This window comes from Streptomyces sp. NPDC006261 (assembly GCF_040613515.1).
In the GTDB taxonomy this organism is placed as follows: Bacteria; Actinomycetota; Actinomycetes; order Streptomycetales; family Streptomycetaceae; genus Streptomyces.
In genome coordinates this window covers 1-46,364 of record NZ_JBEXSI010000053.1, presented here as the reverse complement: position 1 = coordinate 46,364, position 46,364 = coordinate 1, and the positions used below count along the sequence as shown (strand labels likewise).

General features: G+C 71.5%; 40 protein-coding genes and 1 pseudogene. 22 read left to right on the top strand and 19 right to left on the bottom strand.

Features of this window, described 5'->3' with window-relative positions; all coding sequences use genetic code 11:
- The first annotated feature begins 106 nt into the window (after positions 1-106).
- Together ABZ154_RS27940 and ABZ154_RS27935 are read left to right on the top strand one after the other, a co-directional pair.
- Positions 107-1,312 (top strand): cupin domain-containing protein, encoded by a 1,206-nt coding sequence (locus ABZ154_RS27940; protein ID WP_356837074.1) that lies wholly within the window; start codon positions 107-109, stop codon positions 1,310-1,312.
- A gap of 10 nt (positions 1,313-1,322) precedes the next feature.
- Positions 1,323-2,219, top strand: a complete 897-nt coding sequence (locus tag ABZ154_RS27935; protein WP_356837073.1) for a sucrase ferredoxin — start codon at positions 1,323-1,325, stop codon at positions 2,217-2,219.
- 98 nt (positions 2,220-2,317) lie between these two features.
- On the opposite strand, the gene ABZ154_RS27930 is transcribed toward ABZ154_RS27935, so the two are convergent.
- Positions 2,318-3,451, bottom strand: a complete 1,134-nt coding sequence (locus ABZ154_RS27930) for a ferritin-like domain-containing protein (protein WP_356837071.1) — start codon at positions 3,449-3,451, stop codon at positions 2,318-2,320.
- Between the two features lie 243 nt (positions 3,452-3,694).
- Between ABZ154_RS27930 and ABZ154_RS27925 the strand changes: the two genes are divergently transcribed.
- From ABZ154_RS27925 to ABZ154_RS27905, 5 genes are all read left to right on the top strand, one after another.
- Positions 3,695-4,651 carry a diiron oxygenase gene (locus ABZ154_RS27925; protein WP_356837069.1) on the top strand — a complete coding sequence of 319 codons (957 nt, stop codon included), beginning with the start codon at positions 3,695-3,697 and terminating at the stop codon, positions 4,649-4,651.
- Positions 4,652-4,685: 34 nt separating this feature from the next.
- On the top strand, positions 4,686-5,462 hold the full coding sequence (locus ABZ154_RS27920) for a TetR/AcrR family transcriptional regulator (RefSeq protein WP_356837067.1): 777 nt from the start codon (positions 4,686-4,688) through the stop codon (positions 5,460-5,462).
- A 4-nt stretch (positions 5,463-5,466) separates the two neighbouring features.
- A complete protein-coding gene (locus tag ABZ154_RS27915) occupies positions 5,467-5,742 on the top strand; it encodes a hypothetical protein (protein WP_356837065.1) in 276 nt (91 codons plus the stop codon).
- A gap of 94 nt (positions 5,743-5,836) precedes the next feature.
- Positions 5,837-8,632, top strand: a complete 2,796-nt coding sequence (locus ABZ154_RS27910) for a PQQ-binding-like beta-propeller repeat protein (RefSeq protein WP_356837063.1) — start codon at positions 5,837-5,839, stop codon at positions 8,630-8,632.
- Positions 8,633-8,801: 169 nt separating this feature from the next.
- Entirely contained in the window at positions 8,802-10,028 is a 1,227-nt protein-coding gene (locus ABZ154_RS27905) for a C40 family peptidase (RefSeq protein WP_356837061.1), read from the top strand.
- A gap of 662 nt (positions 10,029-10,690) precedes the next feature.
- Here the strand turns inward: ABZ154_RS27905 and ABZ154_RS27900 are convergent.
- The 6 genes from ABZ154_RS27900 to ABZ154_RS27875 all read right to left on the bottom strand — a co-directional run bounded on the left by ABZ154_RS27900 (position 10,691) and on the right by ABZ154_RS27875 (position 17,578).
- Positions 10,691-11,371 (bottom strand): hypothetical protein, encoded by a 681-nt coding sequence (locus tag ABZ154_RS27900; RefSeq protein WP_356837059.1) that lies wholly within the window; start codon positions 11,369-11,371, stop codon positions 10,691-10,693.
- A 189-nt stretch (positions 11,372-11,560) separates the two neighbouring features.
- Positions 11,561-12,808 carry a styrene monooxygenase/indole monooxygenase family protein gene (locus tag ABZ154_RS27895; protein WP_356837057.1) on the bottom strand — a complete coding sequence of 416 codons (1,248 nt, stop codon included), beginning with the start codon at positions 12,806-12,808 and terminating at the stop codon, positions 11,561-11,563.
- Positions 12,809-12,842: 34 nt separating this feature from the next.
- Positions 12,843-13,493 (bottom strand): ATP/GTP-binding protein, encoded by a 651-nt coding sequence (locus tag ABZ154_RS27890; protein ID WP_356837055.1) that lies wholly within the window; start codon positions 13,491-13,493, stop codon positions 12,843-12,845.
- Positions 13,474-13,890, bottom strand: coding sequence for a DUF742 domain-containing protein (locus tag ABZ154_RS27885; RefSeq protein ID WP_356837053.1), 417 nt, complete (start codon positions 13,888-13,890; stop codon positions 13,474-13,476). Before ABZ154_RS27885 ends, ABZ154_RS27890 begins: the two co-directional genes overlap by 20 nt.
- Positions 13,887-14,366, bottom strand: a complete 480-nt coding sequence (locus ABZ154_RS27880; protein WP_356837051.1) for a roadblock/LC7 domain-containing protein — start codon at positions 14,364-14,366, stop codon at positions 13,887-13,889. The genes ABZ154_RS27885 and ABZ154_RS27880 overlap by 4 nt, the downstream gene beginning before the upstream one ends.
- Complete coding sequence (locus ABZ154_RS27875) at positions 14,363-17,578, bottom strand: nitrate- and nitrite sensing domain-containing protein (RefSeq protein ID WP_356837076.1); 3,216 nt, start codon at positions 17,576-17,578, stop codon at positions 14,363-14,365. The genes ABZ154_RS27880 and ABZ154_RS27875 overlap by 4 nt, the downstream gene beginning before the upstream one ends.
- Positions 17,579-17,941: 363 nt before the next feature.
- Here ABZ154_RS27875 and ABZ154_RS27870 point away from each other — a divergent pair, with 363 nt between their 5' ends.
- Complete coding sequence (locus ABZ154_RS27870) at positions 17,942-18,733, top strand: hypothetical protein (RefSeq protein ID WP_356837049.1); 792 nt, start codon at positions 17,942-17,944, stop codon at positions 18,731-18,733.
- Between the two features lie 22 nt (positions 18,734-18,755).
- Here the strand turns inward: ABZ154_RS27870 and ABZ154_RS27865 are convergent, their stop codons facing one another.
- Entirely contained in the window at positions 18,756-19,238 is a 483-nt protein-coding gene (locus ABZ154_RS27865; protein ID WP_356837047.1) for a MarR family transcriptional regulator, read from the bottom strand.
- 204 nt (positions 19,239-19,442) lie between these two features.
- Between ABZ154_RS27865 and ABZ154_RS27860 the strand changes: the two genes are divergently transcribed.
- Positions 19,443-20,306: a lysozyme gene (locus tag ABZ154_RS27860; RefSeq protein ID WP_356837045.1), complete on the top strand. Its 864-nt coding sequence runs from the start codon at positions 19,443-19,445 to the stop codon at positions 20,304-20,306.
- A 157-nt stretch (positions 20,307-20,463) separates the two neighbouring features.
- Complete coding sequence (locus ABZ154_RS27855) at positions 20,464-21,228, top strand: polysaccharide deacetylase family protein (protein WP_356837043.1); 765 nt, start codon at positions 20,464-20,466, stop codon at positions 21,226-21,228.
- A gap of 105 nt (positions 21,229-21,333) precedes the next feature.
- On the opposite strand, the gene lon is transcribed toward ABZ154_RS27855, so the two are convergent.
- Positions 21,334-23,754 (bottom strand): endopeptidase La, encoded by a 2,421-nt coding sequence (gene lon, locus ABZ154_RS27850; protein ID WP_356837041.1) that lies wholly within the window; start codon positions 23,752-23,754, stop codon positions 21,334-21,336.
- Between the two features lie 361 nt (positions 23,755-24,115).
- On the opposite strand from lon, the gene ABZ154_RS27845 reads away from it, so the two are divergent.
- The 5 genes from ABZ154_RS27845 (at position 24,116) to ABZ154_RS27825 (ending at position 31,313) form a co-directional block, all read left to right on the top strand.
- Positions 24,116-24,823, top strand: coding sequence for a spermidine synthase (locus tag ABZ154_RS27845; RefSeq protein WP_356837039.1), 708 nt, complete (start codon positions 24,116-24,118; stop codon positions 24,821-24,823).
- Positions 24,824-25,082: 259 nt separating this feature from the next.
- Positions 25,083-25,820 carry a response regulator transcription factor gene (locus tag ABZ154_RS27840; RefSeq protein ID WP_356837037.1) on the top strand — a complete coding sequence of 246 codons (738 nt, stop codon included), beginning with the start codon at positions 25,083-25,085 and terminating at the stop codon, positions 25,818-25,820.
- Positions 25,817-26,893 (top strand): HAMP domain-containing sensor histidine kinase, encoded by a 1,077-nt coding sequence (locus ABZ154_RS27835; RefSeq protein ID WP_356837035.1) that lies wholly within the window; start codon positions 25,817-25,819, stop codon positions 26,891-26,893. Before ABZ154_RS27840 ends, ABZ154_RS27835 begins: the two co-directional genes overlap by 4 nt.
- A 291-nt stretch (positions 26,894-27,184) precedes the next feature.
- Complete coding sequence (locus tag ABZ154_RS27830) at positions 27,185-31,018, top strand: multifunctional oxoglutarate decarboxylase/oxoglutarate dehydrogenase thiamine pyrophosphate-binding subunit/dihydrolipoyllysine-residue succinyltransferase subunit (protein ID WP_356837033.1); 3,834 nt, start codon at positions 27,185-27,187, stop codon at positions 31,016-31,018.
- 100 nt (positions 31,019-31,118) lie between these two features.
- Complete coding sequence (locus tag ABZ154_RS27825; RefSeq protein ID WP_175515220.1) at positions 31,119-31,313, top strand: DUF6104 family protein; 195 nt, start codon at positions 31,119-31,121, stop codon at positions 31,311-31,313.
- 12 nt (positions 31,314-31,325) lie between these two features.
- Here ABZ154_RS27825 and ABZ154_RS27820 read toward each other — a convergent pair whose 3' ends face one another.
- Positions 31,326-32,162 carry a hypothetical protein gene (locus ABZ154_RS27820; protein WP_356837031.1) on the bottom strand — a complete coding sequence of 279 codons (837 nt, stop codon included), beginning with the start codon at positions 32,160-32,162 and terminating at the stop codon, positions 31,326-31,328.
- Between the two features lie 153 nt (positions 32,163-32,315).
- Between ABZ154_RS27820 and ABZ154_RS27815 the strand changes: the two genes are divergently transcribed.
- Both ABZ154_RS27815 and ABZ154_RS27810 read left to right on the top strand, forming a co-directional pair.
- Complete coding sequence (locus tag ABZ154_RS27815; RefSeq protein ID WP_356837029.1) at positions 32,316-33,173, top strand: DUF4097 family beta strand repeat-containing protein; 858 nt, start codon at positions 32,316-32,318, stop codon at positions 33,171-33,173.
- 1 nt (position 33,174) lies between these two features.
- Complete coding sequence (locus ABZ154_RS27810) at positions 33,175-34,260, top strand: helix-turn-helix transcriptional regulator (protein ID WP_356837027.1); 1,086 nt, start codon at positions 33,175-33,177, stop codon at positions 34,258-34,260.
- Between the two features lie 78 nt (positions 34,261-34,338).
- Here ABZ154_RS27810 and ABZ154_RS27805 read toward each other — a convergent pair whose 3' ends face one another.
- The 6 genes from ABZ154_RS27805 to ABZ154_RS27780 form a co-directional block, all read right to left on the bottom strand.
- Positions 34,339-34,917: a Clp protease N-terminal domain-containing protein gene (locus tag ABZ154_RS27805; RefSeq protein WP_356837025.1), complete on the bottom strand. Its 579-nt coding sequence runs from the start codon at positions 34,915-34,917 to the stop codon at positions 34,339-34,341.
- Positions 34,917-35,126: a sigma factor-like helix-turn-helix DNA-binding protein gene (locus tag ABZ154_RS27800; protein ID WP_006127526.1), complete on the bottom strand. Its 210-nt coding sequence runs from the start codon at positions 35,124-35,126 to the stop codon at positions 34,917-34,919. Before ABZ154_RS27800 ends, ABZ154_RS27805 begins: the two co-directional genes overlap by 1 nt.
- 31 nt (positions 35,127-35,157) lie before the next feature.
- Entirely contained in the window at positions 35,158-35,697 is a 540-nt protein-coding gene (locus ABZ154_RS27795) for a GNAT family N-acetyltransferase (protein WP_356837023.1), read from the bottom strand.
- Positions 35,675-37,126, bottom strand: coding sequence for a cellulase family glycosylhydrolase (locus ABZ154_RS27790; RefSeq protein ID WP_356837021.1), 1,452 nt, complete (start codon positions 37,124-37,126; stop codon positions 35,675-35,677). The genes ABZ154_RS27795 and ABZ154_RS27790 overlap by 23 nt, the downstream gene beginning before the upstream one ends.
- A gap of 64 nt (positions 37,127-37,190) precedes the next feature.
- Complete coding sequence (locus ABZ154_RS27785; protein ID WP_356837019.1) at positions 37,191-38,159, bottom strand: zinc-binding dehydrogenase; 969 nt, start codon at positions 38,157-38,159, stop codon at positions 37,191-37,193.
- 206 nt (positions 38,160-38,365) lie between these two features.
- Complete coding sequence (locus ABZ154_RS27780) at positions 38,366-39,607, bottom strand: NADP-dependent malic enzyme (protein WP_356837017.1); 1,242 nt, start codon at positions 39,605-39,607, stop codon at positions 38,366-38,368.
- Positions 39,608-40,133: 526 nt separating this feature from the next.
- Here ABZ154_RS27780 and ABZ154_RS27775 point away from each other — a divergent pair.
- The 3 genes from ABZ154_RS27775 to ABZ154_RS27765 are packed head-to-tail and all read left to right on the top strand — an operon-like array spanning position 40,134 to position 42,854.
- Entirely contained in the window at positions 40,134-41,096 is a 963-nt protein-coding gene (locus ABZ154_RS27775) for an ABC transporter substrate-binding protein (RefSeq protein WP_356837015.1), read from the top strand.
- Positions 41,097-41,124: 28 nt separating this feature from the next.
- Positions 41,125-42,093, top strand: coding sequence for an amino acid ABC transporter permease (locus ABZ154_RS27770; protein WP_356837013.1), 969 nt, complete (start codon positions 41,125-41,127; stop codon positions 42,091-42,093).
- Complete coding sequence (locus ABZ154_RS27765) at positions 42,090-42,854, top strand: amino acid ABC transporter ATP-binding protein (RefSeq protein ID WP_356837011.1); 765 nt, start codon at positions 42,090-42,092, stop codon at positions 42,852-42,854. Before ABZ154_RS27770 ends, ABZ154_RS27765 begins: the two co-directional genes overlap by 4 nt.
- A 482-nt stretch (positions 42,855-43,336) precedes the next feature.
- Here ABZ154_RS27765 and ABZ154_RS27760 read toward each other — a convergent pair.
- Positions 43,337-43,713 (bottom strand): annotated as a pseudogene (locus tag ABZ154_RS27760) (sigma factor-like helix-turn-helix DNA-binding protein); the annotation flags it as partial.
- Between the two features lie 124 nt (positions 43,714-43,837).
- Complete coding sequence (locus ABZ154_RS27755; RefSeq protein WP_356837009.1) at positions 43,838-44,599, bottom strand: class I SAM-dependent methyltransferase; 762 nt, start codon at positions 44,597-44,599, stop codon at positions 43,838-43,840.
- Positions 44,600-44,687: 88 nt separating this feature from the next.
- On the opposite strand from ABZ154_RS27755, the gene ABZ154_RS27750 reads away from it, so the two are divergent.
- The gene (locus tag ABZ154_RS27750; protein WP_356837007.1) at positions 44,688-45,308 is read left to right on the top strand and encodes a CGNR zinc finger domain-containing protein; all 621 of its coding nucleotides are present in this window, start codon (positions 44,688-44,690) and stop codon (positions 45,306-45,308) included.
- Here the strand turns inward: ABZ154_RS27750 and sodX are convergent.
- Positions 45,221-45,724, bottom strand: coding sequence for a nickel-type superoxide dismutase maturation protease (gene sodX / locus ABZ154_RS27745; RefSeq protein WP_356837005.1), 504 nt, complete (start codon positions 45,722-45,724; stop codon positions 45,221-45,223). The two genes, ABZ154_RS27750 and sodX, sit on opposite strands and share 88 nt — an antisense overlap.
- A gap of 121 nt (positions 45,725-45,845) precedes the next feature.
- On the opposite strand from sodX, the gene sodN reads away from it, so the two are divergent.
- On the top strand, positions 45,846-46,241 hold the full coding sequence (sodN, locus tag ABZ154_RS27740; protein ID WP_003966342.1) for a superoxide dismutase, Ni: 396 nt from the start codon (positions 45,846-45,848) through the stop codon (positions 46,239-46,241).
- The last annotated feature ends 123 nt before the right edge of the window (positions 46,242-46,364 follow it).

The following is a 46,364-nucleotide window of genomic DNA, read 5'->3' as shown; positions in this document are numbered from 1 at the left end:
GCGCGGACGGCGGAGCCGAAGGACCCGCGGACAGCGGAGCGGCCGGCACCCCCGGCGTCCACGACGGCGGAGCCGACGGCGGAGCGGACCAGTCCGGCAGCCGCTCTTGACTACGTCCCGAACCGGCCTCCAGGACGTCGGCGCCGCACCGGGCGCCGGGGTCCTGGAGACACGTCTGACCGGGCTGAGCACGGAGGAATTCGCCCGGGACGTCTGGGCTCGGAAGCCGTTGCTCACCCGTCGCGCGAGCGATTTCTCCGACCTGTTCTCCGCAGACGCCGTGGATGAGTTGATCTCGTGCCGTGGCCTGCGTACGCCCTTCCTCCGCGTCGCCAAGGACGGTTCCACCCTCCCCGAGTCGGGGTTCACCTCGTCGGCCGGTGTCGGTGCCACCATCGCCGACCAGCTCGACGACACGGCGCTGTGGCGGGCGTTCGCCGACGGCGCCACGCTCGTGCTCCAGGCGCTCCACCGCACCTGGGGGCCGGTGGGCGCGTTCGGTGCCCGGCTTAGCGCGCAGCTGGGGCATCCGGTGCAGGCGAACGCCTATGTCACCCCGCCGCAGAGCCGAGGGTTCGACGCCCACTACGACGTGCACGACGTTTTCGTCCTCCAGATCGAGGGAACGAAGCGCTGGCTCGTCCACGACCCCGTACACCGCGATCCGCTGCGCGACCAGCCCTGGACGGACCACCGGTCCGCCGTCGCCGAGGCCGCGCGGGGCGAGGCCCACCTCGATACCGTGCTGGAGCCCGGCGACGTCCTCTACCTGCCTCGGGGCTGGCTGCACGCCGCCGAGGCACAGGGCGGGGTCTCCGTCCATCTGACGCTGGGCATCCACGCCTGGACGCGGTACGCGCTGGCCGAACAGCTCGCGCAGGCGGCCCTCACCGCGCTGCGCGACGACCCCTGGATGCGGAGCACCCTGCCCCTGGGCGTGGACGGACCGGACGACGAGATCGACATGATCCGCGAGCACCTCGTCGCCGCCGTCACGAAGGCCGACTCCGCCCCGCTCTTCCACCGGGCCCGGCGAGGACAGGGACGCCCCGCACCACTGGGACCGCTGGCCCAGCTCACCGCCGTCGACGGCCTCGGTCCGGACACGCCCGTACGGCTCCGTACGGCGCTGGAGGCGCGCCTGAATGGCTCGCGCCTGACCACCCGCGTCGGCTGGCTCGACTTCTCCGAGGCCGACCTGCCGTCCGTGTCCCGCCTGCTGGACGGTGAGGTCCGTGCCGCCGGTGAGCTCGGCGTCGCGCTCGTCGGCAGACTGCTGCGCGCGGGTGTGCTCGTGCCCGCCGGAGAGTGACCACGCCGCGGTGACTCCGACAGGACGGTTCTTCTGCGCGGACGCCGCCCGGACGCGCGGCGACTCGATCGTGGGCACGGCACCGCACGGCTCCGCCTGGGTCCTCATCGAGTACCGGGGCGGCTGGCCGGCCGACGGCTTCGACGGCCTCGACCTGGAGCCCGGGACCAAGGCGCTCGTGTTCGCCGCCGCCCGAGCGGCGCGGGCCCGTGTACTCCTGGTGCGGCGCCACGGCCGCCGAGGGCCCCAGGGCCCGCCGCGCTGGGCCGTACTGCGCTACGACGGCACCGGCGCCCACCGCCAGCGCTGGGGCACCTGGAGCCGCGACGAGGACCTGGCGCAGGTCGTCCAGGCCCTGGCCACCCCCGGAGAGCCCGGCGGCCGGCCCGTCGTCCTCGTCTGCGCCCACGGTCTCCACGACGCCTGCTGTGCCGTGCGCGGGCGGCCGGTGGCCCGCGCCCTGAGCGAGCACCGGCCGGACCTGGTGTGGGAGTGCACGCATGTGGGCGGTGACCGGTTCGCCGCCAACGTCGTCGTCGTGCCCGACGGCGTCTACTACGGGAATCTCGATGCCGGGTCGTCCGTCGCGGTGGTCGAGGAGCACCTGGCCGGCCGTGTCCACGCCGAGCATCTACGGGGGTACACCGACCTGTTCCCGCCGCAGCAGGCTGCCGTCGCCGCCGTACTCGACCGCTTCGGCCCGGCAGGCCGGCACGACTACGCGGTGGCCCGGACGTTCCGTGACGGCGACGGCTGGCAGATCCGGGTCACCGGCGGCCCGCCCGGTCCGGCCGCTGTCGACGTCGAGGTGCGGGCGCGGCGCACACCGCGGAACCGGCTGACCTGCCGGGGCCCGGCGACGAGTTCGGCTGTGGTCTACGACGCCGTTTCGGTCCGGCCGGGCTGAGAACGGGACGGGCAGGCTGAAGGAGCGGCGAGTGGACGAAGCAGCTGGTGGACCAAGCAGCTTGTGGACAAGGGGACAAGGCCCTCGCCCCCACCGCCTCAGGCCGCCTCCCTCCCCGCTCCGATCCCGTCGCCGATCCCCTCCCCGATCGCCTCCGCGACCTCCGCCACCCGGGCCTCCTCCTCGGCGGCGAAGCGTTCGCGGTCCAGCTCCTCGGCTATCTCCTCGTCCTGGGACATCAGCAGGTCCAGGTTGGAGTCGCCGAGTTCGAGGACGCCCATGTCGACGTACGCCCTCTGGAGCCGGGGGCCCCACAGGCCTATGTCCTTGACGCACGGCACGATCCGGCTGAACAGCAGCTTGCGGAAGAGCTGGAGGAACTCGGAGTGCTCCGAGAGGTCCTTCGCCTCCTGCTTGCCGATGCCGAAGTTCTCCAGGACCTCGACCCCGCTGAGCCGGTCGCGCATCAAATAGCAGCCCTCGATGACGAACTCCTCGCGTTCGCGCAGTTCGGCGTCGCTCAGCTGCTTGTAGTAGTCGCGCAGAGCCATCCGCCCGAAGGCGACGTGCCGGGCCTCGTCCTGCATCACGTACGCGAGGATCTGCTTGGGCAGCGGCTTGGTGGTGGTGTCGCGGATCATCCCGAAGGCGGCGAGCGCCAGGCCCTCGATGAGGACCTGCATCCCGAGGTACGGCATGTCCCAGCGGGAGTCGCGCAGGGTGTCGCCGAGCAGCCCCTGGAGGTTGTCGTTGACCGGGTAGAGCATGCCGATCTTCTCGTGGAGGAAACGGCCGTATATCTCGGCGTGCCGGGCCTCGTCCATGGTCTGGGTGGCGGAGTAGAACTTGGCGTCCAGGTCGGGGACGGACTCCACGATCCTGGCCGCGCAGACCATCGCGCCCTGCTCGCCGTGGAGGAACTGGCTGAACTGCCAGGAGGTGTAGTGCTTGCGCAGCTCCCCCCGGTCCTTCTCCGTCATCTTCGCCCAGTGCGGGGTGCCGTACAGCGTCAGCGCCTCGTCGGGGGTACCGAGCGGGTCGGTGGGGTCGACCTCCAGCGACCAGTCGATGCGCTTGTTGCCGTCCCACTGCTTGTCCTTGCCCTTCTGGTAGAGGGCGAGGAGGCGTTCGCGGCCGTCGTCGTAGTCCCAGCTGAACCGTGCCGCTCCGGTGGCGGGGACCTGCCAGAGCGGTTCGGACGGCACAGTGGTGTAGAGGTCATGAGTGGACACGGACGGCTCCTTCGCCTCGACTGACTCGTACGGCCTGACAAGTTCCGTGACACCGGCAGCAGTTGGGCCCGAGAGCCTGCCGCCTCCCCTCGCAGGTTCACACGTTGGTAGACGGCGGGTCAACAAGTCGCACGAAGTCGCGCACAAGGGATTGACGGCCTTGCTGACGAGCAGTCTCATAAGGGGTGACCGCCGGTAACTCCTGTGCCCGGCAACCCCCTGTGCCTGTGAGGTGCTCCCGTCATGACGACCGTGCCGATCGCCGACCGCGACGCGACCGCTCGCGATGTGACCGTGCTCCGGGACGCCCTCGGGCCGCTCCGCGACCGTGAGCAGATCGCCGCCCGCCTGCTCGAGTCCTCGGCCAAGCACTCCTTCGACCCGGACACCGAACTCGACTGGGACGCGGCGGTCGAGGAGGGCAAGTGGTTCTGGCCGCCGGAGCTGGTCTCGCTCTACGACACCCCGATGTGGCACCGCATGTCGCAGGAGCAGCGCCTGGACCTCTCCCGGCACGAGGGAGCGGCCCTCGCCTCGCTCGGCATCTGGTTCGAGATCATCCTGATGCAGCTGCTGGTGCGGCACGTCTACGACAAGCCCGTCACCAGCAACCACGTCCGCTACGCCCTCACGGAGATAGCCGACGAGTGCCGCCACTCGATGATGTTCGGCCGCATGATCGACTGGGGCGGCGCCCCGACGTACGAGGTGCCGCGCGTCTACCACAACCTCGCCCGGGTCCTGAAGACCGTCTCCACCACGCCCGGTTCGTTCGCCGCGACCCTGCTCGGCGAGGAGGTCCTCGACTGGATGCAGCGGCTGACCTTCCCGGACGACCGGGTGCAGACCCTGGTGCGCGGCGTGACCCGGATCCATGTGATCGAGGAGGCGCGGCACGTCCGGTACGCCCGGGAGGAGCTGCGCCGCCAGATGGTGACCGCCCCGCGCTGGGAGCGCGAACTCACCAAGGTCAGCTGCGGCGAGGCGGCCCGCGTCTTCTCCGTCTGCTTCGTCAACCCGCAGGTGTACGAGAACGTCGGCCTGGACCGCCGCGAGGCCGTCGCCCAGGTGAAGGCGAGCGGCCACCGCGCGGAGGTGATGCAGACGGGTTCCCGGCGGCTCACGGACTTCTTCGACGACATCGGGCTGCTGAACGGCGTCGGCCGCAGGCTGTGGCGCAGCTCAGGGCTGCTGGCCTGAGGCCGTGCGAACCGGAGGCTTTAGGCTCGGGGGCATGACCTCCACCGCCGCAGCCCCGCCGCCGCCCCGCGCGTACCGCAGGCTCAGTGTCGAGGAGCGCCGTGCCCAGCTCCTGGTCGCGGCGCTCGGCCTCTTCGCCCACCGGGCCCCCGACGAGGTCTCGCTGGACGAGGTGGCGGTGGCGGCCGGGGTCTCCCGGCCGCTGGTCTACCGCTACTTCCCGGGCGGCCGGCAGCAGTTGTACGAGGCCGCGCTCGGCTCGGCCGCCGACGAGCTGAAGCTCTGCTTCACCGAACCGCCGGTGGGCCCGCCCACCGAGCGGGTCGCCCGCGTCCTGGACCGCTACCTCCGCTTCGTCGACGAGCACGACACCGGCTTCAGCGCCCTGCTGCGCGGCGGCAGCGTCGTGGAGACGTCCCGTACGACGACCATCGTGGACGGCGTCCGGCGGGCGGCGGCCGAGGAGATCCTCAGCCACCTCGGCCGGATCGGCGGCAGCGGCCCGCAGAGCGCCCGGCCGAGGCTGCGGATGATGGTGCGCAGCTGGATCGCGGCCGTCGAGGCGGCGTCGCTGATCTGGCTGGACGAGGGCAAGCAGCCCTCGGCGGCCGAGCTGCGCGGCTGGCTGGTCGACCACCTCATCGCCCTCCTCGCCGCGACCGCCGCCACCGACGAGGAGACCGCCTCGGTGGTACGTGACCTGCTCGCCCTGGAGACCTCGGACGGCCCGGCCGGGCGGCTGGCGGAGCTGGTGATCCCGGTCGTCGCCGAGGCGGCGCACCTGCTGCCGCACGCCACTGCGGCAGACTGACCAGGTGAAGAGCGAGAACACCCCCTTCAAGGGCGGCCCCCTGGACGGCCGGGTACTGCCGGTCCTGGTCGGCCCGACCGGCCACCCGCCCAAGTGGTACGAGGTCCCCGTGCCCTCCGCCGACGGCTCCCCGCCCACCGTGTACGCGTACGAGCGCGTCCCGGCCGGCTACACCAAGCGGCTCGGCCTGCAGCGCGGCTGGGTGTACGAGTACGCCCCCGGCGGCCGCAAGCGCCCCACCCTCAAGTGGCCCTGGTCCAGGCCCGCGGGCGGTGCCTGAGACCCGTGCGCGGGCGCAGGCCCTAAGATCGACGGTCAGGTGCCGAGGGACGGGTCACTCGGGTGCCGATGGACGGTCACAAGGGGGGTGCGCCATGGAGGCGCTGCGTAGGGAAGATCCACGCCGTTTCGGCCGCTTCACCGTGCTGGCCCGCTTCCAGGAAGCCGCGAGCGCCGTGCAGTACGTGGCGCGGGACACCGGCGCCGACGAGCTCGCCGTGATCACCGCCGCCCGCCCCGCGCTCGCCGCCGTACCGGCGTTCCGGCGCCGCTTCCAGGCCGAGGCCCGCACCGCCGGACGCCTCGCGGGCGGCTGGGTGACGCCGCCCCTGGAGACCGGTGAGGGTGCACTTCTCCATACCGCGGCGGAGTACGTCCCCGCCCTCCCGCTGGCCGAGGCGATCGGCATCGCCGGTCCACTGCCGGAGCGCGCCCTGCGGATACTGGGCGCGGGCATCGCCGAGATCCTCTCCCGGGTCCACGCGGGCGGCTCGGTGCTCCAGGGCCTCGCCCCGGGCACGGTGCTGCTGGCCGCGGACGGGCCACGGCTCACCGCGTTCGGCCCGCTCGGCGCGGCAGCGGCGGCGGAGGCGAAGCCGGGCGGGCAGCTCTCGGTCCGGCTGGGCTACCTGACGCCGGAGCAGGTGGAGGGCGAGGAGGTCGGCGCTCCGTCCGACCTGTTCGTGCTGGGGCTGCTGCTGGCGTACGCGGCCACGGGGGCGACCCCGTTCACGGAGGGCGCGCCCGAGGAGGCCGCCCGCCGCATCGCCGAGGCCGACCCCGAACTGGACGCCGTACCGCTGGAGTTGCGCGGCCTGATCGCCGGCTGCCTGGCGAAGGACCCGGCCGAGCGGCCCACCGCCGGTACGGTCGCCGCCGAACTGGCCCTGGAGGGCGCGGCGGGCCTCGCCCGGGGCGGCTGGCTCCCCGAGCGGCTCGGGGCGGCGGTCGCGGACCAGGAGGCCCGGGTGCGGGCGCTGGAGGTGCCGGAGGAGGCCGAGGCCGCTCATCCCGTTGCGGAGGACGCACGGCCCGCCGGAGAGCCCGAGGACGCACGGCCCGCGGACACGGTGCCCACGGACTCGGTGCCCGGCGCGGCGGCCGCAGTACCGGCGGACGCACCGGCCGAGGCACCCGCCACCCACCCCCCCACCGACCCGAGGGTCACCGCGGCCACCACCGACGCGGCCGCGGTGACGAGCAACGACACCGGCAGCGGCAGCGGCAGCGGCACCGGAGACATCGGCGAGGACCGGGGCACCACCCGCTTTCTCAGCACCGGCCCCCAGCCGCCCCGGACCGATCGCGCGACCACCCACCTCGCCCTCCCCCACGAGCTGCCCCCTGGCCTGCCCCAGGCCCCGGCCCTGCCGACGGGCGACGCCCCCGCCGCAGCGCCGTTCCCCGCCTCTCCCGAACGCCCGGCACCGGCCCACCACCACACCCACGGCAGCCCGGCCCCCTACCCGGCAGCGGCGCTCCCGGGCTCCGCGGGCCAGGGCAACGGCGGGGGCCAGGGCGGCGGGCCCATGGTGGCGCTGCCCCTCCCGCCCGCTCCCGCCCCGCCGGAGGGATCCGCCACCAGCCGCCGGACCCTCATCGCCATCGCGGCCGCTGCGGTCGGCGGGCTCGTCGTGGGCGGCGGCTCGGTCGCCGCGATCGGTGGCGGGGAGAGCGTGGCCGCCACCGACGACAAGCCCGTGCCGAAGCCGCGCCGCACGCTCCCGGGCCAGCACCCCGAGCCGCGCTGGACCTACTCCCACCCGGCCTCCGAGTCCTCCCCTCTGACCACCGCGCTCTGGCGGGACCGGCTGCTGGTGGTGACCAGCCAGAGCCAGGCGAGCGCCGTCGACGTCAGGACCGGCAAGCGGGTCTGGCAGCGCGCGGACGCCGCCAAGGGCCAGCCGGCGGTGGTGGCCGGTGACCTGTGCTTCGTGGCGAGCCCGACGGAGTTCCTCTGGCTCGCGCCGAAGGACGGCACGGTCGTGCACCGCGTGCGGTACGCGGACGGCTTCACCGACCTGCCGGACCTTCAGGTGGGACGGCTCGCGGGCCACTCCGGGCCGGTCATCTGGTTCACGGGCTCGCACACGGTCACCGTGAAGGCCCCCAAACCGAAGAAGGGCAAGAAGAAGGCGGCGGACAAGCGGGTCGTCCAGGCGTACTTCTTCGCGTACGACATCGTCCGGCGTACCGAGGTCTGGCGTACGCCGGTACCGGCGGGCCGCGCCCCCGGCACGCCCCTCTACCGGGTGGTCGCGGAACGCTCGGCCGATCTCCTCGTACGGCAGGAAGCGGTCACCCTGACGGCGGCCGAGGTCAAGGCGGCCAAGGGGAAGGGCTCCATCCGCTCCTTCGACCAGCAGACCGGCAAGCTGCAGTGGACCAAGCAGTACGGCACGGTCGGCCCCGATGCGGCCGTCACGGGGGACGAGGACGGGATCCTGTACGCGGCGGCCGGCGCCGGTCTCCAGTCGTTCGAGGCGGACACCACCAAGCCGCTGTGGCGGGTCGAGGGCACGGCGGGCTCGGCCTTCGGCACCCCGCTCGTGGCCGGTCGCGTCCTCCACACCACCGAGCGCAGCCGGCAGGTCGGCGCGGTGGAACGGGAGAGCGGGCGCCTGGTCTGGCGGCGCTCGACGGAGGTGCCGGGCACCGGAAGCGCGCCCGCCCTCACCCTGAGCAGCGGCGGAAAGACCCTGCTCGCCTGCGACGCCACCCAGGTCACCGCGTTCTCCGCGGCCGACGGGGAGCGACTGTGGAAGTTCCAGGACATCGGGGCGGCCGCCCCGAAGGGGGCCACGGTGAGTGCCCCGTACCGGGCCCTCGCCGTCGGCGCACACATCATCGTCCAGCGGGACAGGGCCTTCTACGCCTTCCCGGTGGCCTGAGCCGGGCCCTCCTCCTCATCGGTACCGCCGTCCGGGGCATCCCCCGGACGGCACGCCGTGCGGTGCTTGCATCAGCTGACACCGGGTGACCGGATTAATCGGATTAGCTCGCTCACTTGTGGACGAGCCCGAATCTTCCGGGCCCCGTCTCCGTCACGGAGGTGTTGTCGTGTCAGGCAGGCTCCTGCGCGCGGTCTGCGCGACCGCGCTCGCCACGGCCCTCGCACTCTCCCCCGCCACCGCCGCGCCGGCCGAGGAGCCCGTACCGTCCGAGGAGCCCGTAGGCCCCGACGCGGACGAGGCACCGAAGGACGCGGCAGAGGTCGACGCGGAGACCGCCCTCGCCGCGCCCGAGACCGGGGCCCCCAAGAGCGTCGCGACACTCCTACGCGAGCTGCAGACGCGCTACCAGGCGGCGGAGGAAGCAAGCGAGACCTACAACGCCACCGCCGAGAAGCTGAAGCAGCGGACCGCGCAGGCGAAGAAGGTGACCGCCGAGCTGGCGAAGGCCCGGGCCGCCTTGGAGCTCAGCCGGGGAGACGCCGGGCGGCTGGCCCGGGAGCAGTACCAGGGGCGCACGGCGTTCTCCGCCTACCTCCAGCTGCTGCTGGCCCGGGACCCCCTGCGCGCCCTGGACCAGAGCCACGTCGTCGAGCGGGTGGCGGCGGGCCGCGCGGCGACGGTGGCACGGCTGACCGCCGACGCCCGCCGCGCCGACGCCCTGGCGGCGGCCTCCCGCAAAGCGGTCGACCAGCAGAAGAAGCTGGCCGCGCGGCAGAAGAAGCAGCGCGACACCGTGCGCGTCAAGCTGAAGGAGGTGGAGACGCTGCTGGCCACGCTCTCCGCCGAGCAGCTGGCCCAGCTGGCCGGCCTCGAACAGCAGGGCGTGGAGGCGGCCCAGCGCGAACTGGTCGCCTCCGGAGCCCTCAGCACGGCCCGCCCGCCGACCCGGCAGGGCGGTGACGCCATCACGTACGCGGTCCGGCAGATCGGCAAACCGTACGTATGGGGCGCCGAGGGCCCCGACTCCTTCGACTGCTCAGGGCTGACCTCACAGGCCTGGGCTGCGGCGGGCCGGCCGATTCCCCGCACCTCTCAGGAGCAGTGGAGGCAGCTCCCGAAGGTGCCCGTCTCCTCGCTGCGCCCCGGTGACCTGGTGATCTACTTCCCGAAGGCGACGCACGTGGCGCTGTACATCGGCGACGGCCTGGTGGTGCAGGCGCCCCGCCCAGGGACGAAGGTGAAGGTCTCCCCGGTGGCGTCCAACCCGCTGCTGGGCGCCGTCCGCCCCGACCCCGCAGGCACACCCCTGTCCACGTACACCCGCCCGAACCTCCCGGAGGGCGCCCGCGACGGCTCGGATACCGGATACAGCGCGGAGGCTGCACCCGAATAGGCCCGGGGGCCGGACCGGCGGTGCGGGTCCGGCCCCCGGATCGGTGGGGTGCTCAGGCTCCGGAAACCGAAGCCAGGTACGCGTTCGTCTTCTCCGGCTCGAAGAAGAAGTTCGTCGAACCGGACACCGGCAAGCTGTCTTCGGTATTACGGGACAGCTTTAGTCGGCGACTTCATCGATTCGCCATCCCGCCATGCCAGAAGAACCGGGAAGGCCTTCGACATCCACCTCAAGGGGGCTCGGGGGGGCTTGAATCCGGCTCCGAACAGGAACGCCATCGCAATCTGCGGTCCGATTCAGCGGCTGCATAAGGGCCACTTTGATGCGAACCTTCCCCGATCCCGAGCAAGCGACACTCAGCGTGTATGACTTACTGCTCGAGAGTGCGGGGTAGATGTGGATTCCGTCACCGACGCGTTCCAGCCCTGCCTCGACGAAGAGATCGTCGGATTCAGTGCCCTCACCCGTCCTGAGCGCCTGTTCCACCCTCTCCCCATTGGCCTTGCCCTCGTTCTGGGGCTCAGGAGATGGAGAGGAAGGCTTCGGTGTCTGCGACGGGGAACCGCCGGGCCCCGGCCCCTTGGTGCATCCGACGGCGAGAGCAGCCGTCAGCAGCCAGACCGCGGTAAGCGCACAGCGGCGCTTACCGCGCGGGCCCTGGATCATGTCTGGGTCTTCCACCAGCGCCACCCGGTTTCCTTTGTGGGAAGTTTCGCGGTGCCGGACTTGAGCTTCCGTTTGCCGCATCGGTCCGGGGTCGTCTCGTACTTGACCCAGTGGACCTGGTGGCCCCATGAGCCGTACTGCAGATGCCCGTAATAGCCGTTGGGGATCGAATGCTCGTACTTGTGGCCCGTGCTGACGGACACTTCAGCGACCACCTTGACACCGAAGGTGGCCTTGGCCTTGGCGAGGATGGCGCCAGCCTCGGCCTCCGCACCCGCAGCCACCTCGACGCCGATTTTGCCCGACTTGAGGACCTCCACCGTCATCTTCCCACCCGGACCGTCCTTGAACGAGGTGCCGTTCCACCGAGACGGAACGTGGTAGTCGGTCTTCCTCGAGACAGAGATCCACTTCTGGTAAGGATTGTCACACCTCTGTGCGCCGATACCGCCACCGAGGGGTTCCGGCAGGGCGTCGAGCGCCCTCTCTGCGGCGATCTGCTGAGAGGACAGCGAAGTACCTACGGTCGCACCGTAGCCCGTCTCCCTGGTGGCGACCGCATCAAATGCGAGAGCTTCGGGCGCAGTACCCGGCGACTCCTCCTCAATCGCGTGAGCCGTCCCGCCCAGAGATGCACTGAGGGCCAGAACAGTGGCCGGTATGAGCAAGCGTCGCATTGGTGCTCTATGCATGTAGATTCCCCCCATTCCCGCCCAACTTGGGTGGGTGACGAAAATCTAGCAACCTTTTCCGGAACGCCTCCCAAAAGATCAATTCCTTGAGGAAAATCTGAGGCTGGCGATGACGCCGACGGCCGGCATGCCTCGGTTTCGCGAACCCGGAGCTGGACTTGAACCGAGGGCGGTTCATGAGCCCTCAGCGCCTCCGGAGACCGAAGCCAGGTACGCGTTCGTCTTCTCCGGCTCGAAGAAGAAGTTGTCGAAGTCCGCCGGGTTGTTGAACCCGTTGGCGAACCGGTCCGCGACGGGCTGGAGCTGGCCGGCGGCACCGATCAGGTTCAGTACGTGCTCCGGCGGGACGCCGAGCATCGCGTTCGTCCACTTCACGACGTGCTGGGCGGTGTCCCAGTAGCGGTCGAAGGTGGACTGCATCCACGCCGCGTCGAACTCCTTGTCACCGTGCTCCAGAATCGAGTCCAGGTAGGCGTCGGCGCACTTGGACGCCGAGTTGGAGCCCTGGCCGGTGATCGGGTCGTTGGCCACGACGACGTCCGCGACGCCGAGGACCAGACCGCCGCCGGGGAGCCGGCCGATCGGCTTGCGGACCGTGGGGGCGTACCGGCCGGCGAGGGTGCCGTTGGCGTCGGTCAGCTCGACCTTGGTGGCGCGGGCGTACTCCCACGGCGTGAACCTCTCCATGAGCTCCAGCGTCTTCGCCAGGTGCTCGGAGGGGTCCTTGATGCCCTGGAAGGCGTCGAGCGGGCCGCCCGGGACGCCCTCCCAGAAGAGGATGTCGGCGCGGCCGGAGGTGGTCAGGGTCGGCATCACGAACAGCTCGCCGACGCCCGGCACCAGGTTGCAGCGGACCGCGTCGAACTCCGGGTGCTCGGGGCGCGGGCCCATGCCGTGGACGTAGGCGACGGCCAGGGCGCGCTGCGGGGCGTCGAACGGCGAGCGGGCCGCGTCCCGGGCGAACATGGAGACCAGCTCGCCCTTGCCGGCCGAGACCATCACCAGGTCGTAGGTGCGGGAGAAGTAGTCCAGATCGGAGACGGCCGCCCCGTGGATGACGAGCTGTCCGCCGCGCTGGGCGAAGGTCTCCATCCAGCCGGCCATCTTCACCCGCTGGTCGACGGACTGGGCGTACCCGTCCAGCTTGCCGACCCAGTCGATGGCGCGGGAGGAGTCGGGGGCGGCGACGGAGACGCCGAGGCCCTCGATCTTCGGGGCCTGGGACTCCCAGAAGTTCAGCTGGTAGTCCCGCTCGTGCTGGAGCGCGGTGTGGAACATGCACTGCGTCGACATGACCCGGCCGGTGCGGATCTCGTCGGCGGTGCGGTTGGACATCAGGGTGACTTCGTAGCCTCGGGACTGCAGCCCCAGGGCCAGCTGGAGCCCGGACTGGCCGGCTCCGACTATCAGTATCTTCCGCATCGCGGCTCTCCGTTTGTCTCTGATTCGGGGAGGTCTAGGCAGGCGTCACGTCGAGAGCATGGCCCACCAGGGCCAGCAGCGACTCGACGACCGTGATCCTGTTACGCGCGTCCATGATCACCACAGGGACGTGCGGCGGTACGGTCAGGGCCTCCCTGACGTCCTCCGCCTCGTAACCGGGCGTCCCCTCGAAGTGGTTGACCGCAACGATGTACGGCAGCCCGCAGCTCTCGAAGTAGTCGAGCGCCGCGAAGCAGTCCTTCAGCCGCCGCGTGTCGGCGAGGACGACGGCGCCGATCGCCCCGCGCACCAGGTCGTCCCACATGAACCAGAAACGCTGCTGGCCGGGCGTGCCGAAGACGTACAGGACGAGGTCGTCGTCGAGGGTGAGCCGGCCGAAGTCCATGGCCACCGTCGTGGTGGTCTTCTCGGGCGTCGCGGAGAGGTCGTCGGTCTCCTCGCTGGCCTGGGTCATCAGCGCTTCGGTCTGCAGCGGCGTGATCTCGGAGACCGAGCCGACGAACGTCGTCTTGCCCACGCCGAATCCGCCCGCCACCACGATCTTGGTCGCGGTGGGAGCGCGGGTGTGGTCGAGCTGCCAGGCCTGGAGGGATTCCTCCGGCTGCGCGCGGGACCCCGGCCGGTGCGGGGCGAAGAGCGGCGCCTCAGAGACGGCGGAGTCCATTGAGCACCCTTTCGAGCAGTGCGCGGTCGGGCTGGCCGGTGCCGTGACCGGTTCCGTACACGCGGATCTTTCCCTGGTCGGCCAAGTCGCTGAGCAGCACCCGGACGACTCCGAGCGGCATCTTCAACAGGGCCGAGATCTCCGCGACCGTACGCATCCGGCGGCAGATTTCGACGATGGCCTGGAGCTCCGGCACGACGCGCGAGGCGAGGTTGCCGTTGGTGAGCTCGCGGCGTTCCTCGGGTGCTTCGAGGGCGGCGACGAACGTCTCGACGAGCAGGACGTGCCCGAACCGGGTGCGGCCTCCGGTGAGGGAGTACGGGCGGACCCGGGCGGGGCGCTTGTCGGCCCCGCGGACGGGGAGGCGGGGGGAGGGCTCGGCTGCGGCGGTCGTCACTGGGCGCTCTCCATCGATGTGCGCAGCTCGCTGCGGAGTTCGGGGGTGAGGACGTGTCCGGCCCGGCCGACGAAGAGGGCCATGTGGTACGCGACGACGCTCATGTCGCAGTCAGGCGTGGCGTGGACGCCGAGGAGGGAGCCGTCGCTGATCGACATGACGAAGACGCTGCCCTCGTCCATCGCGACCATCGTCTGTTTGACGCCGCCGCCGTCCATCAGCTTCGCGGCTCCGACGGTCAGTGAGCCGATGCCGGAGACGATGGTGGCCAGGTCGGCGCTGGAGCCCTTGGGACCGTCCGACGGTCCTGCCTCCTTCGCCCGGTGACGGCCGGGGTCGGAGGAGAGCAGCATCAGCCCGTCGGACGAGACGACGGTGACCGAGTGGACCCCTGGCACCTCCTCCACGAGATTGCTCAGCAACCAGTGAAGGTTCCGGGCTTCGGTACTCAGCCCGAACGTGCTGGGCGCAGTCAACTGCGTGCCTCCTCGACTGTGTCCCCCGTCTCTCCGTTCCGGCGGTCCGAGCGGCCGCCGGTCTGCTCGGTCGTCCCTGTGTCGTGTGCGGTGCGCGCGTCCTGTGCGGTGCGCGTCGCGGGCGCGGTGGTGGTCTCGTGCCCCGTACGGCCGGTGGCTACGCCCTCGTGGTCGGCGAGGGCGACGGAGCCGGTGGACTCGGCGATCTCGGCCTCGACATCGCGCCGGCCCTCCTTCGCCGCCTGGTGGAAACTGCCCAGCCTGCGGCGCAGGTCGTCCTTGTCGAGGCTGCCGGTGCGCCCGGTGGTGGGGGCGCCCTCGGGCCGGACCACCTTGGGGGTGCGCTTGGGCAGCCCCTTGTCGGTGACCCGCTCGGCCTGCGGCCGCCTGGGGCCGGGCACGGTGTCGGTGGCCGCCTCGGCCCGGGGGGCGGGGCGGAACTCGGGCCCGTCCGGGTTCTGGTCGCCCGGAGCGCTCTCGGCCGGACGCTCGTGACGGTCGGGGCCGATGGCGTACGGGTCGGAGGGCTGCGGGGTCGCGGGGGCGGCCGGGGATGCCGGGGGCACCGGCAGCCGGACCTGCATCGTGACCTCGGAGTCCGACTCGGCGGGCGCCGTCTGCTGCTCGGCCTCTGCCTGGGGCTCCGCGTCCGTGTCCGCCTCTGCGGCCGTGTCCGCGTCCCCGGCGGCCACCGGCTCCTGGACGCCGGCGTCACGGATCGCCCGCTCGGCGGCGGCGATCATCGGGTCGCCGGCCGGCTCGGCGGCGGGTTCAGCGATGCGCTCGGCGGCGGACGCGGGCTCGGGCCGGGCCTCCGGCGTCGGCTCGGCGGCCTGGCCGGGCGCCTGCTCCGGCTCCGTACCGGGCTCGGGGGCCGCACCGGGCTCGGGCGCCGCACCGGGCTCGGGCGCCGCACCGGACGCCGGCTCGGAAGCCCCATCGGCCGGCGCCCCGGGCGCGGGCGCGGTGGGCGCGGGCGTCGGCGTCGGCAGGAGCGGCGTACGGCTCGGCAGGGCGTTGGAGTTGGCCTCGGCCACCGAGCCCGGCAGGTTGAGCGTCGGCGCCTCGCCCGGCAGCTGTACGGCGGGCGGCGAGGAGGCGGGCAGGGAGTTGGGCAGCAGGGTCTGCGGCAGGACGACGACGGCCGTCACTCCACTCCCCTTCTGCTCGCGCAACTGGACCCGGACGCCGTGCCGGGCGGCCAGCAACGAGGTGACCTGGAGGCCGAGTCCGGCCCCGGCTCCATCGACGGCCCGCCCCCCCGAATCGAACGTCGCCGGGTCGGCCAGCCTCGCATTGAGCTCGACCATCCGGACGCTCGACATGCCGATGCCCTCGTCCTGCACGGAGAGCATCACCTCGCCGGTCTCCAGCAGCCAGCCGGAGAGCTCCACGTGGGAGTCCGGCGGGGAGAAGGAGGTGGCGTTCTCCAGCAGTTCGGCGAGGAGGTGGCTGAGGTCGTCGGCGGCGAAACCGGCGATCTGGGCGTGCGGCGGCAGGGACTGGATGGTGACCCGCTCATACCGCTCGATCTCGCTGACGGCCGCGCGGGCCACGTCGACCAGCGGGATCGGCCCCGCGTGGCCGTGGCCGTGCTCGGTGCCCGCGAGGACCAGCATGTTCTCGCTGTGCCGGCGCATGACCGTGGCCATGTGGTCCAGCTTGAACAGGGTGGCGAGGCGCTCCGGGTCCTGCTCGCGCTCCTCCAGGCTCTCGATGACGCCGAGCTGCCGCTCGACGAGGCCGAGGTTGCGCAGCGAGAGGTTGACGAAGGTGTGGTGGACGGTGTTCTTCAGCCGCTCCAGCTGGGCGGCGAGCTCGGCGGCCTGGGCCTGGAGTTCGGTGCGCTCGAGGGCGAGGGCCTCACGGCCCGCGATCAGTTCGGCGCGCTCGTGGCCGAGGCTCTCGACACGTCCGGTGGACTCCTGCTGCAGGCCCGTCAGCCTGGCGTGCAGGGTGTTCATCGACCGGACGACCTGGGCGAACTCGTCGTTGCGGCCGGTGTAGCGGACCGGTTCGGTGGTCTCCGGCTCGTCCGCGAGGCGGGCGGCGCCGATGCGCAGGACGGCGAGCGGCTGGGTGAGGGTGCGGGCGACGGCGGTGGAGACGCCGACAGCGAGCAGGAAGCACCCACCGAGCAGGGCGATGCTCAGTTCGAGGGCGGTGACGTCGTCGTCGCGGAATCCTTCCAGGCGCTGGACCTGGGTGGTGCCGAGGGCGGACTCGACGCCGCGCATCCGGTCGACCCGGGCGGAGAGCGCGGACTCAAGCTTCTTGGCGCTGGTCTTGCGCTCGCTCTCGGAGAGCTCCGGTCGGTCGGTGAGCCGGGCGAGGTACTTCTCCGCGCTGTTGACCTCGGGGCCCGTGACGGTGGCGGAGAGCTTGTCGCGGGCGACGGGGTTCGCCGCTTGGTCGAACTCGGCGAGCGAGGCCAGCTCGCGGACCCGGGCCTGCTGGGCGGCGGCGCTCAGCTCGTCCCGGTCGCGCTCGGCCCGTTTGCTCTCGTCGTCCTGGCCCTCGACCGGCAGCCCGGTGAAGGGGTCGATCTGCGGGGCCGCGGGCTCGGGGCTCGGTACGGCGAGGGCCGCGAGGAGGAGCCCGCGGGTGGCGGAGGCCTGCTCGACGGCTCCGCCGAGGGCGAGCGGGGCGCGGGTGGCGTCGGCGGCGCGCGGCGGGGTCTTCTCGGCCAGCTCGGCGGAGATGCCGTGCAGCTTGGCGATGACCTCGGAGTACGCCTGGTGGGCCTCCAGCGCGGAGCCCTTGCCGGTGAGGGCGTCCCGGCGCAGGGAGGGCACGGTGGACAGGTCGCGCCTCAGGGCGGCGGGGGCCGGGCCGTGGATCTCGTCGATCTGCTGGTCCACGCGGGTGGTGCGGGTGAGGCGGCTGTCGGCGCCGGCCTGGCCGTCATCGGCGCGCCCGCCCGCGATGTACGCGGTGACGGCGTCGCGCTCGTCCGCGAGGGAGTGGGCCAGGGTCACGGCCTGCTGGTTCAGCTGGGAGAGGGTCACCAGCCGCTGGGACTCGGCCAGATCGGAGGAGGCGCTCAGCGCCGCGGGAGCGCCCGCCGCGAGGACGATGACCCCGACGACGGCGACACCGGCGACCAGCCGGCTCCGCACCCGTACGGTCCGCTTGGTGGCGACCGGAGCCGGAGGCGTCGCCCCGGAACCGTCGCGCGTGCTGCCCTGGCTCCGCGGCCGCTTCTTCTGCACCGGTGCTCGCAATCTTGACTCGTCCACCCTTGAAGCAGAGGTGACGCTCGGTCACGTAGAAGGACTCCCCGCTCCTGGTACGGCTTCTGACCATTCCAGCGCTTTTGAGAGGGGGGCGCGCATCAACCGCTCCGCCACTCGAACGAGTGAACATCACTCTTGAGTTGGCGAACAAGTCTCCCCAGAGGCGCCCCTGACCATGCATAGGGCGCGGGGTGGAACTTCGGCGCCGCCTTTGGCAGGATGCCCGCCCGCACTCCCCCGGAGCCCTGCCCTCCGCGTACGGGGCCCGCCTTGACCTGCTGGTACGGCCGGAAACCGCTCCCGTGCGGGCTCCGTGAAGACCTCGTGCAGACTGGCACCATGCGCCTCGAACTCGTCACCGCCCCCGGCGATCCCGAACGCCCCAACGAGGACTGGGCATCCGCCGTCCTCCCGGCGTCCGGCCAGGGGGGAACGCTGGTGGTGCTCGACGGTGTCACCCCACCGGCGGGGGACGACGGTTGTGTGCACTCCGTCCCCTGGTTCACCGCCCGGCTGGGCGGCGCACTGGTGGAACTGTCGGGTTCACGGCGAGATATGGACCTGGCCGAGATCCTGTCGGAGTCCATCCGGCGCACCGCCGACGCCCACCGGTCGACCTGTGACCTTTCTCACGTGCGTACGCCTCAGGCGACCGTGGCCCTGGCGCGTTGGGGCGAACACGCGATCGAGTACCTGGTGCTCTCCGACGCGGTGCTCCTGCTGGAGGAGGCGGACGGCGGGGTCCGGGCGGTCCTCGACGACCGGCTCGACCGGTTGCCGCCGGGCTCGCTGGCCTCGGCGGCGACCGTCGACGGCCTGCTGCGGAACAAGGAGGGCGGCTTCTTCACCGCAGCCGCCGACCCCGCGGTGGCCGCACGCGCGGTGACCGGCACCGTCCCGGCCGACGGGGTCCGGTCGATGGCCGCGCTGACGGACGGGGCGAGCCGGTGGGCGGAGGTGTTCCGCGAGGGCGACTGGGCGGCCCTGCTGGAGCTGGTACGCAAGGCGGGTCCCCAAGGTCTGATCAACCGCGTACGGGAGCTGGAGGAGGCCGACGCGGCCGCCGGGCGCGTACGGCTGCGGCGGAGCAAGACGCACGACGACGCGACGGCGGTCCTGGTGGAGCCGTAGAGCCCGGGGCCTGCGCGGGCGGTCAGTCCTCCGCGCGGGTGTTCAGCTGGTGCAGCAGCCGGGCCAGCTCCGCCACCTCGGCCCGGTCCCAGTCCGCCAGCTTGCGGACGTACCGCCCGCGCCGGGCGTCGCGGACGCTGCGGAAGCGGGCGAGGCCCTCGTCGGTCAGCCGGACGAGCCAGGCGCGGCCGTCCGCCGGGTCGGGTTCGCGGGCGACCAGCCCGAGCTCCTCCAGGGCCCGTAGCTGACGGCTCATGGTGGCCTTGCCGACGCCGAAGTAGGCGGCCAGCTCGGTGGCCCGCTGCCGGCCGGCCGACTCCAGGCGGACGAGCAAGCCGTAGGCGGCGGGCTCCAGTTCGGGGTGGACCTCACGGGCCATCTCGCCGGAACTGGCCCGGGCGCGGCGCAGGAAGACCGCCAGCTCGCGCTCCAGAGCGAGGAATTCGTGGTCCACACCAGTCCCGGCAGTCGCGCCCGGCTCCCGCGCGCTCTCGCTCCCGTGCACGTCAGCACCCCTCGTACGGTTTCCTGCCGATGAAAGTTTCTTCCACGGCCGGTCAACGCCGCAGCTCGGACAGTATTTCGCAGGCGTAGACCAACGGCGGCGGCCAGGCCCCCTTCCGCACCCCGGGTCTACGTGCGTAGCGTCGCTCCCGGATGACCTGACATGAGCACGCCATTTGGCCGCCCACGCCTCGGAGGCACACCCATGCCCCTGCACCGCCACAGATCCGACTCCTCCCGACGCCGACCCTCCCGCCGACCGCGCCTCGCCGCGCTGGGGGCCCTCTTAGCCGCCCTCACCCTTCTCCTCACCCTGCCGGGCGCCGCCTCCGCGGCCGCCACGGACGCCGCCGACGCCCCTCCCGCCCGCGGCACAGCCAGGATGGGTCAGGGCGTCATCGGGCACGACGGCCAGGGAGGGCTGCCCCGCGACTCCCGGGCCGCCCAGACCGAGGGCGTGGACGTCAGCAGCCACCAGGGCGACGTGGCCTGGCAGACCCTGTGGAACAGCGGCGTGAAGTGGGCCTATGCGAAGGCCACCGAGGGGACGTACTACAAGAACCCCTACTTCGCGCAGCAGTACAACGGCTCCTACAACGTCGGCATGATCCGTGGCGCGTACCACTTCGCCACCCCGAACACGACGAGCGGCGCCGCGCAGGCGCACTACTTCGTGGACAACGGCGGCGGCTGGTCCCGGGACGGCCGGACCCTGCCGGGCGTGCTCGACATCGAGTGGAACCCGTACGGCGCCCAGTGCTACGGGCTCAGCCAGGCCGCGATGGTGAACTGGATCCGGGACTTCACCACCACCTACCGGGCGCGCACCGGCCGGGACGCGGTCATCTACACCGCGACCAGCTGGTGGAAGGACTGCACCGGCAACAACGCGGGCTTCGGCGCCACCAACCCGCTCTGGGTGGCCCGGTACAACACGACGGTCGGTGAGCTGCCTGCCGGCTGGCCCGTCCACACGATGTGGCAGTACACCTCGACGGGGCCCACGGTCGGCGACCACAACCGCTTCAACGGCGCCCTCGACCGCGTACAGGCGCTGGCCAACGGCTGACCCCCTCCTGAGCCCGCCCCGGCGACCTCTTCCCAGGTCACCGGGGTGCGGCACCGCCCCGCACCCCCACTATACGCTCCATGTATACGCACTGTGTAGAGTCCTTGGCGTACCGCACACCTGTGCGGAGATTTCCGCGCAGAGGAGTGGTGTGCCCGTGTCCAAGAAGATGACCGTGCTCGGCGGCGGGTTGGCCGCCGCCCTCGTGACGACGCTCACACTGGCGCTCAGCGGGTGCTCGATGGAGACGACGGCTCCGGGCTCGGCACGGCAGGACGCGGCGTCCGACGCCAAGGGCTCCTTCGGGCGGGCGGACTGCCGCAAGGCGAAGTGCATCGCCCTCACGTTCGACGCCGGGCCGGGCAAGGACACCCCGGAGCTGCTGGACATCCTGAAGGAGAAGAAGGTCCACGCGACCTTCTTCCTGCTGGGCAAGCACCACGTCCTCAAGCACCCGGACACCGTGCGGCGCATCCAGGACGAGGGCCACGAGGTGGCCAACCACACCTGGACGCACAAGATCCTCACCGACGAGGAGCCGGACGAGATACGGGCCGAGCTGGAGAAGACCCAGGTGGCCATCGAGAAGGTCACCGGGAAGAAGCCCCGGCTGATGCGCCCGCCGCAGGGCCGCACCGACGACAAGGTCTCCGAGGTCAGCAAGGAGCTGGGGCTCTCCCAGGTGCTGTGGAGCGCCACCGCCAAGGACTACTCGACGAACGACTCGGCGCTGATCACGGAGCGGATCGTGGACCAGGCGAGCAAGGACGGCATCATCCTGCTCCACGACATCTACAAGGGCACCGTGCCGGCCGTACCGGGGATCATCGACGCGCTCCAGAAGGACGGCTACACCTTCGTGACCGTCCCGGAGCTGATGGCCCCCGCCGTGCCGGAGCCGGGCACGGTCTACCGCCCCTGAGCACCATGGTGCGGTGCGTGCGGAACGGCCCGCCCCCGTTGACTCGGGAAGCGGGCCGTCCGTACCGGCCGTGCACCTGATACCGCGCCCGTCACTGCGTGGCGGTCAGGCCGCGGCCGGGACCCTTTCCTCGATCCGGGCCGAAGCCGGGCTGAGGGCGATCTCCAGCACCTGGCGGACGTCGGTGACCGGGCGGACGTCCAGCTTCTCCAGCACCTCGGCCGGGACGTCGTCCAGGTCGGCCTCGTTGCGCTGGGGGATCACCACGGTGGTGATGCCCGCGCGGTGGGCCGCCAGCAGCTTCTGCTTCAGGCCGCCGATGGGCAGCACCCGCCCGGTCAGCGACACCTCACCGGTCATCGCCACATCCGTACGGACCAGCCGTCCGGAGAGCAGCGAGGCCAGGGCGGTCGTCAGGGTGATGCCGGCGCTCGGGCCGTCCTTGGGGACCGCGCCCGCCGGGAAGTGGATGTGCACACCCCGGTCCTTGAGGTCGGCGACCGGCAGTTCCAGCTCCGCGCCGTGCGACCGCAGGAAGCTCAGCGCGATCTGCGCCGACTCCTTCATGACGTCCCCGAGCTGACCGGTCAGGGTCAGTCCGGACGCCCCGGTCTCCGGGTCTGCGAGCGACGCCTCGACGAAGAGGACGTCACCGCCCGCGCCGGTCACCGCGAGCCCGGTGGCCACGCCCGGCACCGCGGTGCGGCGCTCGGCCGGCTCCTGGGCGGACTCGGGCACGTGGTGCGGGCGCCCGATGAGGCCGCGCAGCTCCGCGTCGGTCACCGTGAACGGCAGCTTTCGGTCGCCCAGTTCGTGCTGGGCCGCGACCTTGCGGAGCAGCCGGGCCACGGACCGCTCCAGATTCCGTACGCCCGCCTCGCGGGTGTACTCGCCGGCCAGCTTGCGCAGCGCCGACTCCTCCAGAGCGACCTCGTCCTTCTCCAGGCCGGCCCGCTCCAGCTGGCGCGGGAGCAGGTGGTCCCTCGCGATGACGACCTTCTCGTCCTCGGTGTAGCCGTCGAGCCTGACCAGCTCCATGCGGTCCAGCAGAGGCTCGGGAATGGCTTCGAGCACATTGGCGGTGGCCAGGAAGACGACGTCGCTGAGGTCGAGCTCGACCTCCAGGTAGTGGTCGCGGAAGGTGTGGTTCTGCGCGGGGTCGAGGACTTCGAGGAGGGCGGCGGCCGGGTCGCCCCGGAAGTCGGAGCCGACCTTGTCGATCTCGTCGAGCAGGACGACCGGATTCATCGAACCGGCCTCCTTGATCGCCCGCACGATGCGTCCGGGAAGCGCGCCCACGTACGTACGCCGGTGGCCCCGGATCTCCGCCTCGTCCCGGACACCGCCGAGCGCGACGCGGACGAACTTACGGCCCATGGCGTGCGCGACGGACTCCCCGAGCGAGGTCTTGCCGACCCCGGGCGGCCCGACGAGGGCGAGGACGGCACCACCACGGCGCCCGCCCACCACGCCCAGCCCCCGGTCGGCACGCCGCTTGCGCACCGCGAGGTACTCGGTGATGCGCTCCTTCACATCGGCCAGGCCGGCGTGCTCGGCGTCCAGGATCTCCCGGGCGCCGCGGATGTCGTAGGCGTCCTCGGTGCGCTCGGTCCACGGCAGCTCGAGGACGGTGTCCAGCCAGGTGCGGATCCAGGAGCCCTCGGGCGACTGGTCGCTGGACCGCTCCAGCTTCTCGACCTCCTTGAGCGCGGCCGTCCGGACGTGCTCGGGCAGGTCGGCGGCCTCGACGCGGGCGCGGTAGTCGTCGGACTCGTCCTCCGGGTCGCCGTTGAGCTCGGAGAGCTCCTTGCGTACGGCGTCCAGCTGGCGGCGCAGGAGGAACTCGCGCTGCTGCTTGTCGACGCCCTCCTGGACGTCCTTGGCGATGGACTCGGCGACGTCCTGCTCGGCGAGGTGCTCGCTCAGCCACTGGGTGGCGAGCTTCAGCCGCGCGACCGGGTCCAGGGTCTCCAGGAGCTGGACCTTCTGCGCGGTGGTGACGAACGGCGAGTATCCGGAGTTGTCGGCGAGTGCGGAGATGTCGTCGATCTGCTGGACCCGGTCCACGACCTGCCAGGCGCCGCGCTTCTTCAGCCAGCTGGTGGCGAGCGCCTTGTACTCCTTGACGAGCTCGGCGGCGGAACCGGGCAGCGGCTCGGGCACGACGACGTCGAGCACGGTCCCCTCGACCCACAGCGCCCGCCCCGGCCCACTGGTCCCGGCCCCGATACGCACCCGGTCACGGGCCCGGATGAGCGCCCCCGGGTCACCGTCGCTCAGGCGTCCGACCTGCTCGACGGTCCCGAGGACACCGGTCCCCGTGTACGTCCCGTCGATCCGTGGGACCAGCAGCACCTCGGGCTTCCCGCCGCCGGGACGGGCGGCGGCCTGCGCGGCCTCGACGGCGGCGCGCACCTCGGTGTCGGACAGGTCCAGCGGCACCACCATGCCGGGCAGGACGACCTCGTCGTCGAGCGGCAGCACGGGCAGGTCGATCGGTGTGAACGCCTTGGACTCGGTAGTCATGATCTCCCCTTCGGCAGGCAAGTTGAGCTATGTGGACTCAATGGTTGTGAGCCGCCGAATGTTCCCGGAGCGATGTTCGCTCTGAGCGATCAGGTGGGTCTTCGTCGCCCCGATCCACCTGTCCACGGGAGCGTCCGGCGGGGAGCCGCTATTCCCTCTGGACGGGCGCTCCGGCGCTCGCCCTGGTCACGGGGTACGCCGTGCGGCGCCGGTTGCTCGCGCTCGCCCCCCTGGTGGCCGCCGCCCTCGCCGCGCCCCTGAGCGTGAGCACGATGGCGGTGGGGGCGGCCCTCCTGGCGCTGCGCGAACCCGCGCCCGGACCGCGTCCACGGAAGGAGGTGGCCCTCCTAGAATCCGGGCCATGGAGCCCGACACCCAGACCTACACCTGCGCCATGATTCCCTCCGGCCCCCTCACCCTCGACCGCCGCGAAGGCCCCTTCGGCGAGGTCGTCCTGCGGGAGCGCGGGGAGCACTTCGAGATCATCGCCAACGGCTGCTTTTTGATGGACACCTCCGACGGGCGCTCCGAGCGGCTGCTCATCGATGCCGCGTTGGCCGCCCTGCCCGCCGGGCGGACCCGCCCCTCCGTGCTGATCGGCGGGCTCGGGGTGGGCTTCTCGCTGGTGCGGGCCGCCGAGGAGGAGCGCTGGGGGCGGATCGTGGTCGTGGAGCGGGAGCAGGCCATCGTCGACTGGCACCGGCAGGGCCCGCTGGACCGGGTCTCCGGCGCGGCGCTGGCCGATCCCCGGACCGAGGTCCTCCACACGGATCTGGTCGCCCACCTCCGTACCGCCACGGAGCGTTACGACGCGCTCTGCCTGGACATCGACAACGGGCCCGACTGGACCGTCACGGAGGACAACGGGAGCCTCTACTCGCCCACCGGCCTGGCCCACTGCCACGACCGGCTGACCCCGGGCGGAGTGCTCGCCGTCTGGTCCGCGCAGCCGTCCCCGGCGTTCGATCAGGCGTTGCGGAATGCCGGGTTCAGCGGGGTTAGGACCGAAGAAGTGACTGTTGCCCGAGGTGTGCCGGACGTGGTCCATCTCGCATCGAAGAGTCGCTGAAGGGGGCACCGGAGGGTCCTGGAAGCCCCCTCCCGGTATGTACGGGTCCGGTAGGAGACGGGGCAACCTTCACAAGGCCGACGATCCGCCGCCCCGCCGGAGCCGAACTCACACCGCGGGGACAACACCCTGCGTAGCCGAGAGCCCTCCGCTGCCTTTACGCTGCTGACCGGCACATAGGGATCACCCAGGAAATCCACGAGCGAAGACCGTGCCTTGCGGGGGTTCGCCCCCCGCGGGAACGGGCAGGGGCGGGGCGATGGAACAGACACACACCACCCACAACGGCGTCGCGGCCACCCCAGGGGCTCAACGCCGGGTGCTGGTGGTCGAGGACGACGCCACGATCGTCGACGCCATTGCCGCCCGACTGCGGGCGGAGGGCTTTCTGGTGCAGACCGCGCCCGACGGGCCCGCGGCCGTCGACGCGGCCGAGGCATGGCAGCCCGATCTGATGGTGCTCGACATCATGCTTCCCGGCTTCGACGGCCTGGAGGTCTGCCGCCGGGTACAGGCGCAGCGCCCGGTGCCGGTGCTGATGCTCACCGCGCGCGACGACGAGACCGACATGCTGGTCGGGCTCGGGGTGGGCGCCGACGACTACATGACCAAGCCGTTCTCCATGCGGGAGCTGGCCGCCCGGGTGCACGTCCTGCTGCGGCGGGTGGAACGGGCCGCGCTGGCCGCCGTCACCCCGCGCAGCGGGATACTGCGCCTCGGCGAACTGGAGATCGACCACGCGCAGCGCCGGGTCCGGGTCCGCGCCGAGGACGTCCACCTCACGCCGACCGAGTTCGACCTGCTGGTCTGCCTGGCGAACACCCCGCGCGCGGTGCTCTCCCGTGAGCAGTTGCTGGCCGAGGTCTGGGACTGGGCGGACGCCTCGGGTACCCGTACGGTCGACAGCCACATCAAGGCGCTGCGCCGCAAGATCGGCGCCGAGCGGATCCGTACGGTGCACGGCGTGGGCTACGCCCTGGAGACCCCGGCCCCATGACCCGGCCAGGGTCGGGGATGCGGCCCTTCTCCATCAAGGCCAAGCTGGGCACGCTCGTCGTGGTCTCGGTGTTCATCACGACCGGGCTGCTGATCGTGGCCCTGCGGACCCGGACCGAGTTCCAGTTCATCACGATGTTCTCGGTGATCGCGACGCTGCTGATCACCCAGTTCGTGGCGCACGGCCTGACCGCGCCGCTGGACGAGATGAGGGCCGTGGCCCGGTCCATCTCGCACGGCGACTACACGCGCCGGGTGAGCGGCGCCGGGCGGCGGGACGAGCTGGGCGACCTGGCCCAGACGATCAACCGCATGGCGGACGACCTGGAGGCGGAGGACCGGCACCGGAAAGAGCTGGTCGCCAATGTCAGCCATGAGCTGCGTACTCCCATCGCGGCGCTGCGGGCCGTGCTGGAGAACGTGGTGGACGGGGTCTCGGCCGCCGATCCCGAGACGATGCGTACGGCGCTGAAGCAGACGGAGCGGCTCGGCCGGCTGGTGGAGACGCTGCTGGACCTGTCCCGGCTGGACAACGGGGTGGTGGCGCTCAAGGCGCGCCGCTTCGAGGTGTGGCCGTATCTCTCGGGCGTACTGAAAGAGGCCAATCTCGCCGCGTCCCAGCGGCGCCTGTCGTCGGGGTCGGGCAATCACTCCCGTACGGACGTCCATCTGCATCTGGACGTCTCGCCGCCGGAGCTCACCGCACACGCGGACGCCGAGCGGCTGCACCAGGTGGTGGCCAACCTTATCGACAACGCGGTCAAGCACAGCCCGCCGCACGGCCGGGTGACGGTCCTGGCGCGGCGCGGGGCGTACCCGGAGTCGCTGGAGCTGGAGGTCATCGACGAGGGCCCCGGCATCCCGGAGGCGGAGCGGCACCGGGTCTTCGAGCGGTTCAACCGGGGCCAGGCCCCCTCACCGCACGGTCCCGGCAGCGACGGCGGTACGGGACTGGGGCTCGCGATCGCCCGCTGGGCGGTGGATCTGCACGGCGGCCGGATCGGAGTGGCCGAATCCGCTCGGGGCTGCCGCATCCAGGTCACCCTCCCGGGGCTGTCCGGGCGACGCGGTTGACGACGCGGGCGACCGTCGTTGACATAAGGTCGAACCGGAAGGGCACGTTCTCCGTGTCCTGCCCGAAGGGGATCTCAAGGGGATACGGTCAGATGACCGTATCCACGGTCCTGCGTACCCGAAGTGCAGTGGAACCTCGCTTGTTTCCCGCCATTTCCTGCGCCGAAACCCGCGTTGCGATGTGATGTGCACGACGAAGCACCGGCCCGGTCTGCAAGGAACGGTTTGGGGGGCGTAGCCTTGATTTCCGCTGTCCATCACCTTGTGAAGCGGAAGAGGGCGGTTGCCGCCGTGTCGTCTCAGTCCCCCAGTAACTCGAGCATCTCGACCGACCAAGCCAGCCCGGGCACCAACCCGGCCGCCGCTTTCGGCGCCAATGAGTGGCTCGTCGACGAGATCTACCAGCAGTACCTCCAGGATCCCAGTTCGGTCGATCGCGCCTGGTGGGACTTCTTCGCCGACTACAAGCCGGGTTCCTCCGGCACGGCGGACAAGCCCGTTCCCGGCGCCGCAGCCTCGGGGGCTGCGGCAACCGAGACCCCGGCCGCCACCCCTCCTGCGCAGGCCGAGCCGGCCGGAGCCAAGGCCGCACCGGCCCCGGCGAAGCCCGCAGCCGCTGCTCCGGCAGCCCCGGCGCAGGCCGAGCCGGCCGAGACCAAGGCCGCACCGGCTCCGGCCCCGGCGAAGCCCGCGGCGGCCAAGCCCGCGGCCGCGCCCGCCAAGGCCAAGGCGGAGGAGTCCACCGAGGCCCCGGCCGGCCCCGAGTACGTGACGCTGCGCGGCCCCTCGGCCGCCGTCGCGAAGAACATGAATGCCTCGCTGGAGCTGCCGACGGCCACGTCCGTCCGCGCGGTCCCGGTGAAGCTGCTCTTCGACAACCGCATCGTCATCAACAACCACCTCAAGCGCGCCCGCGGCGGGAAGATCTCCTTCACGCACCTCATCGGGTACGCGATGGTGCAGGCCCTCAAGGCCATGCCGTCGATGAACTACTCCTTCGCGGTGAAGGACGGCAAGCCGACCCTGGTCAAGCCGGAGCACGTCAACCTCGGTCTCGCCATCGACCTGGTGAAGCCGAACGGCGACCGCCAGCTGGTCGTCGCGGCCATCAAGAAGGCCGAGACGCTCAACTTCTTCGAGTTCTGGCAGGCGTACGAGGACATCGTCCGGCGCGCCCGCATCGGCAAGCTCGGCATGGACGACTTCTCCGGCGTCACCGCCTCGCTGACCAACCCCGGCGGGATCGGCACCGTCCACTCGGTGCCCCGCCTGATGCCCGGACAGGGCCTCATCATGGGCGTCGGCGCGATGGACTACCCGGCGGAGTTCCAGGGCACCTCCCAGGACACGCTCAACAAGCTCGGCATCTCGAAGGTCATGACGCTCACGTCGACCTACGACCACCGGGTCATCCAGGGCGCGGCCTCCGGCGAGTTCCTGCGAGTGCTGAGCCAGTTGCTGCTCGGCCAGAACGACTTCTACGACGAGATCTTCAAGGCCCTGCGCATTCCGTACGAGCCGGTCCGCTGGCTCACGGACATCGACGCGTCGCACGACAACGACGTGACGAAGGCCGCGCGGGTCTTCGAGCTGATCCACTCCTACCGGGTCCGCGGTCACGTCATGGCCGACACCGACCCGCTGGAGTACCGCCAGCGCAAGCACCCCGACCTCGACATCACCGAGCACGGCCTAACCCTGTGGGACCTGGAGCGGGACTTCGCGGTCGGCGGGTTCGCCGGCAAGTCGATGATGAAGCTCCGCGACATCCTCGGCGTGCTGCGTGAGTCGTACTGCCGCACCACCGGCATCGAGTTCATGCACATCCAGGACCCGAAGCAGCGCAAGTGGCTCCAGGACCGCGTGGAGCGGCCCCGCACCCAGCAGCCCGAGCGCGAGGAGCAGCTGCGTATCCTGCGCCGGCTGAACGCGGCCGAGGCGTTCGAGACGTTCCTGCAGACCAAGTACGTCGGTCAGAAGCGGTTCTCGCTGGAGGGCGGCGAGTCCGTCATCCCGCTGCTCGACGCGGTCATCGACTCCGCCGCCGAGGCCCGCCTCGACGAGGTCGTCATCGGCATGGCCCACCGCGGCCGGCTGAACGTGCTGGCGAACATCGTCGGCAAGTCGTACGCGCAGATCTTCCGGGAGTTCGAGGGCAACCTCGACCCGCGCTCCATGCACGGTTCCGGCGACGTCAAGTACCACCTGGGCGCCGAGGGCACCTTCACCGGTCTGGACGGCGAGCAGATCAAGGTCTCGCTGGCCGCCAACCCCTCGCACCTGGAGGCGGTCGACCCGGTCCTGGAGGGCATCGCCCGCGCCAAGCAGGACATCATCAACAAGGGCGGCACGGACTTCACGGTCCTGCCGATCGCGCTCCACGGCGACGCGGCCTTCGCGGGCCAGGGCGTCGTCGCGGAGACGCTCAACATGTCGCAGCTGCGCGGCTACCGCACCGGCGGCACCGTGCACGTGGTGATCAACAACCAGGTCGGCTTCACCGCCGCCCCGGAGTCCTCGCGCTCCTCGATGTACGCCACCGACGTGGCGCGCATGATCGAGGCGCCGATCATCCACGTCAACGGAGACGACCCGGAGGCCGTGGTCCGCGTCGCGCGGCTCGCCTTCGAATTCCGGCAGGCGTTCAACAAGGACGTCGTGATCGACCTCATCTGCTACCGCCGCCGCGGTCACAACGAGGGCGACAACCCGGAGTTCACCAACCCGCAGATGTACACGCTGATCGACAAGAAGCGCTCGGTGCGCAAGCTCTACACCGAGTCCCTCATCGGTCGCGGCGACATCACGCTGGAAGAGGCGGAGCAGGCGCTCCAGGACTTCCAGGGTCAGCTGGAGAAGGTCTTCGCCGAGGTCCGCGAGGCCACCTCGCAGCCGGCCGCCCCGCACATCCCGGAGCCGCAGGCCGCGTTCCCGGTCGCCGTGGAGACCGCGGTCTCCGCCGAGGTCGTGAAGCGGATCGCCGAGTCCCAGGTCAACATCCCCGAGTCGATCACCGTCCACCCCCGTCTGATGCCGCAGATGCAGCGTCGTGCGGCCTCGGTGGAGAACGGCACGATCGACTGGGGCATGGGCGAGACCCTGGCCATCGGTTCGCTGCTGATGGAGGGCACCCCGGTCCGGCTCGCCGGCCAGGACACCCGCCGCGGCACGTTCGGCCAGCGCCACGCGGTGCTGGTGGACCAGGTCACCGGCGAGGACTACACCCCGCTGCTGTACCTCACCGAGGAGCAGGCCCGCTACAACGTCTACGACTCGCTGCTCAGCGAGTACGCGGCGATGGGCTTCGAGTACGGCTACTCGCTGGCCCGCCCGGAGTCGCTGGTCATCTGGGAGGCCCAGTTCGGTGACTTCGTCAACGGCGCCCAGACCGTCGTGGACGAGTTCATCTCCTCGGCCGAGCAGAAGTGGGGCCAGACCTCCGGCGTCACGCTACTGCTGCCGCACGGCTACGAGGGACAGGGCCCGGACCACAGCTCCGCCCGCCCGGAGCGTTTCCTCCAGATGTGCGCGCAGGACAACATGACGGTCGCCATGCCGACCCTGCCGTCGAACTACTTCCACCTGCTGCGCTGGCAGGTGCACAACCCGCACCACAAGCCGCTGATCGTCTTCACCCCGAAGTCGATGCTGCGTCTGAAGGCCGCGGCGTCGAAGATCGAGGAGTTCACCGTCGGCGGCTTCCGCCCGGTGATCGGCGACGACAGCGTCAAGGCGGAGGAGGTCCGCAAGGTCGTCTTCTGCGCGGGCAAGCTCTACTACGACCTGGACGCCGAGCGGGAGAAGCGCGGCGACACGGAGACCGCGATCATCCGTCTGGAGCGCCTGTACCCGCTGCCGGGTGCGGAGATCCAGGCTGAGATCGCCAAGTACCCGAACGCCGAGAAGTACCTCTGGGCCCAGGAGGAGCCGGCCAACCAGGGTGCGTGGCCGTTCATCGCGCTCAACCTGATCGACCACCTGGACCTGGCCGTCGGCGCGGACGTGCCGCACGGGGAGCGCCTGCGCCGCATCTCGCGGCCGCACGGCTCGTCCCCGGCGGTCGGCTCGGCCAAGCGCCACCAGGCGGAGCAGGCGCAGCTGGTCGACGAGGTCTTCGAAGCCTGAGGACCCTGCAGCTGGACACCACGGAGACCCGGTTCCGCGCACGTCGCGGGGCCGGGTCTCCGGCGTCCGGGCGACCACCGGCTCTCGCTATCCTCTTCCCATGTACTTCACGGACCGTGGCATCGAGGAACTGGAGAAGCGGCGCGGCGAGGAGGAGGTCACCTTCGAGTGGCTCGCCGAGCAGCTGCGTACGTTCGTCGATCTCAACCCCGACTTCGAGGTGCCGGTCGAGCGCCTCGCGACCTGGCTGGCCCGGCTGGACGACGAGGACGACGAGGACGACGAGGACGCGTAAGCTCCGCGCCGTCTAAGTCCTCTCCGCGCCCGCCCTGGCCCGGTGGTAGGCGAGCCCCAGCGCGCCCTGCGCCAGGAGGACCGCCCCCGCGGCCGCCCATCCCCCGCTGCGGCGGCGGGCGCCCCACAGCAGCAGCGGGAGCCCGGCCGCGAGCTGGGCGGCGGCGATGGCACGGGCCCGGGGGCCGCGCACCCAGGGGCCGAGACTGCCCGCCTCGACGGCGTCGAGTTCGACCCGCACGGCGTCGCGCCAGCCCGCCCATTCGATGCGCTCCGCCCCGCGCTGCACCCCGGCGACGCTGCGCAGCCGGTCGGCGCTCTCGCCCGGACCGAGCCCGGCCGGCAGGGCGAGTCCTGTGCGGGTCAGGACCGCGAGCAGGCCGCGCAGCCGGGCCTCGGCGTCCGACTCCGGATCGGGCCGGGTCAGCTCCTCCAGCTCCTGGAGGTCCAGTACGGGGTCGAGGCCGAGCCGGGCCGCGAAGGTGCGCATCGCCTCGTCCTCGCCCACCGGGGTGCCGTCGGCCAGCCAGACGTAGCCGACGGGGCGGCGGAATCCGGCGGCGAGGGTGTAGCCGGCCCGGTCGGCGTCCCACCACAGGGCGAGCACCGGCCAGCTGGAGCCGACGGCCAGGGCGGTGGCCCAGCCGCCGAGGACCCGGTCGACCGGCTCGGGGTCACCGCCTCCGAAGGGGCCGACGCCCCGCCAGGGCTTCCCTTCCGGAACGAGAACGCTCCACTCCCCGCCCGCGCGCGTCAGCAGCATCTGCTCGCGCAGCAGGTGGGCGAGCGGCCGTACGGTCTCGGGGTCGGCGCGGCACAGCAGGAGCGCCCCCGTGGATGTCGCGTTCATGTGCCACACGCTAGGGCAATTTGCCCAACTCTGGCGCCGTTTGACCGGCTGAGGCGTTCACGAATGACACTTGACTTCCCTCATCCGCGATATATCGTGTTGTCTACGAGACGCGATATGTTGCGTTGATGTTCTCTCCGGGAGGTCCTGTCCATGGCTGTGTCGAAGCGGACCGTCGCCGAGCCGCAGAAGCTCACGTTCGACGACCCGGTGACCTCGCTCCACGTCCGCGTCGTCGGCGGCACGGTCAACGTGGTCGGCACCGATGAGCCGGGCGCCCGGCTGGAGGTCTCCGCCATCGAGGGGCCGCCGCTCCTCGTCACCCACGAGGACGGCCGCCTGACCGTGGCGTACGACGACCTCCCCTGGCAGGACCTCCTGCGCTGGCTCGACCCCAACGGGCGCCGCCGCAGCGCGGTCGTCTCGCTCGTCGTGCCCGCCGCCGCCTCGGTGGAGGTCGGCGTGGTCGGCGCCGGGGCCGTCGTCTCCGGGATCGGCGGCCGCACCGACGTACGGGGCATCACCGGGGACATCGCCCTCGTCGGGCTGACCGGCGCCGTCCGCGGGGACTCCGTCTCGGGCAGCCTGGAGGCCCAGAGCGTCACCGGGGACCTGCGCTTCCACTCCGTGGCCGGTGACCTGACGGTGGTGGACGGGGCGGGCTCCTCGGTCCGGGCCGAGTCGATCAGCGGTGACATGGTGCTGGACGTCGACCCTTCGGGCAAGCCCACCGACATCCGGCTGACCACGGTCTCCGGGGCGATCGCGATCCGGCTGCCGCACCCGGCGGACGCCAGGGTCGAGGCGAACACCGCGAGCGGGACCGTGTCCAACGCCTTCGAGGGCCTCCGGGTCGGCGGGCAGTGGGGCGCGAAGAAGATCACCGGCACGCTCGGCGCCGGCACGGGGACCCTGCGGGCGACGACCGTGTCCGGTTCGATCGCCCTGCTGCGCAGGCCCCCGGCCGAGGACGACAAGCACGGTGCCGAGCCGACCGGAAAGGTTCTCTGACATGGCCCCCGTATTCGCCCACGGCCGTCTGCGCCTCTATCTGCTCAAGCTCCTGGACGAGGCCCCGCGCCACGGCTACGAGGTGATCCGCCTCCTGGAGGAGCGGTTCCAGGGCCTGTACGCCCCCTCCGCGGGCACCGTCTACCCCCGACTGGCCAAGCTGGAGGCCGAGGGCCTGGTCACCCATGCCACCGAGGGCGGCCGCAAGGTCTACTCGATCACCGACGCCGGACGCGCCGAACTGGCGGGCCGCAGCGGCGAACTGGCCGACCTGGAGCTGGAGATCCGCGACTCCCTGGCCGAGCTGGCCGCCGAGATACGCGACGACGTGCGCGGGGCCGCCGGCCGGCTCCGCAGCGACATGCGGGCGGCCGCCTCCGAGTCCCGGCAGGGCACGGGGAGCGGCACCACCAAGGACAAGCAGTCCTCCTCCCCCTTCGGAGACTTCACGGACTTCGGCGACTTCGGCAGCCTGGGTGACTTCGGCGACAGCGAGGCGTGGCGCAACGCCAAGGAGGAGCTGCGCCGGGCCAAGCAGGAGTGGAAGGAGCAGGCGCGGCGAGCCAAGGACGAGTCCCGGCGCGCCCGCGAGGAGGCCCAGCAGGCCCGCCGCCAGGCCAAGGAGGCGCAGGACAAGGCGCGTGAGCAGATGCAGAACGCCGCCCGCCAGGTGCAGGAGCACTTCGCGCGGGGCGACTGGCCCTCCGGCGTACGGGAGGGGCTGGCCGAGATCACCGGGCAGCTCGGCGGCTTCACGCGGGCGGGCGGCTGGTCCTCGTTCGGCAAGCCCGGACCTTCCGAGACCGCCGAGGCCGCCCCGGCCCCCGAGTCCGCCCCGGCCCCCGAGTCCGCATCCACCTCCGACTGGGGCAAGGACGTCCCGGTCACGGACGACCCGGCGCGCGACCTGGACCGCCTGCTGGACCGGTTCCGCGACACCGTCCGGGACACGGCCCGCGACCACGGGGTGACGGGGGGCCAGCTGGCCGAGGCCCGCGGCCACCTGGGCGCGGCGGCGGCGCGGATCGAGGCGCTGCTGACACCGAAGGCCGCGGAGAACGAGGAGAACGAGGCGGGCGACAGCTGAGACCGAGGCGGGGCGCGTGCCGTACACGGGGCACCCGCCCCGCCTCCGCGTCCTCACCTGCCTCCGCGCGTCCTCACCTCACCCCGCCGTGGCGTACCCCTGCCCATCGGCCTCGGGCCCGTACAGCGCGCGGTGCACGGTCGCGTACGTCGCCCCGTGCTCGGCGAGGACGTCGGCGACGGTCCCGGGGGCCGCCGTCAGCGCCAGGAGCAGGTGTTCCTCGCCGATGAATCGGTCGCCGCGCCCCAGGGCGACCCGCAGCGACCTCTCCAGGATGCTCTTCGCCCCCGGGGTGAAGGGGCGGCGCCCCGACCACCACCGGCGGCTGCCCCGGCGGGCGTCGAGAGCGCCCTCGCCGTGGGCCCCTTCGACCCGGTTCACGATGGCGCCGACATCGATCCCGATCCCCGCGAGGGCCTCGGCGTCGGCCTTGGTCAGCCCGCCCCAGCGGCGGGCCTCGGCGAAGGCGGCGTCGAGGGAGGCACGGCGGCCGCTCAGTCCGAGGGCGGCGACGGCGAAGGAGGCCCGGCTCCCCTTCTGTTCCAGCAGGGCGAGCAGCAGGTGTTCCTCGGTGACCGGTCCGGCCCCGCCACGCTCCGCCTGCGCCACGGCTCCCTTCACGGTCGCGCGGGCTCCTTGAGTGAACCGTTCGAACATCAGCGCCTCCCGTACTTCTTGTGCACGGCCTGCCGGCTGACGCCCAGCTCGGCGGCGATCTCCTGCCACGACCATCCCTGGACGCGGGCACTGCGTACCTGTACGGCTTCGAGCTGCTCCAGCAGCCGCCGCAGCGCGGCCACCGCCCGCAGCCCGACCCGCGGGTCGCGGTCACCGGCGCGTGCGGCCAGGTCCGTTGCTTCGGTCATGACGTCAACCTACATTGACACTCCCTTCGCGTCAATCAAAGTTGACAACATCGTCCGCGAGCCGGGCATGCCGCTCCACGTCGTACCGCACGTCGCCGTAGCGCAGCTTGGCCCGCTCGACCCCCTCGGGCGCGAACCCGGCCCGTACGGCGACCCGGCAGGAGGCCGGGTTGTCCGTGCGATGGCCCAGCTCCAGCCGGTACAGGCCGAGTTCGCCGAACGCCCACCGCGCCACCGCCCGCACCCCGGCGGGGGCGACACCCCGGCCGCGCGCCGCCTCGGTGGTCCAGTAGGAGACCCAGCCCGTGCCGTGGACCCGGTTGAGGGCCCGGACGGCCACGCAGCCGAGCGCCTCGCCCTCCTCCCCCACGACGGCCCAGGAGTAGCCGGTCCGGGCCCCTCTCTCCCGCGTACGGTCCGCGATCCAGGCCAGCGCCCCGGCCCGGTCGGAGACGGGCCGGTCGCTCTGGCGGTCCATCTCGGCCGGAGCGAAGGCGCGGAGCACGGCGGAGGCGTCGGCGGGGAGCCAGGGGCGCAGCAGGAATCCCTCAGGGGCGGTCAGTTCTTCCATGCGGGCCAGCCTCCCGCACGGTCACCACCACCTCCGCCCCGGGCCACGCCAGAACGGTCAGGCGGCCCCCGTGCGGCGCCTTGCCGAGGATGCGGGCGGGACCGGTGACGAAGACACGCCAGCCGTGCGAGGAGGGCGGGAGGGACAGCTCCGTGGTGCCGGGACGGGCGGCCGCCGCCGCCCGGTAGGCGAGCCGGTAGGAGCGGGTGGCGGCGTCGTACGTGTCGGAGCGGACCGCGCCCGCGACGGCGGGGGCGTACGGGGTCGCGGTCTGCTCCTTGTTCCTACGGAAACGGCCGCGCTCGTCGAGGGCGCAGTAACCCCCGCCGTAGCACCAGACGTACCCGGCCCAGCCGGAGCTGTAGCGGTCGAGGGAGGCGACGGCCTCGCGGTAGAAGCGGCCCATGTTGGGGAGGGCGTTGTTCAGCGGCCCCCACTCACCGACGACCACGGGCATCCGGTGGCGGGCCGGGTAGGCGGTGACAGCGGCCTCGTACGCCTCGATCCAGCCGGCCGAAGGGTCGTAGTCCGCGCCCGCCTCCATGGCGGTGTCGTAGAAGTGCGGGGCGTACACGGTGCGGCTGTCGTGGATCCGGCCCAGCCCTGTGGGCACGCCCTCGCCGACGATGGGAGTCGGCTCGACGAAGAGCCAGGTGGAGGGGTCCTCGGCGCGGACGGCGCGGGCGAGACGGTTGTACATGGCGGTGAGGTGCTGGGCCTCGATGCGACGGGCGGCGGTCGGCAGGTCCTCGCCCTCGCGCAGCTCCCCCATCGGCTCGTTGATCAGGTCGTAGCCGATGACGGCAGGGTGGTCGCGGAACCGTTCGGCGAGGACCTGCCACATGGCCGCCTGGGCGCGTTGCAGGTCCAGGTCCTCGTAGAGATGGGTGAAGGCCCGCTGGACGGCGGGCTCGAAGTACTCGGAGAACCAGTCGTCGGGGTTCGGGGTGAACGGCAGCCCGTCGGTCCTGGTGGCCCAGGCGGGGATGCCCCGGTGGCCGAAGGCGGGCCCGAAGACGTCCTGGTGGGCGTCGATGAGGACATGGACGCGGTGCTTGTGCGCCCAGCCCAGGACGCGCTCGATCTTCCGGAGGTAGCGCTCGCTGTACTGCCCGCGCCGGGGCTCCAGGTCGTCCCAGAAGACCAGCAGCCGGGCGAAGTTGAAGCCGTTCGCGCGCAGGTCGCGGAAGTGGCGCTCGGTGATGGCGCTGAGTGCGGCCTCGCCCCGGTTCGTCTTGTCCTCGACGTTCCAGCCGCGCAGGGTGAGGGTGCGGCCGCGATCGTCGGTCAGGGGCGGGATGGAACGTTTGTACGCCGTCGGGGCGGGGGCCTGGGTGGATGCCGGGCGTGCGGAGGCGGCGGGAACGAGGGCCCCCGTCGCCAGCACGGACGCGACGACAACTGCTATGAGTGCTCTGCCCATGCGCATGGGCGGCATCCCATCAGCAAAGCTGACACTTATTCAAGTATGGTGCGGCGACGAGTTCGTGGCACTATCCCGTCGGCCGGAGCACGATCTTCCCGAACTGCTCGCCGTCGGCCAGCCGCTGGAACCCCTCGCGGGCCCGGTCCAGCGGCAGCACCTCGTCGATGACCGGCCGGACGCCGGTGGTGGCGCAGAACGCGAGAAGGTCCTCCAGCTCGTCCTTGCTCCCCATGGTGGAGCCGACGACCTTGAGCTCCAGGAAGAAGATCCGGGTCAGCTCGGCGTGCGAGGGCCGGTCGCCGCTGGTGGCCCCCGAGATGACGAGGGTGCCGCCGGGACGCAGCGACTTCACCGAGTGGGACCAGGTGGCGGCGCCGACGGTCTCGATGACGGCGTCCACCCGCTGCGGGAGCCGCGCTCCGGGCTCGTACGCGGCCAGCGCGCCGAGCTCCACGGCCCGCTTGCGCCGGGTCTCGTCGCGGCTGGTGGCGAAGACCCGGAGCCCGGCGGCCTTGCCGAGGACGATCGCGGCGGTGGCGACCCCACCGCCCGCGCCCTGGACGAGCACGGAATCGCCCGGCCGGACCCCGGCGTTGGTGAAGAGCATCCGGTACGCGGTGAGCCAGGCGGTCGGCAGACAGGCGGCCTCCTCGAAGGAGAGCTCCTTCGGCTTGGGCAGCACGTTCCAGGTGGGCACGGCGACCTGCTCGGCGAAGGTGCCCTGGTAGCGCTCGGTGAGGATGGAGCGCGGCTCCTCCGGCCCGAACCCGTGCCCGGACTGGCCGATCACGGAGTGCAGGACGACCTCGTTGCCGTCCTCGTCGATGCCGGCGGCGTCGCAGCCGAGGATCATCGGAAGCCGGTCCTCGGCGAGGCCCACGCCCCGCAGCGACCAGAGGTCGTGGTGGTTGAGGGAGGCGGCCCGGACGGTGATGGTGCTCCATCCGGCACGCGCCTCGGGCGCCGGGCGTTCGCCCAGCTCAAGGCCGTCGAGGGGCTGGTCGGGGTCGATGCGGGCTGCGTAGGCGGCGAACATGGCTAGACCATAGGCCGGGCTAGGCGACCACGTAACCGCCTACGCGTGTGACGCACACCAACCTCCCGCCCGGCCCCTGCGGCGCTTGAGTGACGGAGAGCCGCACCGTCAAGCCCCTCGGGCGGTTGAGGAGCGGAGCCCCCGGGTCGGGGTCCGTACACCAACCGGACCCCGCCCCCGTCACCCGTACAGGCACACGCGCGGCGTCAGCGCCGAGCCACACCCTCCGCCCGCGCCGCCGCCGCGACCGCCGCGGTGACGGCCGGAGCGACCCGCTCGTCGAACGGGGACGGGATCACGTAGTCCGCCGCCAGCTCATCGCCGACCACGTCGGCCAGCGCGTTCGCCGCGGCGATCTTCATGCCCTCCGTGATCCGGGAGGCCCGCACCTGGAGCGCCCCCGCGAAGATCCCCGGGAACGCCAGCACGTTGTTGATCTGGTTCGGGAAGTCGGAGCGCCCGGTCGCCACCACGGCCGCGTACTTGTGCGCGATCTCGGGGTGGACCTCCGGATTGGGGTTGGCCATCGCGAAGACGTACGCACCGGGCGCCATCGACGCCACCGCCGCCTCCGGGACCGTACCGCCGGAGACACCGATGAAGACGTCCGCACCGGCGAGCGCCTTCTCCAGCGACCCGGAGATCCCGGCCCGGTTGGTGAGCTCGGCCAGCTCGCGCTTGACGTCGGTCAGGTCGTCCCGGTCCCGGCTGACGATGCCCTTGCGGTCGGCCACCGCGACATCGCCGATGCCGGCCTCCAGCAGGAACTTGGCGATGGCCACGCCCGCCGCGCCCGCGCCGGAGATCACACCGCGCAGGTCTCCGAGCGTCCGCCCGGAGAGCTTGGCGGCGTTGCGCAGGGCGGCGAGGGTGACGACGGCGGTGCCGTGCTGGTCGTCGTGGAAGACCGGGATGTCGAGCCGCTCCTGGAGCTTGCGCTCGATCTCGAAGCACCGGGGGGCCGAGATGTCCTCCAGGTTCACCCCACCGAAGGAGGGGGCGAGCCGGACGACGGTGTCGACGATCTCCTCCACGCTGGTGGTCGCGAGCGCGATCGGCACCGCGTCGACGCCGCCGAACTGCTTGAAGAGGATGGCCTTGCCCTCCATCACGGGGAGGGACGCCTCGGGCCCGATGTCACCGAGGCCGAGCACGGCGGTGCCGTCCGTCACGACGGCCACGACCTGGGACTTCCAGGTGTAGTCGTGGACGAGCTCGGGGTTGTCGGCGATGGCGCTGCAGACTTTCGCCACGCCGGGTGTGTACGCCAGGGAAAGGTCGTCCTTGTCCCGGATCGGGACGGTGGACTGCACGGCCATCTTCCCTCCCCGGTGGAGGGCGAAGGCCGGATCGAAGGGCTCGTCGGCCCCGGTGTCCGCTGCGCTCGTGCGCTGGATGCCACTGTCGGCGGTGCTGTCGCTGCGAGGATTGACGATCTCCGCTGCCATGGTGTTGACCCCTTAAGTCTTCATCGTTTGAGGGTGGCCACTCCTGGTTGAGGAGGGGTGGGCGGGCACCGCGTACGTGCCCTGCGCCGAGCGGTTGGCCCGCCCCGGCAGGGAGAGGTACATACGCGCGGGCGCGCCGCACACGCGCCCTGAGCCCCGGATGAGGGGTGTAAACGTCTTTCTTACCGGACCAACCCTGTCCCGCACGAGTCCATTCCGATGCGGTGACGTGACTCATAGTCGAATATCTGGACAAGTCGGCAAACCGGCATAAATGCCGCCCGGCAGGAGAGACACACCGGAGATTCTCCGGCGGCGAAGAGAGTTCGCGACAGATGGTCCGGCCCCGTGGTGCCGGCCGCGCGAGTTCGGGGGTCGCCCGTTATCCGATTTTGACATGACTGAGCCCCTGAATGGGCCGATCCGAATGGCAGGATGCCGTCATCACACAAGGTGGCGACACTCGAAGGTGCGTGCCAAGCCGCCCCGAAAGCACCCTCACCCTCACCTGCCGGAGGATCCCGACATGACCGCAAGCATCATGCGTCGCAAGACCGCCAAGTCCCGGATTGCGGCGGTCGGCGCCATCGCGGTCGCCGGCACCCTGCTGCTCACCGCCTGCGGTGACCAGACCGAGAGCGCCTCCTCGGAGGGTGGCGACAGCACGGCCACCAAGGCCGGCGCCCCGCTCTTCTCCAAGCTGCCGGCGAAGTACCAGAAGTCGGGTGTCATCAAGGTCGGCACGAACGCCGAGTACGCCCCGATGGAGTCCGTCGAGAACGGCAAGATCGTGGGCGTCGACCCCGACCTCGCCGAGGCCCTCGGCAAGCAGCTGGGTGTGAAGTTCGAGTTCACCTCCGGCTCCTTCGACGGGTTGATCACCGCCCTGAACTCCGGCCGCCACGACATCGCCATGTCGTCCATCACGGACAACAAGCAGCGCCAGGAAGGTCTGGACGACTCGGGCAAGAAGCTGGGCGAGGGCGTCGACTTCGTCGACTACTTCCTCGCCGGCACCGCCGTGTACACGAAGAAGGGCAACCCGCAGAACATCAAGTCCATCGAGGACCTCTGCGGGAAGGCCGCCGCCGTCCAGCGCGGCACCACGTACGAGGAAGCCCTCAAGAAGCAGTCCAAGGCGTGTACGGACAGCGGCGAGAAGGCAGTCAAGATCGAGTCGTTCGAGAACGACACCGAGGCCCAGACCCGGGTCAAGTCCGGCGGCGCGGTCGCCGGTGTCAACGACTACCCGGTCGCGGTCGACCTGGCCCGCAAGGCCGACGGCGGCAACGCCTTCGAGGTCGTCGGCGAGCAGATCGACGCGGGCCCATTCGGCATCGCCGTCAAGAAGGACAACACCGGACTGCGGGACGCCCTGAAGGAAGCCGTCGACGCGATCATCGCCGACGGTTCCTACAAGAAGGTGCTCGACAAGTGGGGCGCCGGCACGGGAGCGATCGACAAGGCCGCCATCAACGGCGGCAAGTGACCGGACGCTTCACCGAAGGGCAGTCACGATGACTGACAAGTTCGACAAGACACCCGCCGGCTCACCCGCCGGCCCGGTGTCCGTCTCCAAGGCCGCCACCACGGCCCCGGAGAACATCAAGGCCATCCCGGTCCGCCACGTCGGCCGCTGGATCAGCGGCGTCGTGGTCATCGGCCTCCTCGTGGCCCTCGGGTACGCCTTCTCGCAGGGCAACATCCAGTGGCACGCCGTCGGCGACAAGCTGTTCGACAGCAACGTCGTCGCCGGAGCCGGCCGTACCCTGCTGATCAGCGTCCTCGCCATGGTGCTGGGCGTGATCCTCGGTGTGATCCTGGCCGTGATGCGGCTCTCGAAGAACCCGGTCACCAGCTGGGTGGCCTGGCTGTACATCTGGTTCTTCCGGGGCACCCCGGTCTACGTCCAGCTGCTGCTCTGGTTCAACCTGGCGCTGATCTTCCCGGTCCTGAACATCCCGTTCATCTACAAGGACGAGATGACGGACGTCATGACCCCGTTCATGTGCGCCCTGCTGGGGCTCGCCCTGAACGAGGCCGCCTACATGGCGGAGATCTGCCGCGCCGGCATCCAGTCGGTGGACGAGGGCCAGACCGAGGCGTCGCACGCGCTCGGCATGACCCAGGCGAAGACCATGCGCCGTGTGGTCCTGCCGCAGGCGCTGCGGGTGATCATCCCGCCGACCGGCAACGAGTTCATCAACATGCTGAAGACCTCCTCGCTGGTCTACGCGGTCACGTACAACGAGCTGCTCCGCTCCACCTCGCAGATCGGCTCCACGTCGTACGCGGTGATGGAGATGCTGTTCGTCGCGTCCATCTGGTACATCGTGATGACCAGCGTGTTCAGCGTCGGCCAGTACTACCTGGAGCGCCGCTACGCCCGCGGCTCGCTGCGCTCGCTGCCGCTCACGCCGCTGCAGCGCATCAAGGTGAACCTCGCGTCGTTCAGCAACCGGCCCTCCGGAGGTGTCTCCGCATGACCACCCCCATGGTGAAGGCCGAGGGCGTCCACAAGTCCTTCGGCGCCGCCCACATCCTCAAGGGCATCGACCTGGAGGTCGCCCCGCGTGAGGTGTTCTGCCTGATCGGCCCGTCCGGCTCCGGCAAGTCCACGTTCCTGCGGTGCATCAACCACCTGGAGCAGATCAACGCCGGCCGGCTCTCGGTCGGCGGCGAGCTGGTCGGCTACCGGCAGAAGGGCGACAAGCTCTACGAGCTCAAGGACAGCGAGGTCGCCCTGCAGCGCCGGGAGATCGGCATGGTCTTCCAGCGCTTCAACCTGTTCCCGCACATGACGGCGCTCGAGAACGTCATGGAGGCGCCGATCCAGGTCAAGGGCGAGGCCAAGGCCGTGGCCCGGGCCCGCGCCGAGAAGCTGCTGGACCGGGTGGGCCTCGCCGACAAGGCGAAGAACTACCCCACCCAGCTCTCCGGCGGTCAGCAGCAGCGTGTGGCCATCGCCCGCGCGCTGGCGATGGAGCCGAAGCTGATGCTCTTCGACGAGCCGACCTCGGCGCTCGACCCGGAGCTGGTGGGTGACGTCCTGGACGTCATGCGCGGTCTGGCCGAGGACGGCATGACGATGATCGTCGTCACCCACGAGATGGGCTTCGCCCGCGAGGTCGGTGACGCACTGGTCTTCATGGACGACGGCGTGGTGGTCGAGTCCGGCCACCCGCGCGACGTGCTGGGCAACCCGCAGCAGGACCGGACGAAGTCGTTCCTGTCGAAGGTGCTGTAGCCGGCTCGGCCTTGGGGAGAGGGCGGTACGGACGCGACGTCCGCGCCGCCCTCTCCCACGTCCGTACCGCCCCCGTCCGCGCCGCCCGCGTCCATACCGCCCCCGTCCGCGCCGCCCGCGTCCATACCGCCCCGGTCGAACCGCCCCCGCCCGTACCGCCCCCGTCCGTACCGCCCACTCCCGCGTCCGTCGGCCCGGCCGTCGGGAAGCGCCTCGCGTACGCACTCCGTACGGCTCGTTTCCCGGTCCGGTTCGGGGCACAGGTCCTCGTCCGGAGCGGCCGGGCGGCCCTCCTTCTTCTCCACGGCCTCCCGGTTCTCGCAGTTGAGGACGGGACAGCCCACGCCACCGTCCTCGCGGAACGCGTACTGCCCGTCCAGCGGCGCGAGCAGGGGCCCCTGCGCATGCTCGGGCGCGGTCCCCTTGATCACAGTGAGCAGCAGGGCCAATGCGGTCTCTCCCCACACGCCCGGGGGCAGCAGCGCCGCCAGGCCCCGAGCCGCGTGGCTCTTGAGCGTGTTCGTCCGCACCCCCAGCGCCTCGGCCGTGGCCTCACGCTCAGGTCCTCCCGGTAGCGGAGCACCAGCACCGCACGTTGCCTGGGCGTGGGCTGGACGAGGACCGCCCGGACCACCAGGCCGGTGTCCGTGTCGGACGCGGGCACCTGGCGGTCGGGCCGCTCGCCGTACGCCTGTTCGCGCCGCCAGACCCTCCGGCGGCCCGCGACGAAGGTGTTGACCGGCCTCTTGCGGGCGTACGCCTCGATGTTGTCGAGGCGGCCGTGCCGGCGGCCGCCGAGGACGACCTTGACCAGCGCGCTCCGGACCAGGTCCTCGGCCTCGTGCCGCCCCCTCTCCCCCGGGCCCGCGGATGCGGACCGTCTCACCCTTCCAGTGCGTGGGGGGCGGAGAAGGTCGCAGCTCCACGCGACGGGCGGTACGGGGCCATCGGCCCGTACCGCCCCTTCGCCTTCGTGGCTCCGCCTACTTCACGGCGAGGATCAGGCTGTCCGAGGGCGACGCCCAGACCGCGCGGGCCTCGCCGAAGCCGGAGGCGAGCAGGGTGCGGGCGTGCCAGGCGGCCGAGGGCATGTCGCCGTCCGCATGCTCGCCGTAGATCGCGAAGCGTTCTGCGGTGGGCCCGGCGAGCACCGGGTCCTTGGCGGCGACGGCCCACCACTCGGCCCAGTCCAGGGCACCCGCGGCCTTGGCGCGGTCCATGGCGGCGTGCCGGTGGGCGCGTTCGGCGGCGTTGATCCGGGGCGTGCCGGGGTCGATGGTGCGGTCGGCGTTCATGAAGACCCCACCGTCACGGACGAGGCCGCCGAGCTGCCCGTACAGGGTGGTGAGCGGCTCGCTGTGGAGCCAGTGCAGGGCGGTGGCGGTGAGGACGGCGTCGTACGAGGTGCAGGGCAGCCGGGTGGTCCAGTCGGGGTCCCTGAGGTCGGCGGTGACGAAGGTGACCCGGTCGTCGCCCTCGAAGGTGCCTCGGGCTATGGCCAGCAGCGCGGGGTCGAGGTCGACGCCGGTGCTCGTGGCGTCCGGGAACCGCTTGAGGAGCCGGTCCGTAATACTTCCCGTACCGCACGCGAGGGCCAGGACCTGGGGCGCGGGGCCGACGACCGCCTCGACCATGTCCAGCATCACCCGGAACCGCTCCTCGCGGTCGGGCATGTACCACTCCTGCTGCCGGTCCCAGCTCTCCTGCCAGGACCGCCAGTCGGTGCTCGTCCCCGTCTCCGTCACGACAACCTCCAAGTAAGCCTCATGAGCGTCAGCCACCCATTACACTGACCGACACCCCGACCCTAGACCGACCCGGTAAGGACTACAAGTGGAACTGGCCTATTACTCGGACTACGCCGTGCGCCTGGTCAACACCGAGGAGCCGGCCCGCAACAAGGACGCCCTCACCTCGGTCGAGGCGGTACGGGAGCTGTTCGGCGCCAACCAGCAGGCGGCTCGGCGGACGACGGACGCGGACGTGACCCGCTTCCGTTCCGTACGGGGCCGGCTGCGCGCGGTCTTCGAGGCGGCCGACGGCGGCGACGAGACGCTCGCCGTCGACCTGCTGAACTCGCTGCTGCTGGAGTTCCCGGTGAGCCCGCAGATCTCCGGACACGACATCCGGGCCGAGGACGGCGGGCCGGACTGGCACATGCACCTGGCCGACCACCCGTCGAACGCGACCGCCGGATACGCGGCCATCGCGGCGATGGGTCTCGCCTTCCACCTGACCTCGCACGGCGTGGACCGGCTCGGCCTGTGCGAGGCGGCCCCGTGCCGCAACGCCTATCTGGACACCTCCACCAACCGGTCCCGGCGCTACTGCTCGGACCGCTGCGCGACCCGGGCCAACGTGGCCGCCTACCGGGCCCGCAAGCGCGCGGGGGCGGACCGGACCGGCCGCACCGACGAGGCCGCCCAGCCGAGCAGCCCGGTCACCGACCGCTGACCCTTCGTCGTCCTCGCCGGGGGCCGGTAGCGGGCCCGCACCCGCGCCAGCACGAGCTCCTCGGGGACCGCCCCGTAGTCCGTGCTGTCCCCGCCCGCGAACGTGTTGTCGCCCCGCACCCACCAGCCACCCGGCCGCCGTTCGACCGCCCGTTTCACCACCAGCAGGTCCTGCTGGAAGGGGTGACGCAGGATCACCACGTCACCGGGGCGCACGGGCGCCCCGTACTGCACCAGCAGCAGGTCCCCGTGGTAGAGGGTGGGCACCATCGAAGGCCCCGTCACCTCCACCACCCGCAACGGCCGCCGCCGCCCGGCCCGCCCGCCTCCGGACACCCGTCCCCACTCCGGCATCTCGGCCACCTCCCGGTCCTCCTCCGGCACACCGTCCCGCGTACCGCGTTCCGCTCCGTACATTCGGCCGACAGTCCGAATCCCACCCCGGACTTTTGACCTAAGCCCCTGGGGCAGCCACGGAAAGCGGCGCTCCACGGAGTAATGTCCCACCTGAGAAGACGATCACGAGGAGGACAGCTCCATGCTTTCCCGCCTGTTTGCCCCCAAGGTGAAGGTCAGCGCCCACTGCGACCTGCCCTGCGGCGTGTACGACCCGGCCCAGGCCCGCATCGAGGCCGAGTCGGTCAAGGCCGTCCAGGAGAAGTACCAGGCCAACGAGGACGCGGACTTCCGCACCCGCGCGGTCCTGATCAAGGAACAGCGCGCCGAGCTCGCGAAGCACCACGTGTCGGTGCTCTGGAGCGACTACTTCAAGCCCCCGCACTTCGAGAAGTACCCGGAGCTGCACCAGCTGATCAACGACACCCTGAAGGCGCTCTCCGCGGCCAAGGGCTCGAACGACCCGAAGACGGGTCAGAAGGCCCTGGACCTGATCGCCGAGGTCGACAGGATCTTCTGGGAGACCAAGAAGGCTTGATCTTCCCTGCGCCGTCCGGCCCGCGCTTGCAGCGAGGAGACCCACGGCATCTCCACCCAGCTCATCCTGTGTTTTCTGCGCGACCTCTCCGCCGAAGCCGCCCTCGGCACCCTTGACGCGGCC

Excerpts from the sequence above, each read along its gene's own strand:
- ABZ154_RS27925 (WP_356837069.1), top strand. The coding sequence starts at position 3,695 with ATGACGACCGTGCCGATCGCCGACCGCGACGCGACCGCTCGCGATGTG.
- ABZ154_RS27920 (WP_356837067.1), top strand. The coding sequence starts at position 4,686 with ATGACCTCCACCGCCGCAGCCCCGCCGCCGCCCCGCGCGTACCGCAGG.
- ABZ154_RS27910 (WP_356837063.1), top strand. The coding sequence starts at position 5,837 with ATGGAGGCGCTGCGTAGGGAAGATCCACGCCGTTTCGGCCGCTTCACC.
- ABZ154_RS27900 (WP_356837059.1), bottom strand. The coding sequence starts at position 11,371 with ATGCGACGCTTGCTCATACCGGCCACTGTTCTGGCCCTCAGTGCATCT.
- ABZ154_RS27895 (WP_356837057.1), bottom strand. The coding sequence starts at position 12,808 with ATGCGGAAGATACTGATAGTCGGAGCCGGCCAGTCCGGGCTCCAGCTG.
- ABZ154_RS27890 (WP_356837055.1), bottom strand. The coding sequence starts at position 13,493 with ATGGACTCCGCCGTCTCTGAGGCGCCGCTCTTCGCCCCGCACCGGCCG.
- ABZ154_RS27870 (WP_356837049.1), top strand. The coding sequence starts at position 17,942 with ATGCGCCTCGAACTCGTCACCGCCCCCGGCGATCCCGAACGCCCCAAC.
- ABZ154_RS27860 (WP_356837045.1), top strand. The coding sequence starts at position 19,443 with ATGCCCCTGCACCGCCACAGATCCGACTCCTCCCGACGCCGACCCTCC.
- lon (WP_356837041.1), bottom strand. The coding sequence starts at position 23,754 with ATGACTACCGAGTCCAAGGCGTTCACACCGATCGACCTGCCCGTGCTG.
- ABZ154_RS27845 (WP_356837039.1), top strand. The coding sequence starts at position 24,116 with ATGGAGCCCGACACCCAGACCTACACCTGCGCCATGATTCCCTCCGGC.
- ABZ154_RS27840 (WP_356837037.1), top strand. The coding sequence starts at position 25,083 with ATGGAACAGACACACACCACCCACAACGGCGTCGCGGCCACCCCAGGG.
- ABZ154_RS27835 (WP_356837035.1), top strand. The coding sequence starts at position 25,817 with ATGACCCGGCCAGGGTCGGGGATGCGGCCCTTCTCCATCAAGGCCAAG.
- ABZ154_RS27825 (WP_175515220.1), top strand. The coding sequence starts at position 31,119 with ATGTACTTCACGGACCGTGGCATCGAGGAACTGGAGAAGCGGCGCGGC.
- ABZ154_RS27820 (WP_356837031.1), bottom strand. The coding sequence starts at position 32,162 with ATGAACGCGACATCCACGGGGGCGCTCCTGCTGTGCCGCGCCGACCCC.
- ABZ154_RS27815 (WP_356837029.1), top strand. The coding sequence starts at position 32,316 with ATGGCTGTGTCGAAGCGGACCGTCGCCGAGCCGCAGAAGCTCACGTTC.
- ABZ154_RS27810 (WP_356837027.1), top strand. The coding sequence starts at position 33,175 with ATGGCCCCCGTATTCGCCCACGGCCGTCTGCGCCTCTATCTGCTCAAG.
- ABZ154_RS27805 (WP_356837025.1), bottom strand. The coding sequence starts at position 34,917 with ATGTTCGAACGGTTCACTCAAGGAGCCCGCGCGACCGTGAAGGGAGCC.
- ABZ154_RS27800 (WP_006127526.1), bottom strand. The coding sequence starts at position 35,126 with ATGACCGAAGCAACGGACCTGGCCGCACGCGCCGGTGACCGCGACCCG.
- ABZ154_RS27795 (WP_356837023.1), bottom strand. The coding sequence starts at position 35,697 with ATGGAAGAACTGACCGCCCCTGAGGGATTCCTGCTGCGCCCCTGGCTC.
- ABZ154_RS27790 (WP_356837021.1), bottom strand. The coding sequence starts at position 37,126 with ATGCGCATGGGCAGAGCACTCATAGCAGTTGTCGTCGCGTCCGTGCTG.
- ABZ154_RS27785 (WP_356837019.1), bottom strand. The coding sequence starts at position 38,159 with ATGTTCGCCGCCTACGCAGCCCGCATCGACCCCGACCAGCCCCTCGAC.
- ABZ154_RS27780 (WP_356837017.1), bottom strand. The coding sequence starts at position 39,607 with ATGGCAGCGGAGATCGTCAATCCTCGCAGCGACAGCACCGCCGACAGT.
- ABZ154_RS27775 (WP_356837015.1), top strand. The coding sequence starts at position 40,134 with ATGACCGCAAGCATCATGCGTCGCAAGACCGCCAAGTCCCGGATTGCG.
- ABZ154_RS27770 (WP_356837013.1), top strand. The coding sequence starts at position 41,125 with ATGACTGACAAGTTCGACAAGACACCCGCCGGCTCACCCGCCGGCCCG.
- ABZ154_RS27765 (WP_356837011.1), top strand. The coding sequence starts at position 42,090 with ATGACCACCCCCATGGTGAAGGCCGAGGGCGTCCACAAGTCCTTCGGC.
- sodX (WP_356837005.1), bottom strand. The coding sequence starts at position 45,724 with ATGTACGGAGCGGAACGCGGTACGCGGGACGGTGTGCCGGAGGAGGAC.
- sodN (WP_003966342.1), top strand. The coding sequence starts at position 45,846 with ATGCTTTCCCGCCTGTTTGCCCCCAAGGTGAAGGTCAGCGCCCACTGC.